Origin of the sequence: Acinetobacter sp. COS3, from assembly GCF_000475335.1 — a bacterium.
Classification (GTDB): domain Bacteria; phylum Pseudomonadota; class Gammaproteobacteria; order Pseudomonadales; family Moraxellaceae; genus Acinetobacter; species Acinetobacter venetianus.
The window spans coordinates 1-57,671 of the sequence record NZ_AXCD01000024.1 but is presented as its reverse complement, the minus strand read 5'-3'; the positions used below and the strand labels follow the sequence as shown (position 1 = coordinate 57,671).

57 protein-coding genes and 1 pseudogene (1 of these 58 running past the window's edge) are annotated in these 57,671 nt (G+C 38.7%); 30 read left to right on the top strand and 28 right to left on the bottom strand.

Annotated features, from left to right (window positions below):
- On the top strand, position 1 holds a 1-nt sliver of the coding sequence (locus IO68_RS26775; protein WP_007479352.1) for a rhodanese-like domain-containing protein. It extends 314 nt beyond the left edge of the window; a 1-nt sliver of its 315-nt coding sequence is all that appears in the window; its start codon lies off the left edge, out of view; only part of the stop codon is in view: it crosses the left edge, with 1 base visible at position 1.
- A 78-nt stretch (positions 2-79) separates the two neighbouring features.
- On the opposite strand, the gene mnmC is transcribed toward IO68_RS26775, so the two are convergent.
- Genes mnmC through IO68_RS26755 form a run of 4 tightly spaced genes read right to left on the bottom strand, consistent with a single transcriptional unit; the run spans position 80 to position 3,403 of the window.
- Positions 80-1,981: an FAD-dependent 5-carboxymethylaminomethyl-2-thiouridine(34) oxidoreductase MnmC gene (mnmC, locus tag IO68_RS26770; protein ID WP_023013555.1), complete on the bottom strand. Its 1,902-nt coding sequence runs from the start codon at positions 1,979-1,981 to the stop codon at positions 80-82.
- An 18-nt stretch (positions 1,982-1,999) separates the two neighbouring features.
- The gene (locus IO68_RS26765) at positions 2,000-2,461 is read right to left on the bottom strand and encodes a hypothetical protein (protein WP_007479354.1); all 462 of its coding nucleotides are present in this window, start codon (positions 2,459-2,461) and stop codon (positions 2,000-2,002) included.
- A gap of 3 nt (positions 2,462-2,464) precedes the next feature.
- A complete protein-coding gene (locus IO68_RS26760; RefSeq protein ID WP_007479355.1) occupies positions 2,465-2,767 on the bottom strand; it encodes a YciI family protein in 303 nt (100 codons plus the stop codon).
- A gap of 24 nt (positions 2,768-2,791) precedes the next feature.
- Entirely contained in the window at positions 2,792-3,403 is a 612-nt protein-coding gene (locus IO68_RS26755) for a septation protein IspZ (protein WP_019385246.1), read from the bottom strand.
- A 45-nt stretch (positions 3,404-3,448) separates the two neighbouring features.
- On the opposite strand from IO68_RS26755, the gene IO68_RS26750 reads away from it, so the two are divergent.
- The 3 genes from IO68_RS26750 to IO68_RS34195 are packed head-to-tail and all read left to right on the top strand — an operon-like array spanning position 3,449 to position 5,162.
- Positions 3,449-4,312, top strand: coding sequence for a PHP domain-containing protein (locus tag IO68_RS26750; RefSeq protein ID WP_023013554.1), 864 nt, complete (start codon positions 3,449-3,451; stop codon positions 4,310-4,312).
- A gap of 8 nt (positions 4,313-4,320) precedes the next feature.
- Positions 4,321-4,716, top strand: coding sequence for a hypothetical protein (locus tag IO68_RS34200; RefSeq protein WP_023013553.1), 396 nt, complete (start codon positions 4,321-4,323; stop codon positions 4,714-4,716).
- A gap of 47 nt (positions 4,717-4,763) precedes the next feature.
- Positions 4,764-5,162, top strand: a complete 399-nt coding sequence (locus IO68_RS34195) for a hypothetical protein (RefSeq protein WP_023013552.1) — start codon at positions 4,764-4,766, stop codon at positions 5,160-5,162.
- Positions 5,163-5,177: 15 nt separating this feature from the next.
- Here IO68_RS34195 and IO68_RS26740 read toward each other — a convergent pair whose 3' ends face one another.
- Complete coding sequence (locus tag IO68_RS26740; protein ID WP_004881618.1) at positions 5,178-6,089, bottom strand: bestrophin family protein; 912 nt, start codon at positions 6,087-6,089, stop codon at positions 5,178-5,180.
- Positions 6,090-6,127: 38 nt separating this feature from the next.
- Positions 6,128-6,868 (bottom strand): RadC family protein, encoded by a 741-nt coding sequence (radC, locus tag IO68_RS26735; RefSeq protein WP_023013551.1) that lies wholly within the window; start codon positions 6,866-6,868, stop codon positions 6,128-6,130.
- Positions 6,869-6,978: 110 nt separating this feature from the next.
- Here radC and coaBC point away from each other — a divergent pair, with 110 nt between their 5' ends.
- The 6 genes from coaBC to IO68_RS26705 all read left to right on the top strand — a co-directional run bounded on the left by coaBC (position 6,979) and on the right by IO68_RS26705 (position 11,338).
- Entirely contained in the window at positions 6,979-8,232 is a 1,254-nt protein-coding gene (coaBC, locus tag IO68_RS26730) for a bifunctional phosphopantothenoylcysteine decarboxylase/phosphopantothenate--cysteine ligase CoaBC (protein WP_004881621.1), read from the top strand.
- A 148-nt stretch (positions 8,233-8,380) separates the two neighbouring features.
- Positions 8,381-8,758, top strand: a complete 378-nt coding sequence (locus tag IO68_RS26725; protein WP_023013550.1) for a cytochrome b562 — start codon at positions 8,381-8,383, stop codon at positions 8,756-8,758.
- 168 nt (positions 8,759-8,926) lie between these two features.
- Positions 8,927-9,769, top strand: coding sequence for a methylated-DNA--[protein]-cysteine S-methyltransferase (locus IO68_RS26720; RefSeq protein ID WP_023013549.1), 843 nt, complete (start codon positions 8,927-8,929; stop codon positions 9,767-9,769).
- Positions 9,756-10,493: a 2OG-Fe(II) oxygenase gene (locus tag IO68_RS26715; protein WP_023013548.1), complete on the top strand. Its 738-nt coding sequence runs from the start codon at positions 9,756-9,758 to the stop codon at positions 10,491-10,493. Before IO68_RS26720 ends, IO68_RS26715 begins: the two co-directional genes overlap by 14 nt.
- 4 nt (positions 10,494-10,497) lie before the next feature.
- On the top strand, positions 10,498-10,743 hold the full coding sequence (locus IO68_RS26710; RefSeq protein WP_023013547.1) for an Ada metal-binding domain-containing protein: 246 nt from the start codon (positions 10,498-10,500) through the stop codon (positions 10,741-10,743).
- Positions 10,730-11,338, top strand: a complete 609-nt coding sequence (locus IO68_RS26705; RefSeq protein WP_023013546.1) for an alpha-ketoglutarate-dependent dioxygenase AlkB family protein — start codon at positions 10,730-10,732, stop codon at positions 11,336-11,338. Before IO68_RS26710 ends, IO68_RS26705 begins: the two co-directional genes overlap by 14 nt.
- A gap of 52 nt (positions 11,339-11,390) precedes the next feature.
- Here the strand turns inward: IO68_RS26705 and secB are convergent, their stop codons facing one another.
- The 4 genes from secB to rsgA all read right to left on the bottom strand — a co-directional run bounded on the left by secB (position 11,391) and on the right by rsgA (position 13,718).
- A complete protein-coding gene (gene secB / locus IO68_RS26700) occupies positions 11,391-11,849 on the bottom strand; it encodes a protein-export chaperone SecB (protein ID WP_004655889.1) in 459 nt (152 codons plus the stop codon).
- Positions 11,850-11,876: 27 nt separating this feature from the next.
- Positions 11,877-12,137 (bottom strand): glutaredoxin 3, encoded by a 261-nt coding sequence (gene grxC / locus IO68_RS26695; RefSeq protein WP_004774456.1) that lies wholly within the window; start codon positions 12,135-12,137, stop codon positions 11,877-11,879.
- A gap of 11 nt (positions 12,138-12,148) precedes the next feature.
- Complete coding sequence (locus tag IO68_RS26690) at positions 12,149-12,565, bottom strand: rhodanese-like domain-containing protein (protein WP_004881636.1); 417 nt, start codon at positions 12,563-12,565, stop codon at positions 12,149-12,151.
- A 94-nt stretch (positions 12,566-12,659) separates the two neighbouring features.
- Positions 12,660-13,718 (bottom strand): ribosome small subunit-dependent GTPase A, encoded by a 1,059-nt coding sequence (rsgA, locus tag IO68_RS26685; RefSeq protein ID WP_004881637.1) that lies wholly within the window; start codon positions 13,716-13,718, stop codon positions 12,660-12,662.
- Between the two features lie 124 nt (positions 13,719-13,842).
- Between rsgA and orn the strand changes: the two genes are divergently transcribed.
- The 3 genes from orn to IO68_RS26670 all read left to right on the top strand — a co-directional run bounded on the left by orn (position 13,843) and on the right by IO68_RS26670 (position 16,214).
- Positions 13,843-14,406 (top strand): oligoribonuclease, encoded by a 564-nt coding sequence (gene orn / locus IO68_RS26680; RefSeq protein WP_026094170.1) that lies wholly within the window; start codon positions 13,843-13,845, stop codon positions 14,404-14,406.
- Between the two features lie 132 nt (positions 14,407-14,538).
- Positions 14,539-15,273, top strand: coding sequence for a Bax inhibitor-1/YccA family membrane protein (locus tag IO68_RS26675; protein ID WP_004881641.1), 735 nt, complete (start codon positions 14,539-14,541; stop codon positions 15,271-15,273).
- A 137-nt stretch (positions 15,274-15,410) separates the two neighbouring features.
- Positions 15,411-16,214, top strand: a complete 804-nt coding sequence (locus IO68_RS26670; RefSeq protein WP_023013543.1) for an enoyl-ACP reductase — start codon at positions 15,411-15,413, stop codon at positions 16,212-16,214.
- 147 nt (positions 16,215-16,361) lie between these two features.
- Here IO68_RS26670 and IO68_RS34375 read toward each other — a convergent pair whose 3' ends face one another.
- Positions 16,362-16,676 (bottom strand): YrhB domain-containing protein, encoded by a 315-nt coding sequence (locus IO68_RS34375; RefSeq protein ID WP_023013542.1) that lies wholly within the window; start codon positions 16,674-16,676, stop codon positions 16,362-16,364.
- A gap of 338 nt (positions 16,677-17,014) precedes the next feature.
- Here IO68_RS34375 and IO68_RS26660 point away from each other — a divergent pair, with 338 nt between their 5' ends.
- Positions 17,015-17,431 (top strand): hypothetical protein, encoded by a 417-nt coding sequence (locus IO68_RS26660; RefSeq protein ID WP_023013541.1) that lies wholly within the window; start codon positions 17,015-17,017, stop codon positions 17,429-17,431.
- A gap of 18 nt (positions 17,432-17,449) precedes the next feature.
- Here the strand turns inward: IO68_RS26660 and IO68_RS26655 are convergent, their stop codons facing one another.
- The 8 genes from IO68_RS26655 to IO68_RS26620 all read right to left on the bottom strand — a co-directional run bounded on the left by IO68_RS26655 (position 17,450) and on the right by IO68_RS26620 (position 27,973).
- Positions 17,450-18,850: an efflux transporter outer membrane subunit gene (locus IO68_RS26655; RefSeq protein WP_023013540.1), complete on the bottom strand. Its 1,401-nt coding sequence runs from the start codon at positions 18,848-18,850 to the stop codon at positions 17,450-17,452.
- 11 nt (positions 18,851-18,861) lie between these two features.
- Entirely contained in the window at positions 18,862-20,853 is a 1,992-nt protein-coding gene (locus IO68_RS26650) for a MacB family efflux pump subunit (protein WP_023013539.1), read from the bottom strand.
- A gap of 1 nt (position 20,854) precedes the next feature.
- Entirely contained in the window at positions 20,855-22,189 is a 1,335-nt protein-coding gene (locus tag IO68_RS26645) for a MacA family efflux pump subunit (RefSeq protein WP_023013538.1), read from the bottom strand.
- A 107-nt stretch (positions 22,190-22,296) separates the two neighbouring features.
- Positions 22,297-23,127: an SIR2 family NAD-dependent protein deacylase gene (locus tag IO68_RS26640; RefSeq protein ID WP_023013537.1), complete on the bottom strand. Its 831-nt coding sequence runs from the start codon at positions 23,125-23,127 to the stop codon at positions 22,297-22,299.
- A gap of 42 nt (positions 23,128-23,169) precedes the next feature.
- Entirely contained in the window at positions 23,170-24,165 is a 996-nt protein-coding gene (holA, locus tag IO68_RS26635) for a DNA polymerase III subunit delta (protein ID WP_023013536.1), read from the bottom strand.
- 9 nt (positions 24,166-24,174) lie between these two features.
- Positions 24,175-24,684 carry an LPS assembly lipoprotein LptE gene (lptE, locus tag IO68_RS26630; protein ID WP_004881660.1) on the bottom strand — a complete coding sequence of 170 codons (510 nt, stop codon included), beginning with the start codon at positions 24,682-24,684 and terminating at the stop codon, positions 24,175-24,177.
- Positions 24,685-24,839: 155 nt separating this feature from the next.
- Positions 24,840-27,464, bottom strand: a complete 2,625-nt coding sequence (gene leuS, locus IO68_RS26625) for a leucine--tRNA ligase (protein ID WP_023013535.1) — start codon at positions 27,462-27,464, stop codon at positions 24,840-24,842.
- A 152-nt stretch (positions 27,465-27,616) separates the two neighbouring features.
- Positions 27,617-27,973 (bottom strand): DUF4124 domain-containing protein, encoded by a 357-nt coding sequence (locus IO68_RS26620; protein ID WP_004881665.1) that lies wholly within the window; start codon positions 27,971-27,973, stop codon positions 27,617-27,619.
- 499 nt (positions 27,974-28,472) lie between these two features.
- Between IO68_RS26620 and IO68_RS26615 the strand changes: the two genes are divergently transcribed.
- The 4 genes from IO68_RS26615 (at position 28,473) to IO68_RS26600 (ending at position 34,355) form a co-directional block, all read left to right on the top strand.
- Entirely contained in the window at positions 28,473-30,197 is a 1,725-nt protein-coding gene (locus IO68_RS26615; RefSeq protein ID WP_023013534.1) for an acetolactate synthase 3 large subunit, read from the top strand.
- Complete coding sequence (gene ilvN, locus IO68_RS26610; protein ID WP_004637892.1) at positions 30,197-30,688, top strand: acetolactate synthase small subunit; 492 nt, start codon at positions 30,197-30,199, stop codon at positions 30,686-30,688. Before IO68_RS26615 ends, ilvN begins: the two co-directional genes overlap by 1 nt.
- 106 nt (positions 30,689-30,794) lie before the next feature.
- Positions 30,795-31,811: a ketol-acid reductoisomerase gene (gene ilvC / locus IO68_RS26605; RefSeq protein ID WP_004881670.1), complete on the top strand. Its 1,017-nt coding sequence runs from the start codon at positions 30,795-30,797 to the stop codon at positions 31,809-31,811.
- Positions 31,812-32,291: 480 nt separating this feature from the next.
- Positions 32,292-34,355 (top strand): putative bifunctional diguanylate cyclase/phosphodiesterase, encoded by a 2,064-nt coding sequence (locus IO68_RS26600; RefSeq protein ID WP_023013533.1) that lies wholly within the window; start codon positions 32,292-32,294, stop codon positions 34,353-34,355.
- Positions 34,356-34,435: 80 nt separating this feature from the next.
- Here IO68_RS26600 and IO68_RS26595 read toward each other — a convergent pair whose 3' ends face one another.
- Positions 34,436-35,584: an alpha/beta fold hydrolase gene (locus IO68_RS26595; RefSeq protein ID WP_023013532.1), complete on the bottom strand. Its 1,149-nt coding sequence runs from the start codon at positions 35,582-35,584 to the stop codon at positions 34,436-34,438.
- Between the two features lie 252 nt (positions 35,585-35,836).
- Here IO68_RS26595 and arsC point away from each other — a divergent pair, with 252 nt between their 5' ends.
- The 5 genes from arsC to arsH are packed head-to-tail and all read left to right on the top strand — an operon-like array spanning position 35,837 to position 38,866.
- Positions 35,837-36,271 (top strand): arsenate reductase (glutaredoxin), encoded by a 435-nt coding sequence (arsC, locus tag IO68_RS26590; RefSeq protein ID WP_023013531.1) that lies wholly within the window; start codon positions 35,837-35,839, stop codon positions 36,269-36,271.
- Between the two features lie 29 nt (positions 36,272-36,300).
- Positions 36,301-36,621, top strand: coding sequence for a metalloregulator ArsR/SmtB family transcription factor (locus IO68_RS26585; protein WP_004881679.1), 321 nt, complete (start codon positions 36,301-36,303; stop codon positions 36,619-36,621).
- A 6-nt stretch (positions 36,622-36,627) separates the two neighbouring features.
- Positions 36,628-37,101 carry an arsenate reductase ArsC gene (locus tag IO68_RS26580; RefSeq protein ID WP_023013530.1) on the top strand — a complete coding sequence of 158 codons (474 nt, stop codon included), beginning with the start codon at positions 36,628-36,630 and terminating at the stop codon, positions 37,099-37,101.
- Between the two features lie 12 nt (positions 37,102-37,113).
- On the top strand, positions 37,114-38,160 hold the full coding sequence (arsB, locus tag IO68_RS26575) for an ACR3 family arsenite efflux transporter (protein ID WP_023013529.1): 1,047 nt from the start codon (positions 37,114-37,116) through the stop codon (positions 38,158-38,160).
- A complete protein-coding gene (gene arsH / locus IO68_RS26570; RefSeq protein WP_023013528.1) occupies positions 38,147-38,866 on the top strand; it encodes an arsenical resistance protein ArsH in 720 nt (239 codons plus the stop codon). The genes arsB and arsH overlap by 14 nt, the downstream gene beginning before the upstream one ends.
- A gap of 98 nt (positions 38,867-38,964) precedes the next feature.
- On the opposite strand, the gene IO68_RS26565 is transcribed toward arsH, so the two are convergent.
- Both IO68_RS26565 and IO68_RS26560 read right to left on the bottom strand, forming a co-directional pair.
- Entirely contained in the window at positions 38,965-40,476 is a 1,512-nt protein-coding gene (locus IO68_RS26565; protein ID WP_031234819.1) for a hypothetical protein, read from the bottom strand.
- A gap of 202 nt (positions 40,477-40,678) precedes the next feature.
- A complete protein-coding gene (locus IO68_RS26560; RefSeq protein WP_019385213.1) occupies positions 40,679-41,065 on the bottom strand; it encodes a carboxymuconolactone decarboxylase family protein in 387 nt (128 codons plus the stop codon).
- Between the two features lie 362 nt (positions 41,066-41,427).
- On the opposite strand from IO68_RS26560, the gene IO68_RS26555 reads away from it, so the two are divergent.
- A complete protein-coding gene (locus IO68_RS26555) occupies positions 41,428-42,489 on the top strand; it encodes an AraC family transcriptional regulator (protein WP_023013526.1) in 1,062 nt (353 codons plus the stop codon).
- 311 nt (positions 42,490-42,800) lie between these two features.
- Positions 42,801-44,498 carry a hypothetical protein gene (locus IO68_RS26550; protein WP_023013525.1) on the top strand — a complete coding sequence of 566 codons (1,698 nt, stop codon included), beginning with the start codon at positions 42,801-42,803 and terminating at the stop codon, positions 44,496-44,498.
- Positions 44,499-44,725: 227 nt separating this feature from the next.
- Here IO68_RS26550 and IO68_RS26545 read toward each other — a convergent pair whose 3' ends face one another.
- The 5 genes from IO68_RS26545 to IO68_RS26525 form a co-directional block, all read right to left on the bottom strand.
- On the bottom strand, positions 44,726-45,601 hold the full coding sequence (locus IO68_RS26545) for a hypothetical protein (protein ID WP_023013524.1): 876 nt from the start codon (positions 45,599-45,601) through the stop codon (positions 44,726-44,728).
- A gap of 32 nt (positions 45,602-45,633) precedes the next feature.
- A complete protein-coding gene (locus IO68_RS26540; protein ID WP_023013523.1) occupies positions 45,634-47,751 on the bottom strand; it encodes a TonB-dependent receptor in 2,118 nt (705 codons plus the stop codon).
- 90 nt (positions 47,752-47,841) lie between these two features.
- The gene (locus IO68_RS26535) at positions 47,842-48,963 is read right to left on the bottom strand and encodes a tetratricopeptide repeat protein (RefSeq protein ID WP_023013522.1); all 1,122 of its coding nucleotides are present in this window, start codon (positions 48,961-48,963) and stop codon (positions 47,842-47,844) included.
- 50 nt (positions 48,964-49,013) lie between these two features.
- Positions 49,014-49,253 (bottom strand): hypothetical protein, encoded by a 240-nt coding sequence (locus tag IO68_RS26530; RefSeq protein WP_007479423.1) that lies wholly within the window; start codon positions 49,251-49,253, stop codon positions 49,014-49,016.
- Between the two features lie 15 nt (positions 49,254-49,268).
- Entirely contained in the window at positions 49,269-50,762 is a 1,494-nt protein-coding gene (locus tag IO68_RS26525; RefSeq protein WP_023013521.1) for a DUF4331 domain-containing protein, read from the bottom strand.
- 413 nt (positions 50,763-51,175) lie between these two features.
- On the opposite strand from IO68_RS26525, the pseudogene IO68_RS34370 reads away from it, so the two are divergent.
- Positions 51,176-51,247, top strand: a pseudogene (locus IO68_RS34370) (hypothetical protein); the annotation flags it as partial.
- Between the two features lie 219 nt (positions 51,248-51,466).
- Complete coding sequence (locus tag IO68_RS26520) at positions 51,467-52,666, top strand: tyrosine-type recombinase/integrase (RefSeq protein ID WP_023013520.1); 1,200 nt, start codon at positions 51,467-51,469, stop codon at positions 52,664-52,666.
- Here the strand turns inward: IO68_RS26520 and IO68_RS26515 are convergent.
- Positions 52,659-52,880 carry a hypothetical protein gene (locus IO68_RS26515; protein ID WP_023013519.1) on the bottom strand — a complete coding sequence of 74 codons (222 nt, stop codon included), beginning with the start codon at positions 52,878-52,880 and terminating at the stop codon, positions 52,659-52,661. The genes IO68_RS26520 and IO68_RS26515 overlap by 8 nt on opposite strands.
- Before the next feature lie 191 nt (positions 52,881-53,071).
- Between IO68_RS26515 and IO68_RS26510 the strand changes: the two genes are divergently transcribed.
- The 3 genes from IO68_RS26510 to IO68_RS26500 all read left to right on the top strand — a co-directional run bounded on the left by IO68_RS26510 (position 53,072) and on the right by IO68_RS26500 (position 57,664).
- Entirely contained in the window at positions 53,072-53,935 is an 864-nt protein-coding gene (locus IO68_RS26510; protein ID WP_023013518.1) for a hypothetical protein, read from the top strand.
- Between the two features lie 407 nt (positions 53,936-54,342).
- Entirely contained in the window at positions 54,343-56,712 is a 2,370-nt protein-coding gene (locus IO68_RS26505; RefSeq protein WP_023013517.1) for a hypothetical protein, read from the top strand.
- 271 nt (positions 56,713-56,983) lie between these two features.
- Positions 56,984-57,664 carry an inovirus-type Gp2 protein gene (locus IO68_RS26500; protein ID WP_023013516.1) on the top strand — a complete coding sequence of 227 codons (681 nt, stop codon included), beginning with the start codon at positions 56,984-56,986 and terminating at the stop codon, positions 57,662-57,664.
- Positions 57,665-57,671: the final 7 nt, after the last annotated feature.

Here is a 57,671-nt window from a genome sequence, read left to right as displayed (position 1 = left end):
AGCATTAGCATTTGCCAAAATACATCTGTATTTTGGCAAATCAAGAATTATGAAAGTAATAAAAAATTAAAAGAACAATTTAGCCTGAATAATGCGGCTTCTTCGCTTTGACTTTCTTTTGAAATCTCTCTGGACTTAACTTGTTTAGCAATGTTTGTGGTATTGGGCAAAGCTCACCAAGCACTAATGCTGCTAATACTTCACTGCATAATGGTGCGAATAAAAAACCCTTTGAGCCCAAGCCTGCAAAAGTATAGGTCTGTTTATGATTTTTCATTTTTCCTACGAGTGGAAAATAGTCCAGACTCTGCGCACGAACAGAAGCTCGTCCTTGCCATTTTTCAACGGATGGAAGTTTTTCTGCATAATCAGGAAAGACACTGTAGATAAGTTCGTAGTTATGCACATGATCTTCGGCGAGTACTTCAGCATCATCTCGATTGGGATAAAAAGATGCGCCTAAAATTAACTGAGACGGATTGAGCTGCATGCAGTAACCGCCATAACTATAGGCTTCATCAAGCGCTAAAGGCTGTTCCACATTTTCAACCCAACTGACTTGTCCTCGAATGGGTTTTAATACAGGGTAATCTTCGAAAAGCTCAGCACTTTTTTTGGCGCAGCAGACAATCGTATGATCAGTGGTTGCAAGATGAACATGATCTTGCCAAAGCTCAGTGTGTGAGTTCATTTCTTTCACAGCAGAAATTTGAGCAATCACCAACTGAATATTCGGATGTTTTAAAATTTCATCTCGAAGCTGGTGTGGAGAAACAGCGCCCGCATGGTGTAAGTTTAAACTTGGAAACTTAGATTGCAGCGTGATTTCATCTGTTGCATGTATTGATAATACATCTTCTGGATATTGCTCCGCTAAATCAAGCAATTCATCAGCATTTTTTAAAGCGAGTTGATGAACTTGAATCGAGCGAAACGCTTTAAAACTTGAATAAAATTTCAAAGCTTGTTGCCAACTCAGCGTCATAAGATGTTCATGCGCTTGTTCAATAGGACATAGTTTGGGATTGAGCAGCGCAAGCGGATTACCTGATGCACCTGAAAGCGGCTCATTTTGCTCGTAGATAGTCACTTGATGTCCACGCTGAGCAAATGCCCATGCAGTCGTTAAACCTGCGATTCCTGCGCCTATAATGGCGATTTTACGTTGGGTTTTGTTTGGTATTTCCTCTAACAAAATTTGACCGCTAACAATTGCATTTGAATTGGTATTTTCAGTTTTAGTTGGAGCTAACCAAATAGCTTTCAGCATTTCTCGTTTATGCCCGAAACCACGCGGACGATTAATTTGAACACCATGTTGTTTCAATCCACGCTTAAGCACACCTGCAACACTAAAAGAGGCAAAAGTAGTGCCGTAGTCAGATAAACGGACGATATGATTGAGTACATTTTCTTGCCACATATCTGGATTGCAAGAAGGAGCGAAACCATCGAGAAACCATGCATTTACAGATTGTGTTTTGGGAATACTTGGGAAAATATCTTGTGCATCACCGAGCCAAAGATCAATGCTAAATCGCTCTTCGGGAAAGCTCAGACGATGACAACCCGCAATCGGCAAAGGATATTGTTGTATGAGTTTGTCAGCCAAAGGTTTAAGTTCTGGCCAAACATTCAGTGCTCGGATAAGGTCTGCTTTACTCAGTGGAAATTTTTCAACGCTGATCGCATGCAAATGGCTGTGATTGTTCGGGCGAATTTGTTGCCAAAGCTGCCATAAAGTTAGAATATTTAAGCCTGTCCCAAAGCCTGTTTCACCTACACAGAAGTATTCAAAATCTTTGAGTTGGGAAAGACGTTCACTGAGATCATTGCCATTTAGAAAGACATGGCGTGTTTCAAGTAAACCGTTATCTTTGGAAAAATAAACATCGCCAAATTGTTTTGAAATGGGAACTTCAATACCATCGACGAGTTCCCAATCGAGTTCAGCTGTTTGTAGTTTTGATGAATGTGACATAGATGAAAATATTGAGTTTTACCACTGGCGACGGCGTTTGGTATAAACATAACTCGCAATAAAGAAACCAAGAATCACACCTACCGCAATGGTCATCGCACCATATAAGAACATTTGCGCACTGCGTTCACTTTGTAGAACTTGAACTTGAACCGTTAAATTATCATTTTTTAACTGTAATTCTTGATTCTGTGCGAGGGCTTCAAGATTGGCATGTTCAAGTTGCTTTAAACGGTTATTTTGATCTTGAATCAATGCTTTAACTTTGGTTTCTTGCTGTTGTTTCGCTTTAGCAATTTGCTCTGCTGTTAAAGGTTTAGCAACGGTGTTGCTTATGATCGGAGCTGTCGTCGAACTAGGTTTGGGTTGCGTCGTATTAACTGATGCAACTGGTGTTGTAGTGGGTGTTGTTGGTTCGACAGCCCATGTTGCAGAACTGAGTAAACATAAAGCAAATAAGCTTTTAACTGCGATTTGCATAGATCAACCTTTTGGAAAAGCTTTGTTAAAAGGTTTTACTTCAATATGTGAGTAAATTCCTTCTTTTAAAAATGGCTCTTCCTCAATCCAAGCATCGAGAGCTGCACGATCATCGAATTCGACAATAATTGTACTACCGAGAAAGCCAGCCTGAGGGTCATTTGGGTCTTTAGGATGTGCACCAGCAGCAATTAAACGACCTTCATCATCTAATTTTTGCAGACGGTCTACATGTTGAGGACGGGTCGCTAAACGTTTCTCTAAAGTACCTTCATGATCAGTACAAGTCAGCACAAAATATGGCATAGCAGTAGCTCAATGATTCAAGATCTAGTCAGTGGTTTTAAAATGCTTTCTTAAGCAAAATAGTATAACAGCTAGGTAACTGATAGAAACGATAATATCGCCGAAAGCTGTGAATTCACCCCAATATTTACCCTGCATAAATACGAAACCAAAGAAGAAGTGTAAAGCAGCTAACAAAAAGAACTGTCCACACCATGCCCAGTTTAAACGCATCCAACCCTGTGGACTGAGTTCAAGTAATGAACCTAATAACTTTTGGATGATTGGCATTCGCTCTTTATTAAATAAAGGAGTAACTAAGAAACCTATTCCGATACCGACATTGATAATGACTGCTTTCATTTTGATGTAAGTGACATCGCTGAAAACTAAGGTAATTCCACCAAAAACGACCGACATCACCACAATAAACCACTGCATTTTTTCCAATTTAAACTTTTGGAAAAAGAATAGGCAGCCATAAACCACCAAAGTTGAGATCAACAATGCACAGGTTGCAACTAGAATGTGGTTTTGATCCGTATTTCCCGCACTACCGACAAGTTCTAATAGTGGATGATGACTATCTTTAGGGTCTGTGGTTTTATAAAAATAAAAGAAGATAATCAGCGGAAGGTAGTCGAGCAACGCTTTCATGTTACAGTACGGAGATGAAATAGGTCAGATAGCATAATACAAACCATGTTCGGTGTCGATTTACATACACATACCCTCATTTCTGATGGGACGTTTTCACCAGAACAATTGGTGCAGGCAGCTGTTGATCTAAAAATTGATCTTTTGGCGATTACTGATCACGATACTATGGATGGCTTAGAACGCGCTCAGCGTTATGTGCTTGAACAGGTTCAAACACCTGATATTAAAATCGTTTCGGGTGTAGAGATATCAAGTCAGTGGTCACGCCCAAATACCAAAAAAAGTTATGGTGTGCATATTGTTGCACTCAATATGCAAGATGAAACACCGATCAAAGCGATGTTAGAAAATCAGAAAAAGATTCGTGCAGAACGTGCAAAAGTGATTTGTGGACTATTAGAAAAATGTATAGGTTTTGATATTTATCCAGATGTGGTGGCTAAAGTAGATGGACATGCTGATCGAGTAACGCGGACTCACATTGCAAAAACACTGGTGGAAAAAAATATTGTCAGTCGTCCTCAACAGGCATTTGATCGTTTCTTGAAAGAAGGCAAAAAGGCGTTTGTAAAGTTTGAGGGTATTGGGCTTAAAGAAACCATTGAAGTGATCCATACAAGTCAAGGGCTGGCAGTGTTAGCGCATCCAACACGTTATGATTTATCTGCGACCAACATTCGTTATTTGATTGAGTTATTTGCATCATTAGGTGGGGATGCCGTGGAGTTGCCTCCAAGCATAGAGCCTGCTTCGACACGGCAAATGGTCGATCGTATGATTGAGCAATTTGATCTCGCTGTGTCGATTGGTAGTGATTTCCATGGTGACAATATGCCTTGGATTAAATTGGGTCAAACGCCAAGAGTGAAAGAAGGGCAGAAGGGGATTTGGGATCGTTTTAGGTGAGGTGTAAAGTGACTGATATTAAAAGATTAATAAATAGAAAGGTTTCTTCTTATAAAAAAATTAATCACCAAGATCGAGATGGGATGATTATTGATAATCAAAATAGTATTTGTAAAGAAATTATAGAAAATCGAAGACCCCCTTATTGGTGTTTGGAGTCTATTAGTTGTCAGTATGCGATGAAAGGTTTCTGTTTAATTGAAACAGCGGGGATTAAGCCTGAAGGACTAAGGCTTTTAAATTTATCATTTATGTACCAAGAGGCTGCACAAGAAATTGCATTTAATGAACATAAAAACTCTGTTTGCATTCAATTGGAGCATGTTCGACAATACTTATTTAAGATAGCACCCTTATTACTTTGGTCAATTTTAATTGGAAATAAAAGCTTAGCTAAAAAATAAAAAATCAGTTTTTATTTTATTTAAATTTAAAAAATGTAACTAGAAACTTGCATTTAGATTATGAGCTTTTCTGCCTATGGCTTTATGAATCTTGGGTCGAAGAGAAATCTGATATCATTCAACATATTTCAGGTGATTTTAAGCAACTAATAGACCACTGGTATGCGGATGCTGAAAAATTACAGGAAATAGTTATATCTATTTGTGATTTTCATTGCGAGGAAATGGTAGATAATCAAAAAAAACCAGCTTTACCAAGATTTATGTTTCCACCTTACAATTTAATTCCTTTAGAAATACATGTGATTAATAAATTAAGGCAATCTCATTCTTTGAGTAAATTGATTGTTGATCACCCTATTACGAATACAAATATAGCAATAGTTTCGGAGTTTAGTATTGTCGAAGACGATTTTTTAGAATATATACAGATTAATATATTCTGAGATTTTACAGTTCCACTAAAGCAAATTATGATCTTGTGCTTGAATTGGTGGTGGTGTCGGGCGACCTAATGTACCCAATAATTCAATTTCAATTGAACGAACCATTGCGTCTAAAGGTAAGTCATTACTCTGCGTCCCAAAAGGTTCTTCAATTTCAGTGCTGAGCGCATCTAAGCCTAAGAATGTATAAGCTAAAATACCAACTAAGAGAGGTGTCACTAAACCGAGTAGAGAACCTAAACTGAACGGCAACATCACACAAAAGAAGTAAACGGTACGATTCAGCAAAACTGAATATGCAAAAGGAATAGGTGTATTGGCAATACGATCACAGCCTGTTTGCATCTCACTTAATGCCGCAACGTGTTGGTTCATTTGCGTATAAATGATGTCTGTGATTTCACCTTCTTTAAGTGCTTGTAACAACTCCCATTGAATCAAGCTCAACGTATATTGAGGCGCATTATGTTGCTGATAAAGCTGAGTTAGTGCTTGTTGGCTTAATCCACTGGTTTCAGTGAGTTCGGTTGGATTTACAGTTTGATGGCGTAAACGATCTCGTAACACATTTGCAAAAACAATGACATGTTGAATAATACGCTCACGTCGACCTTGCGAGAGAATACGGCAGTCTCGATCAAAATGACGTGCTGTCGCGATCAAAATTCCCCACAATTTTCGTGCTTCCCACCAGCGTTCATAGCAGGCTGTATTTTTAAAGCCGAGAAAAATTGAAAGAACAACACCAATTAAAGTAAATCCAACCAATGGTATTTCTGGAAAGCGAAATAGATTGATATATTCAACGCCACCAATGATGGCAGAGATCAACATGACAAAGCCTAAAGACGGCAAAATTTTGGGTAAAATCGTCCCGCGCCATGAAAATAGAACTTTAAAAATACTTGGCTGGTCGCGGACAATCATGTTTTTTGAATCGTTAATTTTATGTGTTGATGTTCAGGTCAGATTTGAGCTTTGTCAAGACCAGATTGCTTGATTTTCATAGGTGTGAGCAGTTGTTGTTCAGAAAAAGAAAAATGCGAATCGGGTGAAATAATAAAGTGATCAATCAGGTGTATTTCGAGCAACTTGCAGGCTTGTTTAAGCTGTTGGGTCAGATAAATATCTTCAGGTGATGGTTGTGCAATTCCATAGGGGTGATTGTGGGCAATCACAATTTGACTTGCTTGTTGTTGCAATACATAACGGAGGGTTTGATTAATTGAAACACTACAACTGTGCTGCGATCCAAAAAATAGTTTTTTAAAATGTAGTTTTCGGAGTTCTGCATCGAGACACAACACTGCGAAGACCTCTTGCTTTTCACCTTGCAGCTCATAACGTAAATAGTCTAATACTAATGTTGATGTATTCAGGCATAAGCGTTGTTGATGAAAATAATTGTTGAGATATCGCCGTCCAAGTTCTTTGACTGCCATGAGTTGAGAATACTTGGTTGAAGCAATACCATTAAATTGTGATAACTCTTCAAGTGATGCGTCAAAGATAGGATTGAGACCCCCAAAATGTTGAATAAGGATTCGCGCTAGTTCGACAGCAGAGTGTTGCTTGGAGCCTGAGCGAAGAAAGATCGCAAGTAATTCTGCATCCGACAAACTTTGTGCTCCTTGGAGTATCAAACGTTCTCTTGGTCGTTCTTGTTCTGGCCATGCTTTGATGGATTGTTTTATCTGTTGATTCATTTTTATTCACATAATTTTTTTATGGTGATGATTTTTCCAAGCGCACTGCTTGGGTATGCGGGTATTTAATGATATTGTGAGCGCCACTGCAACAGAAAGGTAAACTGTTTGTGAGCTTTGATCTAAGTGTTATTCCCCATAAAAACATTATATTAGCGGTTACAGGTGGTATTGCTGCCTATAAAAGTGCCATTTTAGTTCGTCGTCTAAAAGATTATGGTTTTGATGTCCGCGTGGTCATGACACATGGCGCACAAGCTTTTATTACGCCTTTAACTTTCCAAGCACTTTCTGGAAATCCTGTACATACAGAATTGCTAGATCCTGAAGCTGAAGCGGGAATGGGGCATATTGAATTGGCGCGTTGGGCTGATTTGATTTTAGTTGCGCCTGCAAGCTGTGACACGATTGCAAAATTTGCCAATGGTTTGGCGGATGATTTATTAAGCACCTTGTATCTTGCGACCAAAGCGCCTGTGTGGGTTGCTCCTGCCATGAATCAGCAAATGTGGGCAGCTAAAGCAACACAACGTAATTTACAAACACTTGTTGAGGATGGTGTGCATGTCATCATGCCTGATGCAGGTGAGCAAGCCTGTGGTGATGTGGGTTTAGGCCGTATGCCTGAACCTGAAGATATTGCGCGTCAAGTGGCTGCTTATTTCCACAAAGCACAACGTGCGATTGCAGAGAAATTTGGTTTGTTAGCGGGTAAACGTGTGACCATTACGGCTGGTCCAACGCGTGAAGCAATTGACCCTGTTCGATATATTTCTAATCACAGTACAGGGAAAATGGGTTTTTCTTTGGCAGCAGCATGTTATGCCGCGGGTGCAAAAGTCACTTTAGTTGCTGGGCCTGTGAGTTTGGATACTCCAAATGGTGTAGAACGAATCAATGTGAAGTCTGCAATGCAAATGCTTGATGTGAGTATGGATCAACTCAAACAAGGTTGTGACATCTTCATTGCGACGGCTGCGGTAGCCGATTATCGTGTTGCCGAAGTGGCTGAGCATAAAATCAAAAAAGCAGGTGATGAGCTTGCAGTTTCATTGGTGAAGAATCCCGATATTGTCGCAACAATTGCACAACAGCAAGAACGTCCATTCATGGTGGGTTTTGCTGCTGAAACACAAAATGTTGAGCAATATGCTGCTGGAAAACTGGTTGCCAAGAAACTCGATATGATTGCTTGCAATGACGTGTCTCGCCCAGATATCGGTTTTGCATCTGATGAAAATGCGATGACTGTATTTTTTGCGCAGTCTTACCATATGGAAAAGCGGGAGTTAGAAAAAGCATCGAAACAAGAGATTTCACAACAACTGGTTGAAGCAATTCATGATGCTTTGCTGCAAAAATAATTAAATCGTTCTTTTATCAAAATGCAACGAAATCGTTGCATTTTTTATGTATGCTCAACGCATAGAGCATTTAAAATTTGAACGTCCATTTGAGTTCAAATCATGATGTTCAATCAATCATAGCCACAGTTTTGATAGGGATATCCTAATGATGAAAAAAACTTTAGCCACCGCCGTTATGTTGTCATGTTTTGCATTTAGTAGTACCGTTATGGCTGCTGGGTTAGAAGATGATATGAAAACTTTAGGTAAAAATTATAAGGCCTTTAATCAGGCAACTAATCCACAAGCTGCGACAGCTGCATTAAATAATATGCGTAGCGCAGCGGCTCATTCAAAACAATATAAGTTGGCTCCAAATACCACAGATAAAGTCACTAGCTCACCTGCTTTGTTTGAACAAATTATTGTTGAGATTGATAAAGCGAAAGTACTTGTTCAAGCTGGCAAGTTAGATGAAGCGAAAAAACAAACCAAAAAAATTGCTGAACTACGTGATCAAGGACATAAACATTACATGCATTAATTGATGGAGAGTCGATGCTCTCAATCATGAAGCTGTACTCAAAGGAGTGCAGCTTTTTTTTTATTGGTTTAATACCGCGAAAATCAAAATGTAGACTCAGCATGATTCGGATTTTCACGGAATTCTAAAGTTGATACAGTAAAATAAGAAATGATGAGAGGTGGTGAAATGTCCTCGCAACAACACTACGAGCGTATTGCTCAAGCAATTGACTATATTCAACAGAATTTTCAACAGCAACCGCAGTTAGACGATGTGGCAGCCTATGTGCATATGAGTCCAGCACATTTTCAAAGGCTATTTACTGAATGGGTCGGCACGAGTCCGAAAAAGTTTTTGCAATATATCAGTATTGAATATGCCAAGAAGATTCTAAAACAGGATACAACTAGTATCTTGGATGCAACATTTGAGACAGGGCTTTCAAGCACCAGTCGATTACATGATTTATTTATTCAAATTGAAGGCATGACGCCTGCTGAATATAAAAATGGCGGGCAAAACTTAACTATTCATTATCATTTTGCAGAAACTTTGTTTGGTCAGGTTCTGATTGCCTCTACGGATAAAGGGATTTGTGCACTGACATTTGTAGACCAAGCAAGTGAAGCATTGGCACATTTAAAAGCTCAATTCCCTCAAGCGGCATTTACTGAGCAAACTGATTCTTTTCAGCAAAATGCGCTTACGCTGTTTCAAAAAGATCGAGATCAATTTGCTGAAATTAAACTGCATTTAAAAGGTACGCCATTTCAACTCAAGGTCTGGCAGAGCTTACTCAAAATTCCTATGGGGCAACTTTCGACCTATGGTGAGTTAGCACATGCAATTGATCATCCAAAAGCAGCGCGTGCAGTAGGGACGGCAATTGGACGTAATCCTGTGGCATTTTTGATTCCCTGTCATCGTGTGATTCAGTCTACGGGGGTATTTGGAGGATATGAATGGGGTACAACACGTAAGACCGCATTAATCGGTTGGGAAGGGGTTCAGGCACATGCCACAATTTGAATCTGCTCAGATCGAAAGTGTGATTGAAAAAATTAGGACTGCTGATTGGAGTCAGATCAGTGATCAACTACATCAGCATGGTTTTGCAATGATTCAAAATGTGCTTTCAGCACAGCAATGCCAAACACTTCGAAATTCATATTCAGATGAATCGTTATATCGTAAAACTGTCAATATGCAGCGTTATCGATTTGGCTTAGGTGAATACAAATATTTTAATTATCCTTTGCCAGATTTAATCCAGCAGATCCGACGTGAAATTTATTCTTTCTTAGTTCCTGTCGCAAATGCGTGGTTTGATGTCCTCGATTTAGGTGATCCATTTCCAAAAGCACATGAAGAATTGTTGAAACAATGTCAGCAACATCAACAAACCAAAGCAACGGCACTGATATTGAAATATCAGCAAGAGGGTTTTAATACCTTACATCAAGATATTTATGGTGATGTGTATTTCCCACTGCAATTGGTGATTGTTTTAAATCAGCAAAATGAGGATTTCATTGGTGGTGAGTTTGTTATAACGCAGCAAAATCCTCGTGCTCAGTCTAAAGCAATGGTATTACAACCCAATCAAGGTGATATTTTGATTTTCACCACCCAGTTTAAACCTGAACAAGGAGTTCGAGGCTATCATCGTGTGAATATGAAGCATGGTGTCAGCACTGTTTTGCAAGGCGAGCGTTATAGTTTGGGGATTATTTTTCATGATGCTGTGAGTTAGTGTGATGTGGCAGCATATTGATATAGAGCAGAGCGATTTACGACAGAAACTAAAACGCGGTGAAATTCGTTTTGCTGGAAATCGTCAATTGAAAATCTATGGCACTTTGACTTGTCATTCGGGTAAGCGCATGATGAAAACGAATCGTGTCTTTTTTACAGATGAAAGTGAAGCTTTATTGCAAGGTTATCGGCCTTGTGGACATTGTATGAAAACAGCATATAAGAAATGGAAAAATGCAATTATTTGATATTGAAGCCGACTCAAAGCAAAACCATTTACCTTATGACGGTACAGTAAATTACTACGGTAAAGTCATATCATCCCAGCAAGCTGATCATTACTTTGATATGTTGTTACGCAGTATTGAATGGGAAAATGATCAAGCAGTCATTTTTGGTCGTCAAATCATCACGAAAAGAAAGGTCGCATGGTACGGTGATCGTGGCTATGAATATACCTATTCGAATGTAAATAAATATGCTTTAGCTTGGACGGACGAATTAATAGAACTTAAAGCTTTAGTTGAACAATTGTCAGGTGAAACATTTAATTCATGTCTTCTCAATCTCTACCATACAGGTGAGGAGGGGATGGCTTGGCATAGTGACGGGGAAATTGATCTTAAGAAAAATGGCGCAATCGCTTCGCTAAGCTTTGGGGCAGAACGAAAATTTGCATTTAAACATAAGCAAACCAAAGAAAAAGTTGAACTGTATTTGGAACACGGCAGCTTACTAGTGATGAAAGACACAACCCAAAGTTATTGGTTACATCGCTTGCCGCCTACGAAGAAAGTCAGCACTGCACGCATTAACTTAACGTTTAGAACCATTGTTGAATGACATAAAAAAAGGACTGATATTCAGTCCTTTTTTGTTGCTATCGCAATAACGATTATGCTTGACCTTGCGCATCAGCATCCGCTTGTAAGCGTTGCATGTTTGCTTCAAATTCAGCATCAAAGTTAATTGGTGTAAGCAATAATTGAGGGAAGCTACCCTTAGTCACTAAATCGTTCACCGCTTCACGTAAGAATGGGAACAAGATATTTGGGCAGTAAGCACCTAAGATGTACGGAAGACGGTCTTCTTCAACGCCATCAACCAAGAAGATACCTGATTGAGTTACATCAACGATGAACGCAGTTTCATTTTCGTTATTTGCTTGAACCACAACTTTTAAAGACACTTCATAGTGTGTTGGATCAATTTTTTCCGCCGCAGAAGATAAATTGATATTGAGTTCTGGTTGCCATTGTTTAGTAAATACTTGTGCACCCGGAACTTCAAAAGAAATGTCTTTAGTATAAATACGTTCTAACGCGAGTTGTGGTTGAACTTGTTCTTCGCTCATTGTTTTTCCTTAAATCTTGGAGTGTTGTTAAGCTAATAATTGGTCGAGTTTACCTTCACGCTCTAAAGCATAAAGTTGATCGAAACCACCGATAAATTGATCTTTAATAAAAATTTGAGGCACTGTACGGTGATTGGTACGTTGCATTAACTCAATACGAACTTCTGGCGCTTCATTTGAAAGATTGATTTCTTTAAAAGCAACGCCTTTACGCTCAAGTAATTGTTTTGCACGTACACAGTATGGGCAAGACAGTGTTGAATAAATTGTGACGTTTGGAGTTGTCATCTTATTGCTCCTTAAGCTTTTGCTTTGCTTTTAACGAGGGGTAAGCCTTGTGCTTTCCAGTTGCTGATACCGCCGTCTAAACGATAACTATCGCTATGACCGACTTTCTGCAATGCTGAACCAGCAACTTGCCCTAAGTTACAAATAAAGACCAATGGACGATCACTTGCTTTTAATTCATCAATATGACTTGTGATTTGGCTGTATGGAATGTTGCGGCTGCCACTGATGTGACCATCACGGAAATCTTTTCCATCACGTAGATCGATCAACATTGCATTTTTTGCTTTGACCAAAATACCTAGAGATTGCGGTGAGATTTTACGACCATTGCGTTGCCCTTCTAAAATAAAGAACAACACGATTAATACGGCAAGCGTACCAAATAAGAAGGGGTGATTCCCCATAAACTCTAACCAGCGTTCCACAAGTCACCTAAAGTTAAAATCAAAATTGATCCTGAGTATAACTTATCTCAATGGTGATCAAAAATGTTAGTTCAAGGGCGAAGCATCAAGAAAGTTAACTTTTTTGTTGAGCTTCTTGAATTTCATCAATAAGACGTAAATAACTGTCTAAACGACGCGGTAAAATTTCACCAGCATCAACCGCTTGTTTCAACGCACAATTTTTTTCATGCGTATGGGTGCAGTTACGGTACTGACATAGTCCAAGATGTGCTTCAATCTCAGGAAAGCCTGTACGTACCTTCTCTAAACTAAGATGCCAGAGCCCAAACTCACGGATTCCGGGTGAATCGATCAATGCACCGTTTGTTCCAAATTTAATCAAACGTGTTGAAGTCGTAGTATGTTGCCCAAGTGCAGAGTTCTCTGAAATGACATTGGTTTTCTGTGCTGCATCAGGAACGATGGTATTGATCAGCGAGCTTTTGCCTACGCCTGATTGCCCAACGAAAGCAACGGTTTCATTATCCAAGCGTGCTGCAAGCGCAGACAAATCACCGCGTGAATGACAAACCAAAGTTTCATAACCCAATGCTTCATATTCACTGAGTAAGGTCAGAATCGGATCATTTTCAGTGAGCAAGTCTGACTTATTCAACACCAGTAGGGCTGGAATATTTGCGTCAGCACATGCAACGAGATAGCGATCAATCAATGTCGGTGCAGGTTCTGGTAAGGGTGCAAATACAATCACGATCAGACTGATGTTTGCGGCAACTGGTTTAACTTTATGATAACGGTCTGGACGAGTCAGCAATGACTTTCGTGGATAGATCGCGGTAATGATACCCAGACCTGTATTCGGATCAGCTTGCCATTTTACTCGATCACCTGTGACCAATAATTCTAAGTTAGTACGGGTGTGACAGCGCCAAACACTGTCTAATTCAATCGGTTTCCAGAACGGTTCTGGTTCACCATCAGCGACTTGTGGTTTTTCGGGGTGCTGTTCAGGCACAGATAAAGCTTGTACTTCGAGTTGACGACCATAATGTTGAACAACCAGTCCATCCAAATCCTGCGATGTATCAATGTCGTCTTGACGCGATTTATGCTGTTTTTCAATACGACGTTGCTGCTGTTCGGTTAAACGACGCTTACGAATTAAAGCCATTCATATCCCAAAAAATCCACACTTTGAAGACCGCAAAAATAGCACGAAGCCGCTATAGAATTACAGCCAAGATGTAATTAATTTGCTACTATTGATGTTTTTAAGCACTTTAGAATCGCTATTTATGAGCAGCACCCCAGATACACGATTAATTTGGATCGACCTAGAAATGACAGGTCTTGATACCGATAATGACAAAATTATTGAAATTGCAACAATTATTACAGATGACAATCTTAATATTTTAGCTGAAGGTCCTGTTCTTGCTGTTCATCAATCAGATTTGATTCTAAACGCAATGGATGAGTGGAATACCAAGCAACATGGTCAATCTGGTCTGATTGAGCGTGTACGTCGTAGTAAGTTATCTGCACAAGATGCAGAACAGCAAACGCTTGAGTTCTTAAAAAAATGGGTCAACCCAAAATCATCACCAATGTGTGGTAACTCGATTTGCCAAGATCGCCGTTTCTTGCATCGTTTAATGCCTGAGTTGGAACAATTTTTCCATTACCGTAATTTAGATGTGTCTTCTGTAAAAGAGTTAGCAAAACGCTGGAGACCAGAAATTATGAGTGGTCTGAAGAAAAATGCCTCGCACTTGGCAATGGATGATATTCGTGATTCGATTGCAGAGTTAAAATATTATCGTGAATATTTCTTTATTATGAATCACGACAAAAACTAATCGAGCAAGTTAATTGTTTGATAATTAAAGGAGCGGATGCTCCTTTTTTATTGAATGTAAAAAAATATTGGGCTTGATTAAAAAATCGCTTAAACTCAGCGTTTTATTGCGAAATATAAAAAGAGAGCATACATGCAAAGTAATAATCCAATTTTAACTCGAGTAGAAACCTATAGTGATTTAGCTGAACCAATGACGATCCAAGGGGCGATTCAAAAATCCGTCCTTTTAACCGTGATTGCTGCGGGTTTAGGCATCGCATTATTTTTCTACTGTGCGATGACTGCAAATCTTTCTATTGCATATGCCGCTGCAATCGTTGGCGCAATCGGTAGTTTTGTTCTGGCTTTAATTACCACTTTTAAATCAAATACTGCACCTGCTTTAGCGATTCCTTATGCTTTATTTGAAGGTGCATTTTTAGGTGGCATTTCCTTTATTTTTCAATTGAAGTTTCCTGGTGTGCCATTACAAGCATTACTGGCAACTTTTATTACGACATTGGTGTTATTTGGTTTATATAAATTCCAAGTGATTCGTGCGACAGAGAAATTTAAATCGATTGTGATCTCTGCGACATTGGCGATTGCTTTGGTATTTGTAGTGCAAATTATTTTACGTTTAGCTTTTGGCTCAACTATTCCTTACATTTTTGAAAGTAACTGGTTGGGTATCGGCTTTGCTGCTTTTGTTGCGGTAATTGCTTCATTAAATCTGATCTTAGACTTTGATTTGATTGAAAGTGCTGCTGCGCAACGTGCACCAAAGTCATTTGAGTGGTTATGTGGTATCGCATTACTCGCAACTTTAGTTTGGATGTATTACTCATTCATGCGCTTGTTGAGTCTGATCCAAGGTGATGACTAAGCTTTTGCTTAAAAATAAAATCGTCTTCATCTGAAGGCGATTTTTTTATGCAAGATTGTAAAAAAGATGGATTATGCAATTCCGAAATTGCTGGAATATTGGCATGATGTGGTGAAAATTTTTCGAGTGAGAATAAGATGTCACAAGGACTTTTAGCTGGTAAACGTTTTTTAATTGCTGGCATTGCAAGTAAATTATCAATTGCTTACGGTATTGCTGCTGCATTACACCGCGAAGGTGCGGAGCTTGCGTTTACTTATCCAAATGAAAAGTTGAAAAAACGTGTTGATGATTTTGCAGCACAGTTTGGTTCAACTTTGGTTTTCCCTTGTGATGTTGCTGTTGATGCAGAAATTGATGGTGCATTTGCTGAATTGTCGAAACATTGGGATGGTTTAGATGGTGTTGTGCATTCAATTGGTTTCGCACCAGCACATACATTAGATGGTGACTTCACAGACGTGACAGATCGTGACGGTTTTAAAATCGCGCATGACATTAGCGCGTATAGCTTTGTTGCAATGGCGCGTGCTGCAAAACCTTTATTGCAAGCACGTCAGGGTTGTTTGTTGACATTGACGTATCAAGGTTCTGAGCGTGTGATGCCAAACTACAACGTGATGGGCATGGCAAAAGCATCTTTAGAAGCGGGTGTTCGTTATTTAGCTTCTAGCTTGGGTGCAGATGGTATTCGCGTAAATGCAATTTCTGCTGGCCCAATCCGTACATTGGCGGCATCTGGTATCAAATCATTCCGTAAAATGTTGGATGCCAATGAAAAGATTGCTCCACTAAAACGCAATGTGACGATTGAAGAAGTGGGCAATGCAGCATTGTTCCTTTGCTCACCGTGGGCTTCAGGTATTACAGGTGAAATCATGTATGTTGATGGTGGTTTTAATACTGTCGGTATGAGCCAGTCAATGATGGATGATGAATAATTAGATTAATCTAAATTATTTAATAAAGCCGCTTTATAGCGGCTTTGTTTTTTGAAGCTTGTAAGGTTTTAAAGCTATAATAAATCTGAGGGTCACTGAACTCACAGATTGTAAACTTATTGCCTAAAAGCAATAACATATGTGAAATCAAGGTTCGTTTGGCAGACTTAGATCTAGTCGTGCCTTTGGAATTGTGGCCTCATAATCCGTGAGATACTCACTCAATGATTTGCTAGTACCTGTGACTCTAATCTCACCGTTAATTCTATCAATAATAATTGGTGCATTACCAATTAAAGCGTGTTGGTAGTCATCAGATGTCAAAAAAGTAGAATTCTGGTAGAAGAATATCCAACCGTATGGTTTCTTAATAACTTTGTTAATAACAATTTCAACACCATCTCCGCAAAGAACATGACACCATGTTTCTGCGAGCTTAAGAGCTTGATTATAAGTTAGCATGTCACATGTAATTTAAATTTAACAGTTAAATATCATAACTAATCTGAGAATCAATTATAACTAATTAGATGGTTTTTATTATCTGTTGGTATTTTAATCAACCTTAAGGCAGCAATATCATCGTCAAGATGCAATCAATGTGAAATATCACTTTATAAAACTTTGACATTCTATCCAATTCTATATATTTAAAAAATAAAAATATATCAACATGTATAACTAATTATTTGTAATTACATTTTTTATATGCTAATTAATGCTGTTTTTTGTTTAATCGAAAATTCTAAAGAGAATGTCGATAGGTGTATTATTTTTTAGCTTTCGGGGTAGGTTAAAGCGTGAAGAAAATAGCTGTTGTTTTTGGCTTAGTGATTTTACTTTCACTGCAAGGTTGTGCCGCGGTCATGGCAAGTAAGCAACCAAGTAAAAAGAATTTGACGGTTTTAGAGATTGGAAAACATCGTAATTATGTGATTTCTGAATTGGGTGCACCAGTCACATCAGAAACCGTAAATGGAGAACGTAAAGAGATTTATACTTTCCAACAAGGCTACTCAAAAGCAGCTAGAGTCAGCCGTACGCTATGGCATACGACTGCGGATATTGCCACGATTGGTCTATGGGAAATTATTGGTTCGCCGACTGAGGTTTATTTCAATGGAGAACAACTTTCTTATGAGGTTGTTTTTGATAATCAAGATCACATCAAAAGTTCTCAGCTCATTCAAAATGAGCCAAAAACTGTAAGTGAGTAAACAATAGCAACTCGTGTGTTATTGTTCAGGCAGTTCTTTCACAGGACTTCCACCTAGCGCTTGCATTAAGGTCACATAGGCATTGTATTGACTCTGCTTGGTTTCAACTAAGCTCAGTCTGGCATTCCGTGTGGTCTCTTGTGCATCAAGTAAATTCTTTAATGTAATCGCACCATTACGATAACGAACTTCAGTGAGTCGCTCAGTTTTATCCGCTAATTCAAGATTGCGTTGTTGAAGCTGAACTTGTTGATCAAGTTGAGTGCGATTCGATAACGCATTTTCTACATCAGCAAATGCTTGGTATAACGTTTGACGATATTGAGTAATGGCTTTCTCATATTCAAGATCACTAATCGCAATATCTTTCTTCATATCATTATATTGAAGAAAGGGTAGGCTTAAGCTTGCGCCTAAGGTGAGTGCAGGATTCTGCAAAAGTTGAGTCAGTGAGGTACTCGAAGACCCCAAATTTCCAGTCAGATTAATCGACGGATAATAACTGGCTTTGGTTGCATCTTTACTGGCTAACGTTTTACGAAGACGTAACTCTGAGGCTTGTAAATCAGGGCGGCGAGATAAAATATCTGCGGGTAAGCCGACAGCGATATTGGGTAATGCATTACGCGGTAATTTAGCAGGTTCTTGAATATTCAGTTGTTGTACAGGTTCATGTAGCAGTACTGCGAGAGCAGTACGTGTTTCTACACGTTGTTGTTCGATCTGACTCAAACTTGCTTTCTGACTTTGTACTGATTGTTCAGCTTGCGTGAGATCTAAGCCAGAAACTGCACCCGCTTTATATTGTGATTGAACTAAATCATAAATCTTTTGAGTCGAGGCTAAGTTTTGTTGAACGGTTTGATAGCGCTCATTGAGATAGCCCAATTGCCAATACAGTTTTGCAGTTGTTCCTACCAAACTTTGTGCCGTTGCTTGTAAGTCTTGAGCACTGGCGAGTGCTTCCCAACGACTGGCTTCTGTTTGATTGGCGAGTTTTCCAAACAAATCGAGTTCATAGCTCACACCGACACTAGCAGATAAGCCACGATCTGAGCCATCGCCTGAACGTAGATCATAGTTATGACCTGTCGAAACACTTGAGCTGGTGCGGATGCCTTGTTGATTTGCAGCCAAGCCAGCTTGTAAGCGGGCTTGTTTCAGTGTGATACCTGCAACACTTAAATCACTATTCGTTGCCAAGACTTGATCGATCAACTGATTGAGCTGAGTGTCATTAAATAATGTCCACCATTGGTCTGTAAGTGCTACGCTTTTATTGGTTTGCGCATCGTATTGGTATTGCTGCGGAACTTGTACAGATGGTGCGTTGTAAGGTGTTTTGACAACAGCAGAGCAGCCAGCCAGAGAACTTGTGAGTGCTAGTGCAAGTCCTAATTTATTTAAATGAAAAGACATACTCAAATTCCTTATTCTCTTGCTAAAGCTGCAACTGGATCGAGTTGTGCTGCATTTCGTGCGGGTAAGAAACCAAAAACAATACCGATCAAACTTGAGCAGACAAAGGCCGCAACAATAGATGTGGTTGAATAACTCATTTCAATCACACCTTTCGCAAAATGCCCGATAATTTGTCCAATACCTAAAGACAGCAGCACACCGAGTACACCACCCAGTAAGCAGACCAAAATCGCTTCGATCAAGAATTGCTGCAAAATATCACTTTGTCGAGCACCGACCGCCATACGAACACCAATCTCCTGAGTCCGTTCTGTCACAGAGACCAACATAATATTCATTACGCCGATGCCACCGACGACCAGTGAAATCACCGCAATCGCTGAAATTAGCAGTGTCATGGTTGCAGTGGTCTGTTGAATCGTTTCACGGATACTGTCTGAGTTTTGAGTAAAGACATCTTGTGCGCCGTGGCGTTGCTCAAGCAAAGTCAAAATTGCATTTTCAGCCGCACTACTTGGATATTCATCTTTAATACGAACAATGATGCTACGCACATTAGACTGACCTAACATGCGGCTCATGACTGTTGAATAGGGGAGATAGACATTTAAGCTGTCTGAATTTCCCATAAAGCCTTTTTCTGCATCAATCACACCAATGACACGACTCGGCACACTACCCAATAAGATCACTTGTCCGAGCGGATTAGTTCCATCCGCAAAGAACGTTTTTTCAGTATTGGTATCGATGACCACGTCTTGCGCACGTTGAGTCACGCTGTCTTTATCAAAAGCTTGTCCAGACTTAAAGGTCATGCCTCGAACATAGAAGAAGTCGGAACTCACACCATTGACAGTTGCTGAGGCTTCCGTTTCTTTAAAGCGTAAAGTGACGCTTGTATTCACAGAAGGGCTGACACCATCGACATAGGGTTGCTCAGCTAAAGCTTCACCATCGGCAGGAACGAGGGTCTTGGTTTGTGATGCTCTTGAGTTATCACCAAAGCCACGACCTTGATATACGGTAATAGTGTTGGTTCCGAGACTGCTGATATTTTCCAAAATCTGTTTTTGTGAACCATTACCGAGCGCAACAACGGAAACCACAGAGGCGATCCCGATAATGATTCCAAGCATGGTCAAAAAGGTTCGCATTCGATGTGCATTCATGGCAAGCAGTGCCATACGGAATGCTTCACCCAAGCGATCTAGAAAAGATCGCCATGCAGAGGTTTTCTTCTGTGGTGTTCTTTGAAGTGTTTGACGTTCTAAATCGGCATCATCATTTTCAGGTGTATTCGCGCGGTCTGAGATGATATTACCGTCACTAATCTCAATAATACGTGTCGCATTTTTTGCTACATTGAGATCATGTGTAACTAAGATGATGGTATGACCTTTAGCATTGAGTTCACGCAAAATACGCATGACTTCAATACCGCTATTCTTATCCAATGCTCCTGTTGGCTCATCAGCAAGAATCACGTCACCGCCGTTCATTAATGCACGTGCGATTGAAACGCGTTGCTGTTGACCACCTGAAAGTTGACTTGGACGATGATGTAGGCGCTCCTCTAAGCCAAGTTCAGAGAGCAATTCAGCTGAACGCTCCTGACGTAGATGGCTCTCTACACCCGCATAGATCGCTGGAACTTCAACGTTACCAGATGCAGTTAAATCACCAAGTAAATGATAGCGTTGGAAAATAAAGCCAAAATATTCACGACGTAATTGTGCAAGTTCGTCAGGTTCAAGCTGTCTCGTCTCACGGCCACTGACTAGATAGCTTCCGTCTGTTGGTTTATCCAGACAGCCCAAGATATTCATTAAGGTTGATTTACCAGATCCCGATTGCCCAACAATCGCAACCAATTCACCTGCATAAATCTTTAAATCAATACCTTTGAGAATTTGGACTGTACTTTCACCCGCAGGGAATTCCCGAGTCAGTTTGCTGACTTCAAGTAGCGGCTGTGATGAATGTGTTTGATTTTGAGTCATATTACATTCTCATTGCACGTTGATTGCTACGTTTTGCTGATTCATTTGAACTATCAGTCGCATCAGCAATCACAACTTGATCACCTTGTTTAAGTCCTTTCAGGACTTGCGCTGTCACACGGTTATTAAGACCAATCAGAACAGGTTGAGGCTTCGCCGTGCCATCAGCTTGCAAGACACGTACCATGCCTGTTGTCGCTTTGCTTTGAGACACGAGTGCTTTTTCTTGATCGGTTAACTCTAAACGTTTTGGACGTTGTGCGTTTGCTGTTTCAGGTTTTTGTGTGCTATCAGTTGATGCGTTATTTTTACTGTTTTGTTTTTGATTTGAACGCTTGTTTTGAATCGCAGCCGCAGGAATGGTTAATGCATTTTTTGCTTCCGCTAATACAATATAAACTTGTGCAGTCATATCAATACGAAGCTTGCCATCATCATTGGGCACATCAAATAACGCGTTATAGTAAATTGCAGATGTTGATGACGATGAACTGGTCGTCGTGCTTTCTGTATTGATTGAGTCAGGAGCTGGCTCTACTTGGCGCAAGGTTGCATAGTGCTTCTTCTCGCTATTTCCCAACGTTGTGAAATACACCGTTTGACCTTTTTCAACTTTCATGACGTCCGCTTCAGAAATTTGTGCTTTGACAGTCATAGTGTCTAAAGTCGCTAATTTCACAATGGTTGGTGCGGTTTGATTGGCGTTTACGGTTTGACCTTCCTCTGTCACGATCGCAACAATCGTTCCATTCATCGGTGCAACGATACGGGTATAACCCAAGTCTTCTTTTGCTGTTGCCAATGTTAAACGCGATTGCTCAATTTGTGCATTGATCGCTGCGATTTGCGCTTGAGCGGTTTTGTAATTTGCCAATGCAGTTTCAAGCTCAGCGCGGGAAGTTGCATCTTGGCTATACATCGCTTGTTGGCGTTTATATTCTGCTTCAACTTTTGCTAAATTCGCTTGTTGTACAGCCAGTTGAGCTTGTTGGTTTTTAATGCTTGCTTCTGCTGTTTTTAAATCATTTTCTTGGCGAATCGAATCAATTTGCGCAATCAATTGACCTTGTTTTACTTGGTCACCCAATTGCACATACATTTTCTTCACCTGACCAGACACCTGTGCGCCGACACTCACCATTTTGGTTGCTTCAAGTACACCCGTCGCTAATACTGAATCTTCAATATCGCCACGAGAGACTTCTGCACTAATGTACTGTGGTTGCTGTGCTTTGGGTTTAAAGAACATCCATCCGAGTGCTGCAATGATGAGCACGCCGATAGCGATAATAATAATTTTGCGAGATGGTATTTTTTTAGACGTTGTTTTTGGCATGGCGACAGGTCAAAAGTGAGAACTGGGCTTAGTATAAAAGTGAAATAAGGATAAAACGTGAATATTTTTAATCTAGAATGAGAATTATTTTCTATTTTTCCACATACTTATTTTATAAATATCTGATAAATACTTTCGATCCCAGCCTCCGCGTTACTTGCAAGTGCAATGCCGCCGTGCGGTGGAAGTGTGTATTCACGCGGATTGATCCGAATCAAGTTGGGTGCAAAGCGCTCACTGAAATATCGCACGGTTGGAATCGCTGTACCTGCACCGATTTCAATCACGAGCGGATTGCGATGTGCTTTGAGAAATTTATCCAAACGCAGACCTTGTTGGTGTTGTCGATGACTCACCCAATTATAGTCATCAAACATTAAAATATTAGGACGCGCTAAATGACCGCAGTGAGAGCAGCGTGGTAACTCACCTAACCATTGGCAATCTTGATGATCAATTTCAGGAGAAATATCATCTGCTGACCAAATCTCTTGCTGGCAAGATTTTAGACATTGTACATGATGAATTGACCCATGACATTCATAGATGTTGGCCGAGTCAAAGCCCGCTTTTTGAAATTGTCCATCGACATTTGAGGTAAAGATAAAATAGGGCAGTTGTAATTTTTCTGCCAATTGCTTGAGTAAAGTAAATCCTCGATGTGGTTTAGTTTGACGATAGAGTGCGAGTCGATGTCCGTAGAATCCCCATGCTAAACGTGGGTGACGTCTAAAAGCGGCAGGATTGGCAATTTCAGTAAAGTCGATACGCTGTTTTCCAAGCTCAGGGTAAGCTTGCCACATGCCATGATTGCCTCGAAAATCAGGTAAACCTGAGTCCACTCCCATACCCGCACCTGCTGAAATGATTAAGCTGTCAGCGCGTTGAAAGGCTACTTTAATTTTCTGAATTTGATCAGGGCTTAGATCGAACATCATTGCTTTCACCTTGTTATTATTATCTTGAATTTAGATCTTATTTTAAGCAGATTGAATAAATAATGTTTTTCCACATAATTCGCTGACAGCTTGCAGCATTAAATGCTCAGCGCTTTCTTTCGACATGCCTTTAATTGACGCATCGATACGTAATAATAGCTCAGGCCAAGTGAGAAATTGCCGAGGGTTTAGGCGACGTAAAGCTTGCTGATATTGTGAAACTTTGGTTTTCCAAATGCCGAGTTGTAATGCATTGTGTGGTTGCTCAAAAAGTTGCATCAGTAAACGCATTTCTTTACTGAGTGTCCATAAGATCAAACTGTCGGGTTCACCCGCGGCAAGTAAGTATTGGTAGATCTTGACGGATTGAGCCAAATGACCTGCCAATAATGCATCGCTTAAATCATAGGTGGTATAGCGTGATTGATCCTGTAAACATGCATAGAGCTGCTCTATTTGAATTTGTTTAATATCTGGAAAGGTATCCGCAACGCGCATCAAACTATTTTTTGCTGCGAGGAGGTTATGCTCATGATGTTGCATTAACCATTGCCATGCATCATTGTTGAGTGTGATCCCCAATTTTTCTGCTTCGATCGTAAGGATGCGTTGACGATCTTGTGGATAGTTTGCAGTTAGTGGGACAACAACACCATTCGCTTCAACGACTTGGAAAAATGCTGACTTTAGACTGCTGCTATCCTGTTTCGGTAACACAATTAACAGTAAGTTATGTTCATTATGTTGAATATAGTTTTTAAGTAGCTTTAATCCATTTGCATCGGGTTTGATATTGCCATGTACTTCAATCGCAAGCTGCTGAGAAAATAGCGACAAACTATTCAATGCATTAAAGACATTTTTCCAGTCATTTACACTGCTGATGTCATAGCGTTGACGCTCAATTTCTTGCTGTTGCCAGCTTTTACGAAAAGCATCTAGCAGATTTTGCTCAAGTAAAGGCTCTTGACCATGCATAATCCATGCGCCACGAGCCTCATCTACACGTTTTAATGCTTGAACATAATCTAGTTTCATAAGTTGTAATTATGACTGTGCTTTAGGTAGACGGTTTGCTGCGATTTGACGTGTGATTTGTTGCGCCACATCATCAATGACAATCTTGTCTAAATAAGATTCTTGTTGGTTGTCGGTATTCACTGTTGCAACGTCGTATTGATAACTACGAGAGGCAGTCAATGTCCGTGGTTCTGTAATTTTATTGCCTTGACGATCTTCGATTTGGAATGTGACCGTTAGACGCAGTAATACTTCTGTTAATTTACCGTTTAGGAGTTGACGGCGAGGCGTGTAATCCAAAATACGAAGTACATAAGCATCGTTGGAGTTGCTGAGTTGTACGCCTGTTGCACTTAAATAAATGCTGAGTCGATTTTCAAGTTCATCAGTATTATCAGGTAATACCAATGTGAGCTTGTTATAAACCAACGGCGTCGCTGTTGGATTACTGCCTTTTAAATGGAAGCCACAACCGACTAAGCCTGCACTTAGGCCTAAAGTTAATACAACTGCTGCAACACGTTGAACTAAATGCATGCTTTGTCCTTATGATATTCCATCAAACATGGAAGATTTAAACTAAATAAATTGACCATATTTTAGAATCAAAGCCCGTTGAATGACAGCGGGCTTTGATGAGGTTTTGTTTATTGCTTTTAATCTGCCTTCTTTAAAGGGAGGCTTACAAGCTTTTAAACCACCAAGTTCACGAGTTTATTTGGCACAACAATTTCTTTTTTAGTCGGGCCAGTTAAGAATTGTTGCACTTCTGGTAATGCTTTTGCCAAAGCCAATAAATCATCTTTAGATATATCGACAGCCACATCTAACTTACCACGAAGTTTACCATTCACTTGTACAACAATCGTTTGCGTATTACGTGTCAATGCAGATTCATCAACTTGAGGGAACTCCGTTGTTGTTAAATCTTGTCCAAACTGAGCTAAAAGTGTTTGACTCAAGTGTGGTGCAAATGGAGCAAGTAAAGTGAGTAATGTTGTGATTGCTTCACGAGCAACAGCCACATCATTGTCATCTTTTGCTTCAAATTTGTTGCTAGCATTTAACAGTTCCATCAATGCTGCAATTGCAGTATTGAATGCGTGGCGACGTTCGATGTCATCACCAACTTTTTGGATCGTTTCATGGGTTTTACGACGAAGATCTTGCGCATCTTTCGACAAATTCGCAGTGTCAATAGCCGTTGCTTGATTGCCATTTTCTAGGAAACCAGCAGCCAAACGCCATACGCGTTTCAAGAAGCGGTTTGCGCCTTCAACACCTGCATCAGACCATTCTAATGATTGATCTGGTGGTGCAGCAAACATCATGAAAACTCGTGCTGTATCTGCGCCGTATTGATCAATAATTGCTTGTGGATCAATACCGTTGTTTTTCGACTTAGACATTTTTTCTTGTCCACCGATAACAACTTCTTGACCATCACCTGAATATTTAGCAGAAAGGATACGACCTTTCTCATCACGCTCTAATTCGATGTCAGCAGGGTTAAACCACGTTTTTTTGCCGCTTTCAGCTTCACGATAGAAGGTGTCTGCTAAAACCATGCCTTGTGTTAACAAGTTAGTAAATGGTTCGTTGCCTTGTACCACACCTTCATCACGCATCAACTTATGGAAGAAACGTGCATAAAGTAAGTGCAAGATGGCATGTTCAACACCACCGATGTATTGGTTCACTGGAAGCCAGTTTTGCGCTGCTTCAGGTTTTACCATACCGCCTGTAAAGTCAGGAGATGCGTAGCGTGCATAGTACCAAGATGACTCTACGAAAGTATCCAATGTATCTGTTTCACGACGTGCATCGCCGCCACAACTTGGACATTTAGTTTCGTAGAATTCAGGCATTTTATTCAGTGGGTTACCTGAACCATCTGGTACGACATCAGTTGGTAACACGACCGGCAATTGATCTTCTGGCACTGGTACTTGTCCACAAGTATTACAGTTGATCATTGGAATCGGGCAACCCCAATAACGCTGACGAGAGACACCCCAGTCACGTAAACGGAATTGAACCTTAGCATTTGCTAAATTCTGTGGTTCTAATTTTGCAATGAAGGCATCAAAAGCAGCTTGGAATTCAAGGCCGTCAAATTCGCCAGAATTTACGAGTTTACCTTCTTTAGAGCCATACCATTCTTGCCATTCAGTTGCTGAGTACTCAGCATCATCAGCGCCTTTGGCATCAATCACTTGCTTGATAGGCAAGTTAAACTTATTGGCAAACTCAAAATCACGTTCGTCATGTGCAGGAACAGCCATCACTGCGCCAGAACCATAAGACATGAGTACATAGTTTGCGATCCAGACAGGAAGTTCTTCACCCGTTACAGGGTGTTTTACGAACAAACCTGTTGCCATGCCTTTCTTTTCAGCAGTGGCTAAATCAGCTTCAGCGACCGAGCCCATGCGGCATTCTTCAATAAATGCAGCTAGTTCAGGATTATTCTCAGCTGCTTTCAAAGCCATAGGGTGCTCTGCTGCAACAGCAACATAAGTCACACCCATTAAGGTATCAGCACGCGTGGTATAAACCGTTAAGTCATCTGCATAGACTTCAGTATTGGCAGAAGGGAAAGTGATTTCCATCCCTGTAGAACGTCCGATCCAGTTACGTTGCATGGTGAGGACTTGTTGTGGCCAACCATCTTTTAATGTGTCTAAATCGTCTAATAATTCTTGTGCATAGTCAGTGATGCGGAAGTAGTACATTGGAATATCGCGTTTTTCGACCAATGCACCTGAACGCCAACCACGACCATTTTCAACCTGTTCATTCGCAAGTACAGTTTGGTCTACAGGATCCCAGTTCACTGTTGAAAGCTTACGATAGATCAAACCTTTCTTATAAAGTTGTACAAATAACCATTGTTCCCAGTGGTAGTACTCTGGAGTACAGGTTGCAAATTCACGATCCCAATCGACAGACAAGCCCAATTTTTTTAATTGGTCACGCATATACGCGATGTTTTCAAATGTCCATTTTGCTGGTGCCACTTGATGTGCAATCGCTGCATTTTCAGCAGGAAGACCAAAAGCATCCCAACCCATTGGCTGTAAAACGGTTTCGCCTTTTAAACGATAAAAACGGCTGATCACGTCACCAATAGTGTAGTTACGCACATGCCCCATATGCAGCTTTCCACTTGGATAAGGGAACATCGACAGGATATAGCGATGTTTGCCCTCTACAGTGTCAGCAACTTTAAAAACTTTGCGATTGTCCCAGTCTTGTTGAACTTGAGGCTCAATGGCGCTTGCTTGGTATTCGGAGTCAATGTGAGAAGTCGTCATAGGGATATGCGATACAACAAAAAATAAAAATAAGATTGCCGCACAGCATAGCGCAAAATCGTATGAAATGTCAGTGATTAGATCGGGATTTTATCTTCAAGGCGGTAGAGAAGCCGCCACCTTGAAAATAAACAAAAGTGAATGGATATGGATTAGTAGTTAGAGTTTGCTGCAGGAGGGGCAGGCGGTGGTGGTGCATCACCTTTTGGAGCTGAACTAGATGCTGCTGGTGCTACAGTGGTTGTATTGACAGGTGGAGGGTTATTTACTTGTTTTGCATCACCTTGCTCTGGTTGAGTTTGTACAGGAGGGCGTTGGATATTGCTGCCATAAGTCGAAACTTTATCCAAGCGTTTAGCACCTTTGGGTGGTGGTGTTGCGGTGTAGTGCGTCGATCCATTTGCATCCACCCATTTGTAATACTGCTGTGCATAATTATGGCTAGAACCCAATAATAATGCTGTTGTCGTGGCTGTGTATAAGATTGTTTTTAAATAAGATGATTTCATATTTGATCTCCCCAAGAGAATTTTGTCTATATTCGATCAAAGTGCATAAATGTGCTGTCTACAATGCCGAGTTTTACTAAAAAAGAAAATAGTTTTTTGATAAAAGGGTGGATTGCTATGATTAGAACGGTTTGCTTAAAAAAACGACAGCTAAAAAATATTCGTTAAAATCTCTTTCTTTATCCTTGACATTGTTTATGAAAGCAACAAAAATGCTTGCTTTAGTTTTATATGCGTTTATTTGATCACCCTTCGAATAAATGTCATGGCTTGCAATGGACATTCTTTCTAGCCGAGAGAATGCTGTTTTGAAATATGTTTATCCCAGCATATTTCGATTCGAGATGTCATCAAGTTTATACGGCTGATGAGTCTCAGAAAATTTTTCCTATTGCAGCAAAAACGAGTAGAATACGCACACTTATAAGAAGTGCAAAAGTTAATGAATGAACACAATTTATGTCTCCCATAAATTGTGCAAACACTAGGGTGAATCACGTTGGAACTTTTATCTGGTGGTGAAATGCTCGTTCGTGCGCTTGCGGACGAAGGCGTAGAGCATGTTTTTGGGTATCCAGGCGGCGCTGTATTACATATTTATGATGCGCTATTTCAACAAGACAAAATTAACCATTACCTCGTTCGTCATGAGCAAGCTGCTGGTCACATGGCAGATGCATACTCACGCGTAACTGGCAAAACTGGTGTAGTTCTTGTAACTTCTGGTCCCGGTGCAACAAACACAGTGACTCCAATTGCAACTGCTTACATGGACTCAATCCCAATGGTGATTTTGTCTGGTCAGGTTGCGAGCCATTTAATTGGCGAAGATGCATTCCAAGAAACTGATATGGTGGGTATTTCTCGCCCAATCGTAAAACACAGTTTCCAAGTGCGTCATGCCAGCGAAATTCCTGCAATTATTAAGAAAGCATTCTATATCGCTTCATCTGGTCGTCCAGGCCCTGTTGTTGTTGATATTCCTAAAGATGCAACAAACCCTGCAGAAAAATTTGCCTACGAATATCCTGAAAAAGTGAAAATGCGCTCATATCAGCCACCTTCACGTGGACATTCAGGTCAAATCCGTAAAGCGATTGATGAGCTTATCACTGCGAAACGCCCAATTATTTATACGGGTGGTGGTGTTGTTCAAGGCAATGCTTCAGAGCTATTAACAGAACTTGCTCACCTTTTAGGTTATCCAGTAACAAATACGTTAATGGGCTTAGGTGGTTTCCCTGGTAATGATCCACAATTCGTGGGCATGTTAGGCATGCACGGGACGTATGAAGCGAACATGACGATGCATAATGCAGACGTTATTTTAGCGATTGGCGCGCGTTTCGATGACCGTGTGACCAACAACCCTGCAAAATTCTGTCTCAATGCAAAAGTCATTCATATTGATGTAGACCCTGCAACTATTTCTAAAACGATCATGGCGCACATCCCAATTGTGGGAGCTGTAGAGCCTGTTCTTCAGGAAATGTTGGCACAACTCAAACAAATGAATGTGTCTAAGCCAAATCCTGAAGCGATTGCTGAATGGTGGTCTCAAATCAATGAGTGGCGTAAAGTTCACGGTTTGAAATATCAAACACCTACTGATGGTTCAATGAAGCCGCAGCAAGTTGTTGAAGCATTATGCAAAGTGACCAATGGTGATGCGATTATCACGTCTGACGTGGGTCAACACCAAATGTTTGGTGCTTTGTACTATACCTACAAGCGTCCTCGTCAATGGATCAACTCAGGTGGTCTAGGGACTATGGGGGTTGGTTTACCGTACGCGATGGCAGCGAAACTTGCTTGCCCAGATCAACAAGTGGTTTGTATTACAGGTGAAGCATCGATTCAGATGTGTATCCAAGAGCTTTCGACATGTAAGCAATACAGCATGAATGTCAAAATTCTTTGCTTAAATAACCAAGCTTTAGGCATGGTGAAACAATGGCAAGACATGAACTATGAAGGACGTCATTCAAGTTCATATGTTGACTCATTACCTGACTTTGCAAAATTGATGGAAGCATATGGTCACGTCGGCATTCAGATTAACCATGCAGATGAGTTGGAATCTAAATTAGCTGAAGCAATGGCAATTAATGATAAATGTGTATTCATTAATGTCATGGTAGACCGTACTGAACACGTATATCCAATGTTGGTTGCGGGTCAGTCAATGAAGGATATGTGGTTAGGTAAAGGGGAGCGTACATAATGAGACATATTATTTCTGTACTCGTTGAGAACGAAGCAGGTGCGCTTTCTCGCTTAGTTGGTTTATTTAGTCAACGTGGCTATAACATTGAAACACTCAATGTTGCACCGACTGAAGATGAGACCTTATCTCGTCTGACGCTAACGACCTATGGCGATGATCACAAAATCGAGCAAATTACCAAACAGTTGAACAAGCTTGTTGAAGTGGTAAAAGTAGTTGATTTATCTGAAGGTGCGCACATTGAGCGTGAGCTGATGTTAATCAAAGTGAAAGCTTTAGGTGCTGCCCGTGCGGAAATCAAGCGTACAGCTGATATTTTCCGTGCACAAATCGTAGATGTTACACCGACTACATATACGATTCAGATTGCAGGGACTACCGATAAGATCGATGGCTTTATTGATGCGCTTGCGGAGAACACAATTCTAGAAGTTGTGCGTTCTGGTGTATCGGGTATCGCGCGCGGTGAAAAGGTTTTAACAATTTAATAGGCTGTCCCCAATTCTTCATAGTGAAATGCAAGAATTGGGAGCTTACAAAAGATCTGTCCTTGTACAACAAGGGAAATGACAAAAATTTTAGCGGAGAAAACAGATGCAAATTTTTTACGATAAAGACTGTGACTTATCTATCATCCAAGGTAAGAAAGTTGCGATCATTGGTTATGGTTCACAAGGTCATGCTCACGCACTTAACTTGAAAGACTCTGGCGTAGACGTAACTGTTGGTTTACGTGCTGGTTCAACGTCTTGGAAAAAAGCTGAAAACTCTGGTCTTAAAGTATCTGAAGTTCCAGCAGCTGTTGCTCAAGCTGACTTAGTGATGATCTTGACTCCAGATGAGTTCCAAGCTCAGCTTTATCGTGACGTAATTGAGCCAAACATCAAAGAAGGTGCAACGTTAGCATTTGCTCACGGTTTCTCTGTTCTTTATAACCAAGTTGTTCCACGTAAGGACTTAGACGTAATTATGGTTGCGCCTAAAGCACCAGGTCACACTGTACGTTCAGAATTCCAACGTGGTTCAGGTGTTCCTGACTTAATCGCAATTCACCAAGATGCTTCTGGTAATGCACGTAACGTTGCGCTTTCTTACGCATCAGGCGTAGGTGGTGGTCGTACTGGTATCATCGAAACTTCTTTCCGTGAAGAAACTGAAACTGACTTATTCGGTGAGCAAGCAGTTCTTTGTGGTGGTGCTGTTGAATTGGTTAAAATGGGCTTCGAAACTTTGGTTGAAGCTGGTTATGCACCAGAAATGGCTTACTTCGAATGTTTACATGAACTTAAACTCATCGTTGACTTGATGTTCGAAGGTGGTATTGCTGACATGAACTATTCAGTATCTAACAATGCTGAATATGGTGAATACGTAACTGGTGTTGAAGTAATCAACGAACAGTCTCGTGAAGCTATGCGTAATGCATTGAAACGTATCCAATCTGGTGAATATGCGAAGATGTTCATTCAAGAAGGTGCGTTGAACTACCCATCTATGACTGCTCGCCGCCGTCAAAATGCTGCTCACGGTATCGAAGTTACAGGTAATAAATTACGTGCGATGATGCCTTGGATTCAAGCAAACAAGATTGTTGATAAAGAGAAAAACTAAGTTTTTCATTTATCCCAAAAAGCCTCGTTGAATACGGGGCTTTTTTATTTTGATAACAGAGTTATAACAATTTTGATTAAAAAAAAGCCTAATATAGAAATGTTAAATGGCGAATCAAAGCGATTTAAACGTGACAAAAACAACAAGATTGCTGCATTCTTCGATATTGCAGTTCAATTTAAAATCAACAAGAAAATACAAAGTTTAATTTTAAAAATATCTAGCTAAAATAATTAAGTCTTTTGGTCAAAAAGTTGTAATAAAAAAACAATACTTTTCATTGGTTTGAAATGATTATATGTTTTTATTCTATTGATTTATAAAGTGAAAAAGACTTGACCTTATGCTAGATGATGTTATTGTTAAGGAAAGTTTATGAATACACAATTTGTATCTTTTTTGAGTGTGAAGGATCGTTCTGATTTTGAGCAATTCGCTCAACAAATAAAAAAAAGTACTGAATAATCATGGAAGTCCTTTATGGTACACGTTGATTACGATAGCACATTGGTCATCGTTTCCATTCTGGTTGCAGTAGCAACTTGTTATGCTGCAGTTTCAATGGAAGAACTCGTTTTCAAAGCAGCTTATAAAAAGTTTGAAAAAAGCATTTTGGTGACGAGCGGCTTAATCTTAGGATTAGCAATATGGGCAATGCACTTTGTGGGAATGCTGGCTAGCCACTTGCCAGAAGGCTATAATTTTGACGTTAGTTTAACCATACTTTCTTATCTCGTTGGGGCTATTGCTTCTGTCTTTGCTGTTTGGTTAACAACCCGTCCAACATTACCGATGCCGCGTTTAATTCTTGGCGCAGTTTTTATGGGGCTGGGAATTTCGGGGATGCACTACACAGGGATGCTTGCGCTATCTGTTGAACATCACCAAATGCGTTACGATCCTTTACTGGTGATCTGTTCGATTTTGATCGCGATTTGTGGTTCTGGGCTTAGCTTTTTATTCGTTTTTAAATATAAAACAGCCGTAAAGTATCGAACTGGACTGAAAGCGATTGTTGCAGTGCTCATGGCATTGAGCATCGTTGGTATGCATTACACAGGGATGGCTGCAACCTCTTTTGATGAGAGTATCGCAAAAGTTCTCAGCGCTGCTCAGACAGAACAAAGCGTATTACTGTTCACCATTATTTTTATTACGAGTTTAGTTTTCGTTGCAGGTTTTGCGGTGGCTGTACTTGAAGCTCGCTTAGAACAACGTAATTTACAACTTACAAGAATCAATAGAGAGCTTGCAGCTCAATCTTTACATGATTCATTAACCAAATTACCGAACCGTTTATTTTTAACTGATTATGCAGAAGTCATCTTTAGCCATCATCGTTTAAGCGAGCAAAAAGCCGCTTTTTTATATATTGACTTAGATCGCTTTAAATCTGTGAATGATGCTTTTGGTCATCATATTGGTGATCAGCTCCTCATCAAAATGGCAAACCGTTTACATGATAAGTTAACACCCTCTCAGAAATTATTTCGCATTGGTGGTGATGAATTTGTTTTGATTTCTGAAAACACCGATATGAATGAGGCGATGCAACTCGCTGAAGAAATTCTTCATTTCATTCAAGAAACCTATCTCATTGCAAATAAAGAAATCAATATTTCGGCTAGCCTTGGAATTGCGATGTATCCTGAGCATGGAACCAATGTTCAAGATTTACTGATCAATGCCGATGTCGCTATGCTGGCATCTAAAGAGCAGGGTAGAAACACGTATACGATTTTCCATTCGATGAGTGATCAGCAAGACGTTCGCAGTCAGTCTAAATTGATTAATGATTTATATAAAGCCGTTGAGGAACAGCAATTTGTTCTTTTCTATCAACCTAAGTTCACTGCAAATTATGAAATTTGTGGCGTTGAAGCTTTAATTCGTTGGAAACATCCAAGTTTAGGGTTGCTTACTCCGCAAATGTTTATTGAGGGGGCGGAGAAAACGGGACTTATTATTCCAATGGGGTATTGGGCGCTAGAGCAAGCTTGCCAGCAAATTCAAAAATGGGAGCAGAGTAATAGTCCCTTTTATCCAATCGCGGTGAATTTATCAGCCTTACAGTTCGAAAATAAAAAACTATTTTGTGTACTCGAAAAATTATTAGAAAAATATCAAATTCAGCCTGAACATCTTATCCTTGAAATTACCGAATCTACAGCAATGCATCATATTGATTCGAGCATTCGAACCTTAGAACGATTACGTAAGTTAGGGATTAAGATCGCGATTGATGATTTCGGTACAGGCTATTCAAGCTTCTTGTATTTAAAAGATTTACCAATTGATGAACTTAAAATTGATCGTGGTTTTTTAACTGATTTACAGCCGAACTCTAAAGAAGAGGCAATCCTCGAAAGTATTATTCACCTTGCTGCAAAGTTGGGTCTCGTTGTGACGGCTGAGGGCGTAGAAACGCAACAGCAAGCAGATATATTGACAAGTTTGGGCTGTAATCAATTACAAGGTTATCTACTCGGTATTCCTGTCAATGTGGAAAGTTTAGTATTGAATCAACATCATCATTTTGCTTAATCAAGTAATTACCTCAAAATAAAAAGGTTGCTGAGATGATAAATCACCAGCAACCTTTTTTATTTATTTTAGCTTTTTGATTAGTCTGAGCGTTTAGCTAACCATTCCGACACGACAGGCCAAACAGTTTGCGGTGCTTGGCTACCTGAAACCAAGCCCATATGACCACCTGGAACGATTTTAAATTCTTTGTCCTCACTGCTGATCAAGCTCATTAATGGTCTAACGGCCTCAGTTGTGACGATGATGTCGGTATCACCACCGATTGCGAGTACAGAGCAATCAATATCTTTGAAATAAGCGGTTTGCTCTCCGAACTTGACCACACCCGTTGAGAGTTCATTATCAATCCAGAATCTTAGAATGATGTCACGCATCACACCACCGGGGTAAGCCAGCATATTGTCTACAAATGAACTTGATGTCGCATGGTTAATGACAAATTGGCGATCGTTGAGGTTTTTCAATAAAACCCAATAGTTTTTAAAGTTACCGATCGGATCCGTAAGTTTAAAACCAAGAGTATTCTGCCAGCCATGAATATGGAAAAAACGGCTAGGGACTTGGCGAATCCTAAAATTGGTATTTGTCCGAACCCATTGTGCAGGTGTATTCAGGCGTTGATATAACTTACCGATGTATCCTGATTTATGCGTATTGATTGGAGAGGCGAGGATCATCAAGTTTTTAATATTTTTATCTTTAAACAATGATGTATAGCATAGTGAAATTGCGCCACCTAAGCTCCAACCATATAAAGATAGTTGTTGCTGACCGCTGTGTTCACGAATCTGCTGAAGAAAATCAGGCATGAAGATTTTGATGTAGGTCCCAAAGTTATATTTGGCTTGGCGTAGACTTGGTGTTCCCCAGTCAACCATATAAACATCAAAGCCCTGAGCGAGAAAAAAACGGATTAGACTGCGATCTGGAAATAAATCAAAGACCAAAGTATTTGCTGCAAGAGGCGGAATAATGACAAGTGGAACGCGATATTTGGAGCTGCTGTTTTCATTTTCTGTTTTGTAGTGACGCAAGCTAATAATTTCACGTTGGTAAATCACGTCATATGGTGTTTGTCCTGATAGTGCCAGTTGGTGACCGCGCAAGACACGGTCAGTTGCATTTGAGAGAATATGGCGTGTTTGCTGACCAGCACGACTATTTAAGATTTTTTTAGCAGTAAGTGAGTTAAGCAAAGCTTGTTTAACTTTTGGCAATTGAGTCATCGAACAAAAACTCTGAGGTTGCTGTTAGTAGCGGCATATTAGAAGAAAAAAGGCATAAGCTCAGTGACTCAGATGCTTAACTTCTTTTCCAAAATGATCAATTATCGCAATTTTGAGTTTTTCTTTCGGTGTTCATAATACTTGGTTGAACGTGTGCATGGCATAAGAAACTTCTAAAAATAAAATATATGATATTGCATATATGTGGATATTCGAATATAAATATATAAAAATTTATCTAGTAAGACCATCATGTCAAATACAGAATCTATCAAAATTTATCATAACCCTGCCTGTGGTACATCACGTAATACGTTGGGGCTAATTCGTAATACGGGTGTAGAGCCGACAGTTATTGAGTATCTGCAAACGCCACCGTCTAAAGCAGAGCTTATTCAAATGATTCAAGATGCTGATTTGTCTGTGCGAGCTGCTATTCGTTGCAATGTTGATCCTTATCGTGATTTGAATTTAGCGCAAGAAGACTGGTCAGATGAGCAACTGATTGATTTTATGTTGCAGTATCCAATTTTGATCAATCGCCCATTTGTCGTGACTTCAGTTGGAACACGGTTATGCCGACCATCAGAAATCGTATTGGATATTTTGCCGATTGCTCAACAAGGGGCATTCACCAAAGAAGATGGTGAGCAAGTGGTTGATGAAAATGGACAGCGTATTCAATAAAAAATGTATTAAAAAATAAGAGGCTTGATATGGATCAGGTGAGTTTTTTTAAATGTTTGGCTGATGAAACACGTCTCAGTATTGTCACCTTAGTGACTGAAAATAAAGAACTGTGCGTTTGTGATTTAACTGAAAAGCTGCAACTTAGCCAACCGAAGATTTCGCGTCATCTCGCTCTATTGCGTTCTTCTGGATTGTTGCAAGATCGTCGTCAAGGGCAGTGGGTTTACTACAGTCTTTCGACTCAATTACCTGCATGGTGTTATGAGATATTAAATGTCCTCGTACAGCATTCACCAAATCATTTAGCCACTTTGCCAGCATGTTCGACGCAAAGCTATTGTGAGTAATACATTATGAAATTTCTGTTTTTATGTACAGGCAACAGTTGCCGTAGCATTTTATCTGAAGTGTTATTCAATAGCCGAGCACCAGAAGGTTGGAAGGCATATAGTGCGGGTAGTAAACCTTCTGGGCAAGTCCATCCGTTAACGATTGAGACATTAGTAAGTTTAGGTCTTTCTACTGATGGCTTGTGGAGCAAAACGATAGATGATTGTGAGCAATATCAGCCTGATGTGGTGATTACTGTTTGTGATTCAGCAGCACAAGAAGCCTGCCCTTTATATCTCGGTGGAGCAATTAAAGCACATTGGGGATTGGCTGATCCTTCACATCTCGATGTTCCTAAAGATGAAAAGCTAAAAGCGTTCCGCGTGACGGTTGATCATATTAATCGTCGTTTAGATGCACTGTTTGACTTAAATACTGCTGCCATGACGCGAGCAGAATTGATCAATGCAATCAATCAAATTTCTCATATCGATTAAGCGGACACAGATATGGCTAAATCAGGTTTAACCTTTTTAGATCGAAACCTTACGCTGTGGATTTTTATCGCGATGGGTTTAGGTGTAGCAATTGGCGTATTTTTTCCTCAGGCATCTATTGCACTTGATCAGATGAGTTATGACTCGGTCAATCTTCCAATTGCGATTGGACTGATTTTAATGATGTATCCACCGCTGGCGAAAGTTGACTATGCGACTTTGCCAGAAGTGTTTAAAGATAAAAAAACACTAACTTTATCTTTGGTACAAAACTGGATTATTGCCCCTGTATTGATGTTCATATTGGCCATCGTATTTCTACACAATTATCCAGAATATATGACAGGGTTAATCTTAATCGGGTTAGCGCGTTGTATTGCGATGGTATTGGTATGGAATGGCTTAGCATGTGGCGATAATCAATATGTGGCAGCTCTTGTTGCATTCAATAGTATTTTCCAAATCCTGTTTTTTAGTACCTATGCTTGGTTATTCCTGACTTTTTTGCCGCCATACTTTGGTATTGCGGGTCAGGTGATTCAAGTCGATTTTTGGACCATTACCCATGCGGTGTTAGTGTATTTAGGTATTCCATTTTTCCTTGGATTTATCACACGGTTTGTGTTGGTAAGCGCAAAAGGAGCTGAATGGTATCAAACTCAATTCTTACCGAAAATTAGCCCATTAAGCTTAGTCGCATTACTTTTCACTATCGTTGCAATGTTTAGTCTTAAAGGGGCTGATGTAGTAAGCCTGCCGATGGATGTGCTACGTATTGCGATTCCATTGACGATTTACTTTGTGGTGATGTTCTTTATTAGCTTCTTTATGAGTAAGTCGATGGGAAATAATTATCCACGAACAACGGCGATATCTTTTACGGCTGCTGGGAATAATTTTGAGTTGGCCCTTGCTGTTGCCATTGCAACATTTGGCTTGGCTTCGCCTGTGGCGTTCACAACAGTCATAGGCCCTTTGGTTGAAGTACCTGTGCTGATTGCATTAGTTTCCGTTTCGCTTTGGTTAAAGAAGAAGTATTTTGCACATGAACACAATTGATTCTAATCTGCCAAATTTGGATGTAGCGCTTCTAGCAAAACCTGCATTTAAACAAATTCAGGCGGTAGAGCTTGATCATCCACCTCGTATTTTATTGCTTTATGGTTCTAATCGAGAGAGATCATACAGTCGTTTGGCTGTGTTGGAAGCCGGACGTATTTTGCAATATCTAGGTGCTGAAGTGAAAATCTTTCACCCGAAAGGATTGCCATTGCCTGAAGATGCAGATTTAGAACATCCAAAAGTCAAAGAGTTACATGAATTATTGGCGTGGTCTGAAGGCATGGTGTGGTGTTCGCCAGAACGTCATGGTTCGATGAGTTCAATTTTTAAATCACAAATCGATTGGATTCCTTTGGCTGGCGGTGCAATTCGTGCAACGCAAGGAAAGACCTTGGCACTCATGCAGGTGAGTGGTGGTTCGCAGTCGTTTAATAGCGTGAATCAAATGCGTATTTTAGGACGTTGGATGCGGATGATTACCATCCCAAATCAGTCGTCAATTCCAAAAGCATTTTTAGAGTTTGAGGAGGATGGACGAATGAAACCATCTTCTTATTACGATCGAATCGTTGATGTGATGGAAGAGCTGTATAAATTTACTTTGTTGACGCGTGGGCAAAGCCAGTATTTTACAGATCGCTATTCGGAGCGCAAAGAATCCGCTGAGGAATTGTCCAAGCGTGTCAATCAGCGTAGTTTGTAAATATCACGGTGAATGGTTCAATGATGATTATTGAGCCATTTTTAAAAAAGCGGAAATCTTAAGTTAGGATTTCCGCTTTTATTTTGTATTTCTCAGCGTTAGAGCTTTTCTCTGACCCAGCCATAAGCTGCTGCAAATGGCAGTGCAGTTCTCGCCAAATAAGGCACATGCCATAAGCCGCCGTGATTAGCATTTTCCATGATCAGTTCGAGTGGATGGTCGAGTGGTCTTTCTGGATTTGCGGCACTTTCAGGATTATTTAAATCATGTATCCACAATGCAGCCATGATTGCATTGGTTGTTTCAGGACTAAATGTTTCCACATTAAATAAATCAGCGCCTGAAAAAGCAGCCTTCAGAATAGGATTCTTCGTGACGGAATGGGTTGTCGTTGATGGTGCGATATTAATCACCGCCTTTTGACCACGGGCACGCGCAGTAATTGCAAACCATTGTTGTAATCTTTTCGCAAGGGCATAGTTCGGTCCTTGCTCGATCACCATACAATCTGATATTCCGTATTGTTGCCCGTTATCAGAGGCAATTAATTGTTCTGAATTGGCTTTAAAGAAATTTGTGAGAGAAATTTTGTGAATAGATTTGGTCAGGACTTTCTCAAGCAAAGAGCGTTGTTTAACTTTTTGCTCAATTGATTGCACCACCGATTTTGGAATCGCATAGATATCTGTTGGGGTCAGCATAAACATGATACTGCTATCTGGTTTTTGCTGGCTTACCTGTTCCATGATACTAATCATGGCGATAGATACACGAACATGCTTTTCACCATCTAAATAGGCGATACCCGCGAGGTCTAGTGTTTCACTAAATGTATTTAGCCAGTTGGCAACTTCTGGGGTTTGGGTGAGCAAATTTGCCCCTAGCGCTTGTCCGCCATCGACAGTTTGGGTTTGTGGTGCAATTAAGGTTGCATTACCTTGTTTCATCACATTGGTGATTTTTTCCCAAATCGCAGTTTGTGGTAGATCAATTGCGATGATATTCGCACGCCATTTTGCTAGCCAACTTAAAGGACCTGCTTCTGAACCCGCACCAAACAGCACCATTGTCCGTTTAGATAAATCAAACCATTCAGGATGTTGTTGCAATACACGTAAAGCCTGAGCATGGCTTGGTTCGATAACTTGTTGCTTTTCCCATAAATCAATTTGTTTTAATAGTTCAGCACCTTGTAATTTTTTCCCATGATAAGGAATGTACCAAGGTTCTACTTCGGGATTGCCACTACCTTGTAAGATAAAGTTTTGAAAAGGCTGTTCTTTGATATTTTGCATTGCATGACTTAATGCATCGCTGTTGCCATCACGATGGAAGCTAAATAATGCTTTGGCTGTATCCAGTCCATGTTGTGCAATTCGAGTCGGATTCTGAACAGACTGAATTCCTGCTTCAACCAATTCCTGAAAATAGACAGGATAGTTTTTGCGCCAGTTTTTTTCTGCAATCAGTTTTGATACATAAGGTGAATCTACACTTCGTAGTGCTGAGGTCAGAATTTGTTTAGCAGTGTGAGTTGTACTTGGTGTTTTCTTTCCTGATGGAATTGGAAACTGTATACCATGATGATCAGATTGTGTTTTCTTGCTCAATTCATTACTCCACTGCATTTTCTATTCGTCATGTTCTACATCTTAGTAATTTGCAGGGAGAAAGGAGATGGCAAAAAGTTTATTAATCTCGCTAAACTGATATTTAATTGAAACTAGATATAAATTCCCTTTGTGTAAAAGCTAAATGCCTAATCAATCGTATTAGGCATTTAACAAATGGCATTTGATTAGTTTGCTGTATCTAAGCTTGAGCTTGATACTCATTAATTACTTCAAGCGCTGCTCGGAAGGCCTCTTGAGTTGCTGGCGCACCACAATAAGGTAAGCTATGTAACAGTACTTCCTGAATTTCCTCAACACTCGCACCGTTGTTTAATGCGCCACGAATATGACCTTTCAACTCAGTTGGGCTTTTCAACGCCGTTAAAAATGCAATGGTGATGAGAGAGCGATATTTACGTGGTAATACACCTTCACGTTGCCATGTAGAACCCCAAGCATGTTCATTGATCCAGTCTTGTAAGGGCTGGGTAAACGGAACAGTATTGTCTTGTGCTCGTTTTACGAATGTCTCGCCCATAACTTCGGTACGTACTTTCAATCCATTTTCATAATCTTGTTGTGACATCATTTTTCTCGTATAGGTTAAAGGGAAGTCGTTTATAAACTGTGCTTTATAGTATCAAATGATTGTATTAGCGAAAGAGGTGGATCTGACTGAGGTGTTTTTATTGAATTGAAAGATTAAGTAATAGTGATTATTCAATCAATTTCTACTAAAAGGTGAATAAGTAGAAGGTATGATTAATTAATCAAATTTTATAACTCGTAATGATTTAGTTGCTAAATAATGTAGTTTAGTGTTTTTTGAATTTTAAGTTGTTTTGCAAAATCAACTTAAAGTCATATTTTGGTTTACTATTAAGTGAGTTGGCGTTTGATAGAAATTTAGATTTAAGCGTTGGTAAAAGGTTATTTAGGGTGGTTAGGATGACTACTGATCTTCTAAACAAAATTGATGTAAATAGTCCGAGTAAGGTACTTGTTGGTCTCGTAAATCATTTTTTAGAACATGCTAGTTTTTTTGGTATAAATAGACAAGAGCTATTGCTTCTGGGAGGTCTAACAGAAGAGCAATTAGGAGATTCAAATCAATGTATCCCGCTTCATTATTTTGAAAGGGTTGTGACCTATACTTATCATGCCTGTAAAGACCCCTTAATTGCTTTAAGCTTTTTTGAAAAAATGGATTCTACTGCTTATGGTGTATTAGGGCATTTAGTACCTTTAGCTTCAAACTTGAATAAAGCAATAGAAACATTAAGGGAATTTCAACCACTTATTGGTTGCATTGGTGATATTTCTCTACAAATACAAACTGATGTTGTTTATTGGAAATGGAAATGTAGATCCAATGATCCAATCTTTTGTCGCTGTGCCAATGAATATAATTTGCTATGGTGGCTTAGTTTAATTCGTTTAGTCAGAAATGAAGATTTCTCTATTCTTCAGGCTGTTCATTTCACACATTCGTTGGCTAAACCTGAATTACAGACCTATTATAATAGTTTTTTCGGATGTCCCGTCTATTTCGATCAAGAAGAAACAGCTTTGTTATTGTTATCAAAGTCTTTGACAATGACATTGAAAACGGGAAATGCGGGATTGTATGACAGTGTTCGATTATTTGCTTCAAAATTATTAGAACAACAGCAAGTTGAGCAAACTTTTGTTCAACAAGTCAAAGCACAAGTTTATTTATTACTACATCAAAATAGATTGTCTCGTGAAAATGTTGCTGAACAATTAGGTGTTAATGTCAGGACTCTAAGTCGAAAGTTACAGCTTGAAGATAGTTCATACAGTAAACTACTTGATGAGGTTCGTTTTGAATTAGCAGTTAAATATTTGGAGTGTTATCAGCACCCTGTCTTATTTATTTCTAAAGCATTGGGTTTTTATACCAGCCATTCTTTTATTTCTTGGTTCAAATTAAAAACCTCTCTAACACCAACCCAATATCGAAAGAAAGCAAAATCACAAGTGCTTTAAGGCCAAGTTTAACTATGCTTGAGCATATGTTGTTAGTTTGTCCTATATTAGAAATAAGATGACTCAGAAGCGTTATTTCTCAACAATGAATTGATTATAGCATTTAAAGAATAAATCACTTAATTATCAAAAGTGTCAAGTTACCAACAGTCGTTAATTGAATTGTTACTAGGACTGACTTAATTTTCGATCATGAGATAAGTAGTTGGTTTGTTATATATATGGATGTTTTACTCAAAAAATTACGACATGAATCGGTATGTTTAGGCGTACAAAGATGTGGTGAGGTTGAGTAAATAAAGGGAATAGATATGAAAATAAAACAGATTTATCGGCAGTCTTTAAGTTTGATTGTACTTGCATTATCAGTGACAGGTTGTGGAAATGATAGTAATAAAGTTGCAGTCAGTCCACCTGAGGTTGGAGGTAGTTGTCAAAGTATTATGGACGAAACGCAATTTGCTGACGCTAAAGCCTTAGAAAAATTAGTACAAGTAGGTCCAGATTTAGCACAATTACGTACAACAGGAAGCTTTGCTCACCAACAGCTAATCAATTGGATTGAGCTCGAAGCAAAAAAAATACCAGATATGCAGCTCAAATCTGATCAATATGAGATTGAACGTTGGCAGCCTATGGTTGACGCCGAAAATGGTAAGGGGCGAAGCTTATCACGCTCAGGACAGTTATCTGTGAATGGTAAAGAAATTGCTATTGCGGGGGCTGTACCTTACTCATTGAGTACAACTTTAAATGGTCGCACTGGCTCATTGGTTTTCCTTGCTAGTAATCAACCCATTACGGCTGAATATAAAGATAAAATTATTGTACGTTCAATTCCAACACCACAAGATCCTATATATGCCAACATGGTCGCTCCACCTTATGCATTCTTATTTCAGTTCGCAAAGTATTTAAGTCCATTGCTTAGTGATCTTAAAACGTTACGATATGACAAACCTTTTTTAGCTGGTGAGTTAATTAATCAGGATTTGATTGCTGCTGGAAAAGTTGGTGCAGCTGGTGTGATTCTCGGTTTTGATGTGCCCAAGGATCAGATAAAAGACTATTTTGATCCACATAACGGATTGCATTATCGACTTCCAGCTGTCTTTTTAGGAGTTGATGAGTTTGCAGAAGTAAAAGCGTTGGCAATGGGTAATGCACAAGCAAAAATTGTGGTGCAAGCAGAAAGAGATACTGCAACAACTCGAAATTTGATTGCTACTTTACCTGGCTTGAGTAATGAAAAAATAGTATTCGTTGCAAACACAGATGGTAATACTTGGGTCCAAGAAAATGGTGTCGGTGGCATGATCGCATTGGCGCAATATTTTGCAAAATTGCCTTTAAAATGCCGCCCGAAAACCTATGAGTTTGCATTTAATACGGCTCATTTGCATATGTCTAAAGAAGGTACATTTAGATATATGAAGCAACTTGATCAAGAATACAAGGACGGTAAAGTCAGCTTTGTTTTTGCAGTAGAGCATTTGGGTACACGTGAAATCGTTGCTAAACAAAGAACAGATGGTGGGGTTGGAAGAACTTTAGAGTTTACTGGTAGAGCAGAACCTCAAGCTTGGTTTGTGCCTGAAGATCATCTTCTGATGCAAAAAGTTGCTATCCAAGCAGCAGAAAGACGTAAGTTACCTTCAGTAATGATATCTACTGGGCAAGATATACCTAATCCGCAACGCTCGCCAAAACAATGTAGCTTTGGAGGAATTGGAAATGCATCTCATCAAAACTTAATTCCTACGATGGCTACGATCTCTGGACCATGGTCACTTTGGGCTCCTTCATTTGGAAAAGAGGCCGTTGATTTTAATTTGATGAGAGATCAATTATTAGCGATCGGAGATGCTGTTTTAGCTTTGCAAAATCATACTAAAATTGAAATTGATGGGCCTTATACAGCATGGAGAGCAGCAAGAGAGCAAGGAAAATTGGTATGTTCACATTCAATTAATATGGATATTGAGGACGCACCAAGTGATCTAGATTGATGTAAGGATATGGTTACTTATTATCAATAGGTTTGGTTAAATATCTCTCTTATTTATGGCTTCTTCAGCAATATAATCTTCAAACGAAGAAGCCTGTACCTAATACTTATCGTAAAACGAATTAGCCCTCTTATAACTGAGCTTTAATTAATTGAGGGAATATTTGGAATTTCTGTTGATGTAGAAAACCTTGCTTAGGAGTCTTTATATGATAATACCGATAATGTTTAATCAGTATTTAACTGATCTAACGTCAATAGATTATCTAGCTCGAATGATATCGAGTACGGTCTGTCATTTAGATTGGAATTAATGAATAAGGCATCATAGTTCAGTGTGCCTAATTTGCGCTGTAAGCGTTGTTTTGTTTCATTTGATGTCGTAAAAATCTCTAATACAATGATTAAGTTCTCGGGATCAATCGTAAATTTGATAGAAGCATTTCCACTTGTTGCTTGTTTTAAAACATCCTCTTCAATAAGCAAATTCAATTTATTTCTTAATTCGACTAAGTATTTGCTTTCTTCTACATTCGGTTCAAAAATTGCTGCTTTATTGATGAGCTCCTCATATTTTTGATCATTTATTTTGTCAGTTAAAATTTCAACTTTATACAAATGATTAACTTGATCAGTGTTTGGATCTTCATTTTCCAAAAGACCCTCGAGTTGAGCAATTGAATGCTCATCAATGGGTCTTATATTTTTACGGTATTCATCAGCAATGATCTTTGCATCTTTGACTGCTTTTTCAGCTCGATATCGTGCTTCAGCGAGGGGATCATTGTCTAATTGTTTGGTTAATTCCTTCGTGTCAGAATCCATCAAGTCCGATGGATTTTCATTTAGTGTGTGATCAACTGTATTGTCTTTTGGTTCAGCGTTGGTTTGATTTATCTTGTCTGTACGACTAGCAGAAACGATATTTTCTTTATGACTTTGAGATGCTTGAGGGAGTGGGATTAAAACTACTTTCATTTCTTTGGGAGTGTCTATTTTTATATAAAGTGCTGATTTTAATATGAATGATAGTAATAGGGCATGAACCAGTATGCTAAAGAGAAACGAACGCTGTGAAATGTTGATTTGTTTTTGAATCCACATGATGTTCTCCTCCTTAGCATTTATTGCACCGATCAGAATAAATAACGTAAGGTCATTCTGAGGTTTCTTCCCTCAGTTGGGTGAATATGCTTGTCATAAATACCCTCACGGTCGCTCGTATTTGGTGAGCATGCTGAATCACTGAGATCTTGGCGAATACATGATGCATAGTAATATTCGATATCATTGGTTTTTTGGTCAAATACATTGAATAGTTCGAGTTGTGCTAGGAAGTTTTTATTAAACTGATAGCTGCCTTGCAAGTTGACCAAGGTTGATGAACTTGAACGAACTGAATTATCTTCAATCAGAGGGCGTGAGCCAAAGTAACGTAGACGACCGCCAAAATTTAATTGATCATTTAGTTTATAAGTAAATCCAGCGGCTATCGTTTTTTCTATCGCACCAGGAATGTGATCTCCTTCAGCGCTTTTATTTTTAAACCTTGCTTTTGACCAAGCGACATCTAGATCGATTATCCAAGCATCTGTTGGTTGATAGAATTGTGAAATCTCAATACCTTGTCGTTTACTCGGTCGACTGGCTTCTGTTGTACCTGCATCGCCGATAAAAACCAGCTCTGAATCGGAATCGAGTTGCCATAAAGCGATGGTTGATGTGAGTTCGGGTATAATTTTTGCTCTTAATCCTAATTCGGAGTTGATGGTTCTTACTAATGGTGAAACGGGAAGAGTAGGGCTTAAATAGTTACTATCTCGAGGGTCAATGTTTAGGCGAGTTGTTGTTCCTCTTGCATCATTGCTATGAAAGCCATAGGCATAATTAATGTAATACTCAATATTATCCCATGGCCCTAAGATGATGCTCATTTTAGGACTGAAAATATGATCAGTTTTATGACCACTATTTTCTTTATTATCAGAATTTACATCGAAAGAGTAGAAGTCGCCACGAACGCCTAAAATCGTTTTTAACCAAGGTTGCCATGTCGTTTGATTTTGTCCCCATAAGCCAATAGACCATTGGCGAACATCATCATTTCTGATGGTATTGAAACGCTGCCGATTTTCTGTTTGGTAAAGACCTAGGTTATTAATATAATCATATCTTACAGATGTTCCAAATGAGTTCAAAAGCTCTTTATTTGATAACTCACTCAATAAGCCTTTTTGAAATTTAAGCCCAAGCATGGTTCGCTCTTCTGCCTGTTCAAACTGATCACCACGGATAGGATCATTTAGAAAATAACTAAAATCAGAAAACAGATTTAACTTGTTGTATATGGCATAAGAGGAAAGTGTAGAGTACTTGGTTTTTTCATAATTTTTAGCGTTATACCAAAGCGCAGTACGAGAAGATTTACCCCCATCACTGTTATTTAAGCTATCAAAACGATTAAGTTCGCCATTTTGAATAAGCCGTTCTGGAATTTGATCAGTCGCATCCCATCGTGCTTGATAATGTTGGAAACCGATTGATTGATTTTTATTATGATCACCCGTGAAATATTTTAAGAATACATTTTGTTTTGAGAGATTTTCAGGATTGATCCATGGTCCGTCACTGTTGATATTTTCAACTGCACCAATTAATTCCCCATCACTAAGAACTAAGTTTCCAACGGCTAAAAATCTAAGTAAATTGTGATTACCTATAGTTATTTGTGCATAAGGGTTATCTAGAGAATGGATACTCGAAATTTTTGCTGTACCTGCTGATGTAAAATCACCATCATCAATCGACACAGCTCCTTTGTGATATTGAATGGATTCAATCAGTTCTGGAATTAGAAAGTTTAAGTCTGTGTAACCTTGACCATGTGCGTGACTCACCATATTAATTGGTTGCTCATCAAACGATGTGGCAAAGTCAGTTCCATGATCTAAGTTAAATCCCCTTAAAAAGTATTGATTTGCCTTACCACTACCACTGTGCTGAGTCACAATAACCCCGGGAATCGTCTCAAGAACCTCTGCTGGACGTGATAAAGGTCGAGTTTCAATTTGTTCTTTTGATATTGTTCCTTGAGATGAAGTAAATGCCACGCCAAAGGAACTATCAGCATTTGATGATGCTGTGATTTTAATAGTTGGAAGCGTTGATGTCAGTTCACCGCCAGCATGCGTTATTTGGCTCAAATAGAAATGACTACTACTGATCAACAAACAATACAAAATTCTTTTTTTCATTTTTATTCCATATATTTTATAAATTGTCTTTATTTCTAGAACATGAAAATACGATAAGTTTATGCTTTCAGTTATTTATCGAATTTAGATTCATAGTTGCTTTAACATCTGTTTTAATTTTTGAATATAGGTGGGATTTTGATAGCCTGTTGCATCGCTCCAATTTAATAATTTTTCCGTGCTTGCACGATTGTTGCTGGCGAGAGCAAGGGCCGCATAGACTTCGAAATCATCATTTTCTTTTTGCATATTCCAGTTTTTTGCCGCGATATCTAAGCCTTCATCATATTTTTTGGAGATCCACAAATATTGAGCTTGTTCTCTGAGATGAATGTGATCCTTATGATCAAGCAAGTTTTGAACGCGTTCAGTCAGTTCATGGAGATCATTTTTTGCAAGTGGATCATTCAGTTTTTGTTTGCTTAGGATGATTCGATACAATGCACCATCGTGATAACGATAAGGCGTGAGAATTTTGATTGCGGTTTGATATTCTTGTTGAGCAATATACCAATTAGATTTGGCGAGTGTATTGGGTAAATTATCTACAGTAAGTAGTTGAAGCGATTGGCTAGCGAGAGTTTGATCATTAAACCGAGTGGCTACTTCAAGCATGATATTGCCTAACCACTGTTGGTCATTTTTATTCAGTCGTTGCGCTAACTGAAGAAGTTCATCGATTCTCGGTTGGATGTCAGTAATATTCTTTGTCATGGCGTCGACTTGTAGCTGACAACCAACTTGATAAAGTTTTACATCTTGTTGATTTAATTGATTACATAATTTTAGAGATTGATTAAATTGCCCTTGTAATCTGTAGATGTTTGCAAGCTGCAAAATAGCATCGTAATTTTTAGGATCTTTTGTAAGAATTGTATTTAATATCGTTTCTGCACGACTAAACTCATGGTTTGCTTGTGCAAGCCGAGTTTGCAGCAATTGATTTTCAATGTCAGAAGGGTTGTGACTTGATTTCATAAGCTCTTCAGCTTGCTCTAAAAAAGCGCCATCACCTTTTGAATATGCTTTTTCTAGCAGCACATTAACAATCTGATTTCTAAGTTCATCGTTGTGATTATTTTTCAATAATACAGAATAATTTGAATCTTCTGATGTGTCCGATGCGTGTTCATGATGATGCTTTGGATGAGCTAAAGCCGTGCTCAAGTAAAATACCGCAATCGTGGAAATGGTTAGTTGGCGAATTAACATTTATAACTCCCATAAAGACCCTTAGCAAAAGATTGCCAAGGGCCTTCATCTTAAAATTTCACTGAAACAGGCTCTGCTTTGTTATCTATAGGAGATTCTGAAATCTCAGCAAGACTTTTAGGTTCAGCCTGTTCAAAGTTTCTTTGAGGTTGATTGGTCAATGACAACGTCTCTTTTAGTACGGGGTCATTTTTAGATTGGTTGTTATTATTCGGCTTGGAATTATTATCATCACCGCCACATCCACTTAATCCGATACCAACCATGAACAACAAAATAAATTTTCTCATGGTGACTACTCCTCATTATTTACTAACTGTATTGAATGGAGAGCCAGCGACTGGAGTATTTAAGTAGGGGAATGTTGTGCCAAACTGTTGAGGTGATTGTAATGCGCCATCTGTAAAGCCAATGCCTCCGGCTTTAGCATCAGTTGCTTTACAGCCAACCGCAGTATTTACCCCATCAATTGTGCAAAGTAATCCCATTGCAACTCTCAGTTCGATATCCACGACATCATCGCCAGGTCGACGACCATTTGGGAATCCAGCCGCATCGCCACCAATAACACCCAATCGATTTTGTTGATCTTTTGCAGCAGCACCAATCGCTGTATTCAGACGTAGCATCTCAGATGCTTTGACATTCTTCGGTTGGTTTAAGCCAGGAATGCCGAGCAGGAATGCATTAACTAAATCTGTTCTTGGGAAATTTGTTGGCGCAACAACAGCACCACCTGTTGCATCTTTAAATAGAACTTCTATGAGGGTTGGTAGAGTAGGATTGGTTACATAGTCTGCAAATTGGCCATCATTTACAGGCTTACTCGCATTGAATTTATCTTTATCTTTAAGACCAATCACGACTTCATTGACCAAAGGCATACCTAAACGTGAAACTTGTGTCCAAGCGCCACCAACTTTGCTTGCACTGGTGAGATTGCTTTCAGGATTTGGGTTCAACAAGGTGGCTTGAGGCAGACTTGCCGTGGTCCAAGCTCCGATGACTGTGTCGTTAGATGCGACTAAACAAGATTGAGGGACTTCCAAAGCAATTGTTGTGACATTTTTATTAGCAATGGTATTCAATCCTTGATCTTCTGCATTTACTCCCGAAGGTGCGAGTTGAGTCGCAGGAATTTTAATATTTACCAGATCAAAGACCTCACCTAAGTTAACGGCAAAAGGATCTTGGCGTTGACCGACAAAAACTTTACCCGAGCCACAACTTCCAAAGTTAATGTTTTGAACAAAGCTGTTGGCATAGCTTTGATAGTTTGGAATTGATTTTGCACCAACGTTATCGAATGGTTTTTTGAAAGAGCCGAGAACGCTTCGATCTCCTTTGCGGCGATCACCTTTGATCATTGTAACGGTGTATGTTTCAGCGGTATTTTGTGCTGAACTACTATCATTGGTAATTTTTCCAATATTTGATAATGGAACCGAGATATTTTTACCACCAACAGGTACTTGTAAGTCTTTTAACTCCTGATCAAATTTAAATTGGAAAGTGATGTCTTCTTGTGCATCACCATTATTATCGATATGTATCTCATACAAGGCTTTTGGATCTAATGAAAAGTAATTAGGCCCTCCGTAAGCATCTTGTAGGGGTTGATAGTTGGCGAGTATGGTCACGAAATTACTACGGTTAGGTTCGTAACTTTTGAACATATAGAAATCGGTTGCATCGACTTTTGGCATTTTAGTGATTGATGGTGCTTCACGATGACTGGAAGCAGACGCGGCTACACTAAAACTACTCAGCATAATTGCTAGAAGTAGACGAGAGTCCATTTTGTATCTCCTTGATATTTTTAAATCTTTGTAGTTTCATTTTTTGTTCTTAGCCTTATAGTTTTCTTGAGTTGCTTGATCAAAATAAGACTCTGATTATTTATACGGCTTAAAGAGTGAAGTTTTTGTGATCGACTTCAAAGAATTGATTTTGAGCGTGGTTATATTGAATTGCTTTAAAAGCTTAAAAATATTTATGTGTCCTAGAAGCGTTGCGTAACAATTACATCTGATTGAACGCTAATTTGTCTTCGCACATGTCTTACTTTGTGGATAAATCAAGACATATCAACAATCACAAACCTATCTGAGAAATCTGCTACAATTGCGCCAATTTCAAATTCTTTCGCATGCCATCTTTCTTTGTCTCGATTTACAAAGATACGTGGGTGCACAAAATTGTAGATTTTCTCATGAGTTTTAAAGACGAATTAGCGGCACAGGTTGCCCAACGACGCACTTTTGCGATCATTTCCCACCCAAATATTTGATATCTATTCAAGCCCATTCAACCTATTTCAAATATGATAATAAAAGCATTGTAAGTACTGTAAAAATATAAAAATATTGATATTATTTATCTGGTATATCTTTCAACCCCATTCAATAGATTTCAAGTCTAGTCAGTATGTTTGTGTACATATGTGTGTACATATTTTCTAGAATTTTCTATTTGAAAAAAATATGTACACAGGTGGTGTAAAATGCCTTTAACAGATACGTGGCTTAAGAAGAATCTAGATCGTGAACGTTCAGCAATACATACGGAGCCTGATCAAGATGGATTGAGCGTTCGTGTTTCTCAAAAAGGAAAGCTCACTTTCCAGATGCGTTTTCGATATAACGATAAGCAAGCTCGTTTAGACTTGGGAACCTATCCAAATATGAGCCTTAAAGAAGCTCGTATTGAATTGCAGAAAATGAAAGCAATTTTAGAAAAGGGACATGACCCACGTATTCATAAAAAAGTAGAGATTCACAAGATCACAGAGGCTATAACTTTTGAAGCGTTATTTCGTGAGTGGCATGCGAAATATAGTATTCCAAACAAAAAAAATGCAGATCAATATTTAAGATCATTTGAACTATATGTTTTTCCTAAGTTTGGGGGAATGCCTGCCGAGCAAATTACATTACACATGTGGCTAGATTTGTTAGAGGAGCAATTCAAGCAATCTCCATCAATTACTGATCGTATTCTTACAAATACTAAGCAGTGCTTGGACTGGGGCGTTAATCGAAAGTTAATTGAGCAAAACCCTATACGACACATCACTGGAAAGCGTGACTTAAATATTAAGAAGAATAAAACGAATCGAGTGTTAAGAGATGATGAGTTATCTTTAATTTTTAAAATTTGTGAAGAATCGAGAACATCCCTAAGGAATGTTTTATTTCTCAAGTTATGTTTGTTTTATGGTAATCGATATAGTGAGTTGAGGCTTGCACGGAAATCAGATTTTGATTTTAGAAAAAATACATGGACAGTACCGTATGAAAATCATAAGACAGGAGAAAGTAAAGGGGATATTGTCCGACCTATTATTGATGAAATTAAACCGTGGCTTCAGTCTGCAATTGATTTGAGTAATTCTGAGTACATTTTCCCACATGAAAATGGCAAAGAGCCAATGGGGCGTAGTGGGCCAACAGATACCCCTTATAACTTCATGCAATTTGCAAGGAAGAATTATAAAATTGAAATGGATCATTGGTCTATGCATGATTTACGGCGTACAGCAAGGACAAATTTCAGTGCGTTTACAAGTAGGGATGTTGCGGAACTGATGGTTGGTCATGTGATGCCTGGGGAACAGGGGACATATGACTATTATGATTATCAAAAAGAGATGTCGAAGGCTTATAAAAAATGGTGGAAAAAATTAAGTAATCTGTCTAGCTAGACAGATTACTCATTTGGTTGTTATTGAAATATTTGATTAGCCATTCGTTAAACGTTTCTTCATCCCAAAGGCTAGTAGAGCCAGCGCATTTCTTAATAGGTTGAGGCATTGGTTGCTCGAACATTTTTTGATTAGGTTGTTGGTAACGCCATAAAGTAGATGCAGAGCAATTTTTGAGTTTGTGGCGAATTTCTTTAGATGTTAAGTATTTCATACCTCTATTCCTTTTGAAAAAATAGCTATATAAAGATCTGATTTTTAACCTGAAATGGTTAAGTATCTCTCTTGTTTATTGATTACCTAACTATAGAATTTAAAAAAAATAAAAAGTAGAGTGATGCTTATATAATATATAATTTGCGTATCATACTATTTAGTTTGCTGATATTTAAAGGATTATTTTTTGTGAGTTTTGACATTGTTTCAGATCTGAATGATTTAGAGCAAGAAATGCTTATTACATTTAAGTATTGGTATGATTGTGATTTTGAGGCGGATATTACACATCCTTCATATGTAGCAGCTAGAGATAACATCATATTGAGAATGCAGCAAAATGATTTCTTAAGGAATCCACTTAGAGTGACAGTAATCCCGCAGTTTTCAAATAACCCTAGATTTAAACCGAATCAAATATATGATTTTTTTATAAAAATAGATTTACTGAAAAGTGAAAGAAGTAGTTTATCTTCAAGAACTTGTAAGCAACGGTTTTCCGAAATTTTAATGGCATATGTAGATACAATGGGGGCTTACTATTATTGTCATAACATTAGATTAGCAAGAAAAGTGAGTGCGATTCGTGCAGTTAGGGCGCGTTATGATAAAAAACTATTACCTAGGCGTGAAATTTTATACAGTGTTTTACGTGAGCAATGTGCTTTAAATGGGCGTAAATGGAAGAGCTTGAATCAGGCTGTAACTTCAATAACTCCTACATTGATAAAAGAATTTGAAAAATTTGATGTTGACTGGGTGAAAGCATTAATTAAGGAAAAAGAAGAACAATTAAGGGAGGTAATAAGCGATGGACATAAGCATCGTAAGGTATTATCCGACAAAAAGGTAAAGCAAGTAAAAGAATTGCAAGAAGAAATTAAAAATTTAACAAGCATTCTAAATTCGGAAAAGCCATCGGCCGCATTAAAGAATTTTGGCTACAATATGCCATATAACAATACTGACTACATGGAGGAAACAATTATCCACGAGTTGAGGAAAAATCACGATTTATTGAAAGAAATTTTAATCAAAAAAAATGAAAGTTAAATGAGCGAGAATCATATTTTTACTTTTACACCCAATTATTCCCTCATATAGATCAGGGTAGAGCGACACTTATTATAGTACTGTCTTTATTAGATAGTTATCAGATTCTGCAACCCTAACTCCCCCGCATAAAGCTCAATGAATTCATCTTGTATTTTTTAAGTATCACTAGCAGTAGCCTGTTTAACTTTGCAGGGCTAAGAGGATTTTGCCCTAAAAAAAACTTCAAGCGACATTTAAAAATTAAACAGTTGTACTCAAATTTTGGGGTTAATGATCTCTTTGATTCATTGAATAACAACTGTAAATATCATGATTTTTAATGTATAGATTATGATTATTATGATAAAAAGTGCTGAATAACATTTTGATCAAAATTCAGTAAGTACCGTACATAGAAGGTTTCAATGAGAATAAGTCCTAATTTACCTAAAATTTTAAAAGAAGAAATGTATAATTTGCTTAAGATGAGGTATAGAGCGACTTATGATGAGATTAAGCAAGAAGGTCGAGGTCAAAATTTTCTAATTTTCAGAGAGTCAATAGATGTCATTCAGCTCTATGATAGATGGCTAGAAAATATTAAGAATGATAATGAATGGGGAAAAAAAGCATTTGAAAAAATGGACTTCAATAGCAGAGAAAATTTCTTAAAAGTTGTTGGTTCTTTGCAGTATGCATCTGGATTATTGCCTGAATGGCATGGATTGGAGATACCCGCATTTAGAAAATTTGTACAATATTTGGGGGAATCTGAAGTTCAAGGTAAATTGGATCAAAAGACAAATGTTGTCATGAGGTTTAACGAAATTTTTCAACTAAATAAATTTTGTCTTAACAACTCTTTGGATTTTAGTTCCATTCCTCGTGAAGATTTGGCACAGGCTTATTTTTCGATATCTGAATATTTAAAACCCAAAATAAGAACTGATGATACGGTTAAAGAAACCTTTGCTTTGTCAGATGAAGAAGAGAATTATTTTCAGTATTTTAATGATACGTTAGATCGATATGGGCAAGTATTCATCATGTGCTTGGACATTAAGCTATATGCACCTTCCAATGATTGTTCAGACAGTTATACGAGCTTATTCAAAGCACTTAACGATAAAATCAATGCTGTATACCAATTGATTGATCAAATTGAGAATTTACAAAGTTACTTATTAAAGCTGGAACCGATGCAAGAAGCTGGTTTAAATTTGCACTGCATATTGATGTTTAATTGTAGACATGCAAATTTCTCAGAAGACGGGATCATGTCTCAGTTAGATAAGAAAATGAAAAGCCAAGTTGGCCTGTCTGCTGGGAGTTACTCCCTGACAAATTGGAATAATTACCTTAGTAAATATCGTGCTCACAATGCCGTAGGTTTAATAAAAAAGAACAATATCCCATCACGCTTTAATTGTTGGTATTGGGTTTACAGTTATTTTTTTTCAGTAAACCAAGTAATAGGATTGAACATAGAAGGCCTTGACAATAATGATTATGTATTTAAGAAATGTTCTATTAGCGACTTAATTCCTGATGGTAAATCGCAGCAAAAGGATGCAACAAAACAGATCACATTTGATGAACTTTTAATGCTTTCTAAAAGTAAAAAAAGCTTTGATTGCAAGCATCTTTCTCTAATCGCCTACAATTATCTCCATAAAGTTGATTTGATGGATTTACCTCATGCTTTACTTCCTATAAGGCATAAGGATAAAACCCCATGCGGCAGTCTAATTTATTTGGTAGAGCTTTTTTGCGAAACTTTGAAAACGGTTCCACCAAAATTATTCAATATAGTGACAATGCTAGCAATTTCGAATAAAAGCCGCTCACCTAAATTTTATGGTGATAGTCTGACTCGATTAGGGCGTATTTGGTTTAGTCTTTTTAATCAATTAAAAAATGAAGATTTTCCTTTTTTTGAAAGAACAACATCTGGCTTTGATTCACAAAATTTAACTGATTTTAGTAATTTCTTTTTTTTCTATAAGAAGGAATTATTGAGTTTGAATTCTCAACTAATAAGTCCTGAAATAATTCAAGAGTATGAAGAGAGATTAAACAGTTTTAAGGCAAGTCTGAATGTGAATACTTATAACAAGCAGCTTAAAGGGTTAGATAAGTCATTTGAAAAGTTGTCAGAATATGCTGATTACCTTTTAGAAAAGGACGTGGTTGTTCATCGATTGCATCTTACATTTGATTGTCTGCATGGTGGTAAGTTTAGCAAAAAAGAGCAATCGGCAATTTTGACAGAGTTCCTTCGTGTAGGGCGCTCAACTCAACCTTTACGTTGGTTAAGGGGGTATATATTGCGTTGGGATGAAAAAGTATTTGGATTTAGGCAAGACAAAACGTTGTATGCAGACCTAACCTTGATTTTTAATTATGACTCAAAATTACAGACTATTGATATATGTGAAAGCTTAGATTTATTTTTGAAAAAATTTATCAAAGAACGTAATGATAAATATCGAAATTCAGAGGATTCATCCCATAGCGGTTCTCTTGCATTTATAAAAGCAGAGATTGCTTACCTTATAGAGCACAATGCTATTTTAGATGGAATTATCGAGCTTTCATCGAAGTCGTTAAAAATTGAGACTACAGATAAGGCGACTAGGGGAGCTTTTAAGGAAAAGTATTTACCATACATTTGTTACAAGAGCTTATTTCACCCAATTCAAGGTTGGGTGCCTAAAGAGAAAAGGCTAACACCAGGGCAAAAACCTAAAGCCAAGCATGTACTTGTTAAGAAAAATGACGATGAAAAATCATGATTGTTTGTGTGTTTTTCCATTGAAAGCGTAGCATAACTTTAGCTTTGTTGAAAATGATTAATTTTCTAACATTCTCTAGGGTAAACAGATTGAAATGTATCTATATTTCAATGAATCCTAGGGCATTTTTTTCTCTGGAAAACTGTAGTAGATACTATATATAGATTAATATATATAGATTAATACTATCTAAATGAAATATATAACTAAATTAGAAATATAAAAATATTCATATCACTCATCTGATGAGAACGTATCGGAACTGCTCATCATGAATATGAATCAAAATACACTGCATGAACCCAATCTCATTATTGAAATTGAATCCTTTACCAAGACAACTATTGAACAAGGTTTACAAAGAAATGATTTGCCTAGACTGATCAAGCTGTTGGATGACTTTGAGAGGATTTATTCTTGTAATCACAGCTATTCAGACTATCTTGGATTGTTTGACTTTATCACTGAATTTGAATTTCAAAACTTTAAAAAACTCAGAGATGGAAAGTATAGCTATGAGTCATTGTTGAAAGTAAGTGATCAGCTTCTAGATTATTTCAGTTGGCAATTTCAAGTGCATAAACCAAAAGTAGACAGTGATCTTCGTCAATATAAACATAGGGTTAAAAGAAGACTTGAGAGTCTTAAGAAGCATGTTGAAGATTTATTTAATCATTATAGTCGTAATCTAGTGGTTAGAGTGGATTTGAAGTATCGAGCTGATAGTCAGGACAGGGTTGATATTGAGATATTTAATAAGCATGTAAGAACACTACGTAATCGTATGGCAAACAAAGACAAGTGTTTTAGGAATCTAAAATTCAATGCTTGGTGTTTAGAACATGCGCCAGAAGGTAGTTATCATGTTCACTTGTTTTTGATCTATGATGGTTCTACATCTACTTATGACTGCAAATTAGCTCGATGGGTGGGTAGGGTTGATGTGTGCTGAGAAAACA

Excerpts from the sequence above, each read along its gene's own strand:
- mnmC (WP_023013555.1), bottom strand. The coding sequence starts at position 1,981 with ATGTCACATTCATCAAAACTACAAACAGCTGAACTCGATTGGGAACTC.
- IO68_RS26765 (WP_007479354.1), bottom strand. The coding sequence starts at position 2,461 with ATGCAAATCGCAGTTAAAAGCTTATTTGCTTTATGTTTACTCAGTTCT.
- IO68_RS26760 (WP_007479355.1), bottom strand. The coding sequence starts at position 2,767 with ATGCCATATTTTGTGCTGACTTGTACTGATCATGAAGGTACTTTAGAG.
- IO68_RS26755 (WP_019385246.1), bottom strand. The coding sequence starts at position 3,403 with ATGAAAGCGTTGCTCGACTACCTTCCGCTGATTATCTTCTTTTATTTT.
- IO68_RS26750 (WP_023013554.1), top strand. The coding sequence starts at position 3,449 with ATGTTCGGTGTCGATTTACATACACATACCCTCATTTCTGATGGGACG.
- IO68_RS26740 (WP_004881618.1), bottom strand. The coding sequence starts at position 6,089 with ATGATTGTCCGCGACCAGCCAAGTATTTTTAAAGTTCTATTTTCATGG.
- radC (WP_023013551.1), bottom strand. The coding sequence starts at position 6,868 with ATGAATCAACAGATAAAACAATCCATCAAAGCATGGCCAGAACAAGAA.
- IO68_RS26725 (WP_023013550.1), top strand. The coding sequence starts at position 8,381 with ATGATGAAAAAAACTTTAGCCACCGCCGTTATGTTGTCATGTTTTGCA.
- IO68_RS26720 (WP_023013549.1), top strand. The coding sequence starts at position 8,927 with ATGTCCTCGCAACAACACTACGAGCGTATTGCTCAAGCAATTGACTAT.
- IO68_RS26715 (WP_023013548.1), top strand. The coding sequence starts at position 9,756 with ATGCCACAATTTGAATCTGCTCAGATCGAAAGTGTGATTGAAAAAATT.
- IO68_RS26710 (WP_023013547.1), top strand. The coding sequence starts at position 10,498 with ATGTGGCAGCATATTGATATAGAGCAGAGCGATTTACGACAGAAACTA.
- IO68_RS26705 (WP_023013546.1), top strand. The coding sequence starts at position 10,730 with ATGCAATTATTTGATATTGAAGCCGACTCAAAGCAAAACCATTTACCT.
- secB (WP_004655889.1), bottom strand. The coding sequence starts at position 11,849 with ATGAGCGAAGAACAAGTTCAACCACAACTCGCGTTAGAACGTATTTAT.
- grxC (WP_004774456.1), bottom strand. The coding sequence starts at position 12,137 with ATGACAACTCCAAACGTCACAATTTATTCAACACTGTCTTGCCCATAC.
- rsgA (WP_004881637.1), bottom strand. The coding sequence starts at position 13,718 with ATGGCTTTAATTCGTAAGCGTCGTTTAACCGAACAGCAGCAACGTCGT.
- orn (WP_026094170.1), top strand. The coding sequence starts at position 13,843 with ATGAGCAGCACCCCAGATACACGATTAATTTGGATCGACCTAGAAATG.
- IO68_RS26675 (WP_004881641.1), top strand. The coding sequence starts at position 14,539 with ATGCAAAGTAATAATCCAATTTTAACTCGAGTAGAAACCTATAGTGAT.
- IO68_RS26670 (WP_023013543.1), top strand. The coding sequence starts at position 15,411 with ATGTCACAAGGACTTTTAGCTGGTAAACGTTTTTTAATTGCTGGCATT.
- IO68_RS34375 (WP_023013542.1), bottom strand. The coding sequence starts at position 16,676 with ATGCTAACTTATAATCAAGCTCTTAAGCTCGCAGAAACATGGTGTCAT.
- IO68_RS26655 (WP_023013540.1), bottom strand. The coding sequence starts at position 18,850 with ATGTCTTTTCATTTAAATAAATTAGGACTTGCACTAGCACTCACAAGT.
- IO68_RS26650 (WP_023013539.1), bottom strand. The coding sequence starts at position 20,853 with ATGACTCAAAATCAAACACATTCATCACAGCCGCTACTTGAAGTCAGC.
- IO68_RS26645 (WP_023013538.1), bottom strand. The coding sequence starts at position 22,189 with ATGCCAAAAACAACGTCTAAAAAAATACCATCTCGCAAAATTATTATT.
- IO68_RS26640 (WP_023013537.1), bottom strand. The coding sequence starts at position 23,127 with ATGATGTTCGATCTAAGCCCTGATCAAATTCAGAAAATTAAAGTAGCC.
- holA (WP_023013536.1), bottom strand. The coding sequence starts at position 24,165 with ATGAAACTAGATTATGTTCAAGCATTAAAACGTGTAGATGAGGCTCGT.
- lptE (WP_004881660.1), bottom strand. The coding sequence starts at position 24,684 with ATGCATTTAGTTCAACGTGTTGCAGCAGTTGTATTAACTTTAGGCCTA.
- leuS (WP_023013535.1), bottom strand. The coding sequence starts at position 27,464 with ATGACGACTTCTCACATTGACTCCGAATACCAAGCAAGCGCCATTGAG.
- IO68_RS26620 (WP_004881665.1), bottom strand. The coding sequence starts at position 27,973 with ATGAAATCATCTTATTTAAAAACAATCTTATACACAGCCACGACAACA.
- ilvN (WP_004637892.1), top strand. The coding sequence starts at position 30,197 with ATGAGACATATTATTTCTGTACTCGTTGAGAACGAAGCAGGTGCGCTT.
- ilvC (WP_004881670.1), top strand. The coding sequence starts at position 30,795 with ATGCAAATTTTTTACGATAAAGACTGTGACTTATCTATCATCCAAGGT.
- IO68_RS26600 (WP_023013533.1), top strand. The coding sequence starts at position 32,292 with ATGGTACACGTTGATTACGATAGCACATTGGTCATCGTTTCCATTCTG.
- IO68_RS26595 (WP_023013532.1), bottom strand. The coding sequence starts at position 35,584 with ATGACTCAATTGCCAAAAGTTAAACAAGCTTTGCTTAACTCACTTACT.
- arsC (WP_023013531.1), top strand. The coding sequence starts at position 35,837 with ATGTCAAATACAGAATCTATCAAAATTTATCATAACCCTGCCTGTGGT.
- IO68_RS26585 (WP_004881679.1), top strand. The coding sequence starts at position 36,301 with ATGGATCAGGTGAGTTTTTTTAAATGTTTGGCTGATGAAACACGTCTC.
- IO68_RS26580 (WP_023013530.1), top strand. The coding sequence starts at position 36,628 with ATGAAATTTCTGTTTTTATGTACAGGCAACAGTTGCCGTAGCATTTTA.
- arsB (WP_023013529.1), top strand. The coding sequence starts at position 37,114 with ATGGCTAAATCAGGTTTAACCTTTTTAGATCGAAACCTTACGCTGTGG.
- arsH (WP_023013528.1), top strand. The coding sequence starts at position 38,147 with ATGAACACAATTGATTCTAATCTGCCAAATTTGGATGTAGCGCTTCTA.
- IO68_RS26560 (WP_019385213.1), bottom strand. The coding sequence starts at position 41,065 with ATGTCACAACAAGATTATGAAAATGGATTGAAAGTACGTACCGAAGTT.
- IO68_RS26555 (WP_023013526.1), top strand. The coding sequence starts at position 41,428 with ATGACTACTGATCTTCTAAACAAAATTGATGTAAATAGTCCGAGTAAG.
- IO68_RS26550 (WP_023013525.1), top strand. The coding sequence starts at position 42,801 with ATGAAAATAAAACAGATTTATCGGCAGTCTTTAAGTTTGATTGTACTT.
- IO68_RS26545 (WP_023013524.1), bottom strand. The coding sequence starts at position 45,601 with ATGTGGATTCAAAAACAAATCAACATTTCACAGCGTTCGTTTCTCTTT.
- IO68_RS26540 (WP_023013523.1), bottom strand. The coding sequence starts at position 47,751 with ATGAAAAAAAGAATTTTGTATTGTTTGTTGATCAGTAGTAGTCATTTC.
- IO68_RS26535 (WP_023013522.1), bottom strand. The coding sequence starts at position 48,963 with ATGTTAATTCGCCAACTAACCATTTCCACGATTGCGGTATTTTACTTG.
- IO68_RS26530 (WP_007479423.1), bottom strand. The coding sequence starts at position 49,253 with ATGAGAAAATTTATTTTGTTGTTCATGGTTGGTATCGGATTAAGTGGA.
- IO68_RS26525 (WP_023013521.1), bottom strand. The coding sequence starts at position 50,762 with ATGGACTCTCGTCTACTTCTAGCAATTATGCTGAGTAGTTTTAGTGTA.
- IO68_RS26520 (WP_023013520.1), top strand. The coding sequence starts at position 51,467 with ATGCCTTTAACAGATACGTGGCTTAAGAAGAATCTAGATCGTGAACGT.
- IO68_RS26515 (WP_023013519.1), bottom strand. The coding sequence starts at position 52,880 with ATGAAATACTTAACATCTAAAGAAATTCGCCACAAACTCAAAAATTGC.
- IO68_RS26505 (WP_023013517.1), top strand. The coding sequence starts at position 54,343 with ATGAGAATAAGTCCTAATTTACCTAAAATTTTAAAAGAAGAAATGTAT.
- IO68_RS26500 (WP_023013516.1), top strand. The coding sequence starts at position 56,984 with ATGAATATGAATCAAAATACACTGCATGAACCCAATCTCATTATTGAA.